Source organism: Terriglobia bacterium (assembly GCA_020073185.1).
Classification (GTDB): Bacteria; Acidobacteriota; Terriglobia; order Terriglobales; family Acidobacteriaceae; genus JAIQGF01.
Genome location: JAIQFT010000031.1, coordinates 1 through 55,000, shown reverse-complemented (window position 1 = coordinate 55,000; position 55,000 = coordinate 1). Strand labels below are relative to the sequence as shown.

Annotated in this window: 44 protein-coding genes and 2 pseudogenes; 25 read left to right on the top strand and 21 right to left on the bottom strand. The window is 61.3% G+C overall.

What is annotated here, in order from left to right:
- Positions 1-242 precede the first annotated feature (242 nt).
- Both LAN64_12640 and LAN64_12635 read left to right on the top strand, forming a co-directional pair.
- A complete protein-coding gene (locus LAN64_12640) occupies positions 243-392 on the top strand; it encodes a redoxin domain-containing protein (GenBank protein MBZ5568686.1) in 150 nt (49 codons plus the stop codon).
- 15 nt (positions 393-407) lie between these two features.
- Positions 408-749 (top strand): annotated as a pseudogene (locus LAN64_12635) (redoxin domain-containing protein).
- A gap of 193 nt (positions 750-942) precedes the next feature.
- Here the strand turns inward: LAN64_12635 and katG are convergent.
- Positions 943-3,138, bottom strand: coding sequence for a catalase/peroxidase HPI (gene katG, locus LAN64_12630; GenBank protein MBZ5568685.1), 2,196 nt, complete (start codon positions 3,136-3,138; stop codon positions 943-945).
- A gap of 132 nt (positions 3,139-3,270) precedes the next feature.
- A complete protein-coding gene (locus LAN64_12625; protein ID MBZ5568684.1) occupies positions 3,271-3,705 on the bottom strand; it encodes a transcriptional repressor in 435 nt (144 codons plus the stop codon).
- Positions 3,706-3,885: 180 nt separating this feature from the next.
- On the opposite strand from LAN64_12625, the gene LAN64_12620 reads away from it, so the two are divergent.
- Both LAN64_12620 and LAN64_12615 read left to right on the top strand, forming a co-directional pair.
- Positions 3,886-4,626, top strand: a complete 741-nt coding sequence (locus LAN64_12620; protein ID MBZ5568683.1) for a YIP1 family protein — start codon at positions 3,886-3,888, stop codon at positions 4,624-4,626.
- A 303-nt stretch (positions 4,627-4,929) separates the two neighbouring features.
- Positions 4,930-5,115 (top strand): hypothetical protein, encoded by a 186-nt coding sequence (locus LAN64_12615; protein MBZ5568682.1) that lies wholly within the window; start codon positions 4,930-4,932, stop codon positions 5,113-5,115.
- 30 nt (positions 5,116-5,145) lie between these two features.
- Here the strand turns inward: LAN64_12615 and selA are convergent, their stop codons facing one another.
- A complete protein-coding gene (gene selA / locus LAN64_12610) occupies positions 5,146-6,567 on the bottom strand; it encodes an L-seryl-tRNA(Sec) selenium transferase (GenBank protein MBZ5568681.1) in 1,422 nt (473 codons plus the stop codon).
- A 106-nt stretch (positions 6,568-6,673) separates the two neighbouring features.
- Between selA and thiL the strand changes: the two genes are divergently transcribed.
- The 7 genes from thiL (at position 6,674) to LAN64_12575 (ending at position 12,831) form a co-directional block, all read left to right on the top strand.
- A complete protein-coding gene (gene thiL, locus LAN64_12605) occupies positions 6,674-7,609 on the top strand; it encodes a thiamine-phosphate kinase (GenBank protein ID MBZ5568680.1) in 936 nt (311 codons plus the stop codon).
- A gap of 169 nt (positions 7,610-7,778) precedes the next feature.
- Positions 7,779-8,342: a hypothetical protein gene (locus tag LAN64_12600; GenBank protein MBZ5568679.1), complete on the top strand. Its 564-nt coding sequence runs from the start codon at positions 7,779-7,781 to the stop codon at positions 8,340-8,342.
- A 109-nt stretch (positions 8,343-8,451) separates the two neighbouring features.
- On the top strand, positions 8,452-10,005 hold the full coding sequence (locus LAN64_12595; GenBank protein ID MBZ5568678.1) for an acyl-CoA carboxylase subunit beta: 1,554 nt from the start codon (positions 8,452-8,454) through the stop codon (positions 10,003-10,005).
- 200 nt (positions 10,006-10,205) lie between these two features.
- Positions 10,206-11,258 (top strand): L-threonine 3-dehydrogenase, encoded by a 1,053-nt coding sequence (tdh, locus tag LAN64_12590; GenBank protein MBZ5568677.1) that lies wholly within the window; start codon positions 10,206-10,208, stop codon positions 11,256-11,258.
- A gap of 30 nt (positions 11,259-11,288) precedes the next feature.
- Positions 11,289-11,486, top strand: a complete 198-nt coding sequence (locus tag LAN64_12585) for a type II toxin-antitoxin system HicB family antitoxin (protein MBZ5568676.1) — start codon at positions 11,289-11,291, stop codon at positions 11,484-11,486.
- A gap of 3 nt (positions 11,487-11,489) precedes the next feature.
- On the top strand, positions 11,490-11,705 hold the full coding sequence (locus LAN64_12580) for a type II toxin-antitoxin system HicA family toxin (GenBank protein MBZ5568675.1): 216 nt from the start codon (positions 11,490-11,492) through the stop codon (positions 11,703-11,705).
- 28 nt (positions 11,706-11,733) lie between these two features.
- Entirely contained in the window at positions 11,734-12,831 is a 1,098-nt protein-coding gene (locus tag LAN64_12575) for an aminotransferase class I/II-fold pyridoxal phosphate-dependent enzyme (GenBank protein MBZ5568674.1), read from the top strand.
- 84 nt (positions 12,832-12,915) lie between these two features.
- Here the strand turns inward: LAN64_12575 and LAN64_12570 are convergent, their stop codons facing one another.
- Complete coding sequence (locus tag LAN64_12570) at positions 12,916-13,749, bottom strand: haloacid dehalogenase-like hydrolase (protein ID MBZ5568673.1); 834 nt, start codon at positions 13,747-13,749, stop codon at positions 12,916-12,918.
- A gap of 138 nt (positions 13,750-13,887) precedes the next feature.
- Here LAN64_12570 and LAN64_12565 point away from each other — a divergent pair, with 138 nt between their 5' ends.
- Positions 13,888-16,011, top strand: coding sequence for a M28 family metallopeptidase (locus LAN64_12565; protein ID MBZ5568672.1), 2,124 nt, complete (start codon positions 13,888-13,890; stop codon positions 16,009-16,011).
- A 134-nt stretch (positions 16,012-16,145) separates the two neighbouring features.
- On the opposite strand, the gene pepE is transcribed toward LAN64_12565, so the two are convergent.
- Positions 16,146-16,847 carry a dipeptidase PepE gene (gene pepE, locus LAN64_12560; GenBank protein ID MBZ5568671.1) on the bottom strand — a complete coding sequence of 234 codons (702 nt, stop codon included), beginning with the start codon at positions 16,845-16,847 and terminating at the stop codon, positions 16,146-16,148.
- Between the two features lie 61 nt (positions 16,848-16,908).
- On the opposite strand from pepE, the gene LAN64_12555 reads away from it, so the two are divergent.
- Positions 16,909-17,490 carry a cysteine dioxygenase family protein gene (locus LAN64_12555; protein MBZ5568670.1) on the top strand — a complete coding sequence of 194 codons (582 nt, stop codon included), beginning with the start codon at positions 16,909-16,911 and terminating at the stop codon, positions 17,488-17,490.
- A gap of 109 nt (positions 17,491-17,599) precedes the next feature.
- A complete protein-coding gene (polA, locus tag LAN64_12550; protein MBZ5568669.1) occupies positions 17,600-20,557 on the top strand; it encodes a DNA polymerase I in 2,958 nt (985 codons plus the stop codon).
- A gap of 61 nt (positions 20,558-20,618) precedes the next feature.
- Here the strand turns inward: polA and LAN64_12545 are convergent, their stop codons facing one another.
- The 4 genes from LAN64_12545 to LAN64_12530 all read right to left on the bottom strand — a co-directional run bounded on the left by LAN64_12545 (position 20,619) and on the right by LAN64_12530 (position 25,615).
- The gene (locus LAN64_12545) at positions 20,619-21,812 is read right to left on the bottom strand and encodes a tetratricopeptide repeat protein (GenBank protein ID MBZ5568668.1); all 1,194 of its coding nucleotides are present in this window, start codon (positions 21,810-21,812) and stop codon (positions 20,619-20,621) included.
- 114 nt (positions 21,813-21,926) lie between these two features.
- Entirely contained in the window at positions 21,927-22,658 is a 732-nt protein-coding gene (locus tag LAN64_12540; protein MBZ5568667.1) for an NAD-dependent deacylase, read from the bottom strand.
- Between the two features lie 102 nt (positions 22,659-22,760).
- Complete coding sequence (glmM, locus tag LAN64_12535; protein MBZ5568666.1) at positions 22,761-24,131, bottom strand: phosphoglucosamine mutase; 1,371 nt, start codon at positions 24,129-24,131, stop codon at positions 22,761-22,763.
- A gap of 113 nt (positions 24,132-24,244) precedes the next feature.
- Positions 24,245-25,615: a peptidase C45 gene (locus tag LAN64_12530; protein ID MBZ5568665.1), complete on the bottom strand. Its 1,371-nt coding sequence runs from the start codon at positions 25,613-25,615 to the stop codon at positions 24,245-24,247.
- A 183-nt stretch (positions 25,616-25,798) separates the two neighbouring features.
- Between LAN64_12530 and LAN64_12525 the strand changes: the two genes are divergently transcribed.
- The gene (locus tag LAN64_12525) at positions 25,799-26,539 is read left to right on the top strand and encodes a haloacid dehalogenase type II (protein ID MBZ5568664.1); all 741 of its coding nucleotides are present in this window, start codon (positions 25,799-25,801) and stop codon (positions 26,537-26,539) included.
- A gap of 34 nt (positions 26,540-26,573) precedes the next feature.
- Entirely contained in the window at positions 26,574-26,969 is a 396-nt protein-coding gene (locus tag LAN64_12520; protein MBZ5568663.1) for a carboxymuconolactone decarboxylase family protein, read from the top strand.
- A gap of 132 nt (positions 26,970-27,101) precedes the next feature.
- Here the strand turns inward: LAN64_12520 and LAN64_12515 are convergent, their stop codons facing one another.
- Positions 27,102-29,189 (bottom strand): GAF domain-containing protein, encoded by a 2,088-nt coding sequence (locus LAN64_12515; GenBank protein ID MBZ5568662.1) that lies wholly within the window; start codon positions 29,187-29,189, stop codon positions 27,102-27,104.
- A 260-nt stretch (positions 29,190-29,449) separates the two neighbouring features.
- Between LAN64_12515 and tadA the strand changes: the two genes are divergently transcribed.
- Positions 29,450-31,558, top strand: a complete 2,109-nt coding sequence (tadA, locus tag LAN64_12510) for a Flp pilus assembly complex ATPase component TadA (protein ID MBZ5568661.1) — start codon at positions 29,450-29,452, stop codon at positions 31,556-31,558.
- A 96-nt stretch (positions 31,559-31,654) separates the two neighbouring features.
- Positions 31,655-34,587 (top strand): annotated as a pseudogene (locus LAN64_12505) (ATP-dependent helicase).
- On the opposite strand, the gene LAN64_12500 reads toward LAN64_12505, so the two are convergent.
- The 3 genes from LAN64_12500 to LAN64_12490 form a co-directional block, all read right to left on the bottom strand.
- Positions 34,584-35,633 carry a DNA cytosine methyltransferase gene (locus LAN64_12500; protein ID MBZ5568660.1) on the bottom strand — a complete coding sequence of 350 codons (1,050 nt, stop codon included), beginning with the start codon at positions 35,631-35,633 and terminating at the stop codon, positions 34,584-34,586. The pseudogene LAN64_12505 and the gene LAN64_12500 sit on opposite strands and share 4 nt — an antisense overlap.
- Positions 35,634-35,658: 25 nt before the next feature.
- Positions 35,659-36,075: a DNA mismatch endonuclease Vsr gene (gene vsr / locus LAN64_12495; GenBank protein ID MBZ5568659.1), complete on the bottom strand. Its 417-nt coding sequence runs from the start codon at positions 36,073-36,075 to the stop codon at positions 35,659-35,661.
- 373 nt (positions 36,076-36,448) lie between these two features.
- Positions 36,449-36,691 carry a hypothetical protein gene (locus LAN64_12490; protein ID MBZ5568658.1) on the bottom strand — a complete coding sequence of 81 codons (243 nt, stop codon included), beginning with the start codon at positions 36,689-36,691 and terminating at the stop codon, positions 36,449-36,451.
- Positions 36,692-36,874: 183 nt separating this feature from the next.
- Here LAN64_12490 and LAN64_12485 point away from each other — a divergent pair, with 183 nt between their 5' ends.
- The gene (locus LAN64_12485) at positions 36,875-37,324 is read left to right on the top strand and encodes a hypothetical protein (GenBank protein ID MBZ5568657.1); all 450 of its coding nucleotides are present in this window, start codon (positions 36,875-36,877) and stop codon (positions 37,322-37,324) included.
- A gap of 278 nt (positions 37,325-37,602) precedes the next feature.
- Here LAN64_12485 and LAN64_12480 read toward each other — a convergent pair whose 3' ends face one another.
- Positions 37,603-37,794: a hypothetical protein gene (locus LAN64_12480; protein ID MBZ5568656.1), complete on the bottom strand. Its 192-nt coding sequence runs from the start codon at positions 37,792-37,794 to the stop codon at positions 37,603-37,605.
- A 625-nt stretch (positions 37,795-38,419) separates the two neighbouring features.
- Positions 38,420-39,262, bottom strand: a complete 843-nt coding sequence (locus LAN64_12475) for a DUF6159 family protein (protein MBZ5568655.1) — start codon at positions 39,260-39,262, stop codon at positions 38,420-38,422.
- Positions 39,263-39,823: 561 nt separating this feature from the next.
- Between LAN64_12475 and LAN64_12470 the strand changes: the two genes are divergently transcribed.
- Positions 39,824-40,114 (top strand): hypothetical protein, encoded by a 291-nt coding sequence (locus LAN64_12470; protein MBZ5568654.1) that lies wholly within the window; start codon positions 39,824-39,826, stop codon positions 40,112-40,114.
- Positions 40,115-40,267: 153 nt separating this feature from the next.
- On the top strand, positions 40,268-40,936 hold the full coding sequence (rsmG, locus tag LAN64_12465) for a 16S rRNA (guanine(527)-N(7))-methyltransferase RsmG (GenBank protein ID MBZ5568653.1): 669 nt from the start codon (positions 40,268-40,270) through the stop codon (positions 40,934-40,936).
- Between the two features lie 217 nt (positions 40,937-41,153).
- Here the strand turns inward: rsmG and LAN64_12460 are convergent, their stop codons facing one another.
- The 4 genes from LAN64_12460 to LAN64_12445 all read right to left on the bottom strand — a co-directional run bounded on the left by LAN64_12460 (position 41,154) and on the right by LAN64_12445 (position 47,893).
- Positions 41,154-42,299 (bottom strand): heparan-alpha-glucosaminide N-acetyltransferase domain-containing protein, encoded by a 1,146-nt coding sequence (locus tag LAN64_12460; protein MBZ5568652.1) that lies wholly within the window; start codon positions 42,297-42,299, stop codon positions 41,154-41,156.
- A 120-nt stretch (positions 42,300-42,419) separates the two neighbouring features.
- The gene (locus tag LAN64_12455; GenBank protein ID MBZ5568651.1) at positions 42,420-45,155 is read right to left on the bottom strand and encodes a response regulator; all 2,736 of its coding nucleotides are present in this window, start codon (positions 45,153-45,155) and stop codon (positions 42,420-42,422) included.
- Positions 45,156-45,177: 22 nt separating this feature from the next.
- On the bottom strand, positions 45,178-45,768 hold the full coding sequence (locus LAN64_12450; protein MBZ5568650.1) for a YfiR family protein: 591 nt from the start codon (positions 45,766-45,768) through the stop codon (positions 45,178-45,180).
- 46 nt (positions 45,769-45,814) lie between these two features.
- Positions 45,815-47,893, bottom strand: coding sequence for a TonB-dependent receptor (locus LAN64_12445; protein ID MBZ5568649.1), 2,079 nt, complete (start codon positions 47,891-47,893; stop codon positions 45,815-45,817).
- A gap of 433 nt (positions 47,894-48,326) precedes the next feature.
- Here LAN64_12445 and LAN64_12440 point away from each other — a divergent pair, with 433 nt between their 5' ends.
- A complete protein-coding gene (locus tag LAN64_12440) occupies positions 48,327-49,145 on the top strand; it encodes a ParA family protein (protein ID MBZ5568648.1) in 819 nt (272 codons plus the stop codon).
- Positions 49,146-49,406: 261 nt separating this feature from the next.
- Positions 49,407-50,306: a ParB/RepB/Spo0J family partition protein gene (locus LAN64_12435; GenBank protein MBZ5568647.1), complete on the top strand. Its 900-nt coding sequence runs from the start codon at positions 49,407-49,409 to the stop codon at positions 50,304-50,306.
- Positions 50,307-50,308: 2 nt separating this feature from the next.
- Here the strand turns inward: LAN64_12435 and LAN64_12430 are convergent, their stop codons facing one another.
- A complete protein-coding gene (locus LAN64_12430) occupies positions 50,309-50,569 on the bottom strand; it encodes a hypothetical protein (protein MBZ5568646.1) in 261 nt (86 codons plus the stop codon).
- A 475-nt stretch (positions 50,570-51,044) separates the two neighbouring features.
- Here LAN64_12430 and LAN64_12425 point away from each other — a divergent pair, with 475 nt between their 5' ends.
- Both LAN64_12425 and LAN64_12420 read left to right on the top strand, forming a co-directional pair.
- Positions 51,045-52,691 (top strand): hypothetical protein, encoded by a 1,647-nt coding sequence (locus tag LAN64_12425; GenBank protein ID MBZ5568645.1) that lies wholly within the window; start codon positions 51,045-51,047, stop codon positions 52,689-52,691.
- Positions 52,692-52,704: 13 nt separating this feature from the next.
- Entirely contained in the window at positions 52,705-54,390 is a 1,686-nt protein-coding gene (locus tag LAN64_12420; GenBank protein MBZ5568644.1) for a hypothetical protein, read from the top strand.
- 8 nt (positions 54,391-54,398) lie between these two features.
- Here the strand turns inward: LAN64_12420 and LAN64_12415 are convergent.
- Positions 54,399-55,000, bottom strand: a 602-nt coding sequence (locus LAN64_12415) for a hypothetical protein (protein ID MBZ5568643.1), incomplete at its 5' end; no start/stop codon positions are given.

Genomic DNA, 55,000 nt, shown 5'->3' with positions numbered 1-55,000 from the left:
ACCTCGTCGAAGGTGTTCCTTGCCGGTGATCATAAGGCGAGATGGGCCGGGTCGCGGTGATGGCCGTCACGATGAGACGTTCACCTCCCGAATGCGCCAAATTCCGCCACATATTCTCCGAAAGAGCGGTTTCGAGACGAACACGTGAAACCGGTCCAGACTGTCCCTTGCCCGCCCCGCAGGCGGGCATTAGAATTCCCTGTTTGCGATGCACTTCAGATTCGCTTTAGGGAGGAGAGCTCATGGCAGCCCTTGAGGTCGGCAAACGCGCCCCGGACTTCGATGTCCCCGCGTGTACCGGCGAAGAGAAACACCGGCTGAAGCTGGCGGATTACCGCGGGAAGCGGCACGTGGTGCTGGCCTTTCACCCGCTGAACTTTACCCCGGCTTGAGCAGCGCAAACTTCGGCGTACCAGGCTGATCGCGACCGGTTCGCCGAACTTGATGCCCAGGTCGTGGGCATGAGCATCGATTCGGTATTCAGCCACGTTGCGTGGCAGAAATTTGAAGTGGGGAAACTCACCTATCCCTTGGGCAGCGACTTCTATCCGCATGGCGAAGTCGCGCGGCGCTTTGGCGTGCTGCGGGAGGGCGATCCCATCCCGGGCATCAGCGAGCGCGCGGTCTTCGTGATTGATAAGAACGGAATCATCCGATTTTCCAACGTGTACGAGTTGGGCGAGGTCCCGGAAAACGAGGACGTCTTCGAGGTGCTGCGGGAGATGGCCAAAGCCTCAGCAATTTCTTAGAGTCTCGGCGGTCTGGGACCACGCCGACCCTGTTCAGGCAATCTGTCATGCAGAACGCTTCCTGGCAGAATCAAAGGGCGCGCGCGATCCGGCCCGCGCGCGCCAAGAAAAGTGACAAATCTCGGCCTTGCCGATCCGAACAACAGGAACGGGGGCTAGCACCAGGGTTGACAGCTCTGTCCTTCCGCCGAGCTCAGGCAAGGTCGTAGCGATCAAGGTTCATCACCTTGTTCCACGCCGCCACGAAATCGTTCACGAACGCCTCCTTCGAGTCGTCGCATGCATAGACTTCCGCGATTGCTCGGAGCTGGGAGTTCGAACCGAATATAAGATCGACACGGGTGCCGGTCCACTTGAGTTCGCCCGTCGCGCGATCGCGCCCCTCATACACGCCTTCGGATGCCGAGGAAGGCTGCCACTTCGTATTCATGTCGAGCAGGCTGACGAAGAAATCATTCGTCAGCGTCTCGGGCCGGTTGGTGAAGACTCCGTGCCGGGACTGCCCGAAGGTAGCGTTCAGGGCGCGCATGCCGCCGACGAGAACCGTCATCTCGGGAGCAGTCAGCGTCAGCAACTGCGCCCGATCCACCAGCAGTTCCTCCGCCGGTCTTTGGTGTCCCTTCCGGAGGTAGTTGCGGAACCCGTCTGCGGTCGGCTCCAGGACGGCGAATGAATCCACATCGGTCTGCTGCTGCGAAGCATCCGTGCGCCCGGGCGAGAAGGGAATCTTCACTGCGCGCCCGGCCCTTTTAGCAGCTTCTTCGACGGCTGCGCAGCCACCCAGAACGATCAGGTCAGCCAGCGAGACCTTCTTTCCGCCGGACTGCGAGCTGTTGAAATCCTTTTGGATTGCCTCCAGCGCCGGCAGGGCCTTTGCCAGCCCGCCCGGCTGGTTCACTTCCCAATCCTTTTGCGGCGCAAGGCGAATGCGCGCCCCATTCGCCCCACCGCGCTTGTCGGAGCCGCGGAACGTTGCCGCCGACGCCCAGGCAGTCGTGACCAGTTGGGAGATCGACAGTCCGGATTTGAGGATCTTGGCCTTCAGGGCAGCAATGTCCTGCTCCCCGATTAATTTATGATCCACCGCCGGAACAGGGTCTTGCCACAGCTGGGGCTCCGCAGGAACGAGCGGGCCAAGGTACCGCGAGAGAGGACCCATGTCGCGGTGCGTCAGCTTGAACCACGCCCGGGCAAACGCGTCTGCGAACTGATCCGGATGCTGGTAGAAGCGCCGTGAGATCTTTTCGTAAGCAGGGTCGAAGCGCAAGGCGAGGTCCGTGGTCAGCATGGAGGGCGCGTGACGCTTTGACGGATCGTGCGCATCCGGCACCGTACCGGCGCCTGCGTCATTCTTCGGTTTCCACTGATGAGCACCGGCAGGGCTCTCGGTCAGTTCCCATTCGTAGCCGAACAGGTTCGCGAAGAAGTTGTTGCTCCACTTCGTAGGCGTCGTGGTCCAAATGACTTCCAGGCCGCTGCCGATCGCGTCACCGCCTTTGCCCGTGCCAAATTTGCTCTTCCAGCCGAGGCCCTGCTCCTCGATGCTGGCGGCTTCCGGCTCTGCGCCCACCAGTGCCGCATCGCCCGCGCCGTGGGTTTTGCCGAAGGTGTGACCGCCGGCAATCAGCGCGACCGTTTCTTCGTCGTTCATTGCCATGCGGCGGAACGTTTCGCGGATATCCGTGGCCGCCGCGAGAGGATCCGGCTTGCGGTTCGGCCCTTCCGGATTCACGTAGATCAGACCCATTTGCACGGCAGCCAGAGGATTCTCAAGATCACGGTCGCCGCTGTAGCGCTCGTCCGCCAGCCACTTGCCCTCCGCCCCCCAGTAGATGTCCTCTTCGGGCTCCCAGACATCCTCGCGCCCGCCGCCGAAACCGAAGGTCTTGAAGCCCATCGAGTCGAGGGCGACGTTGCCTGCGAGAATCATAAGGTCGGCCCAGGAGATCTTCCGGCCGTATTTCTGCTTGATCGGCCACAGCAGCCGGCGAGCCTTGTCGAGGTTCACGTTGTCCGGCCAGCTATTGAGCGGCGCGAAGCGCTGCTGGCCGGCTCCGGCTCCGCCGCGGCCGTCGCCAATGCGGTACGTGCCTGCGCTGTGCCACGCCATCCGAATGAACAGCGGCCCGTAGTGGCCAAAGTCGGCCGGCCACCAATCCTGCGAGTCCGTCATCACGGCATGAAGATCCTTGATCACGGCATTCAGGTCGAGACTTTTGAATGCCTTCGCATAGTCGAACGCCTCGCCCATCGGATCGGACAAGGGGGAGTGCTGGTGCAGGATCTTGAGGTTGAGCTGATTCGGCCACCAATCCGCATTCGTTGCGGCTCCAGCCGCCGTGTGTCTGCGAGCGCCGCCCGTTACCGGGCACTTGGTTTCAGTTGACAAGTTTTTGCTCCTGTTTCCTATGAATTAGTCGAGAAACTGTGACGAACCGCGAACCCATCCTGGCTTTCCCAATCGCGCTATCGCCGCCGGCCGCGCTTGCAGACTCGCGCCATTCATCCGGTATCCACGCGCCTACGACACTGGACGGCGAACGCGCCGTGGAGCGCACTGCGTGCAGAGTCCCCGGAAAATGAGTTCGCATTCGCGAAGAATCCGCTTACCGAGGGCGCCGGAAGCAGGTCTGGGCACATCGTACCACTCCAGGTCCTCCACCTTGCCGCAGCGGTCGCAGACGAAATGGTGATGCCGCACGCCTTTCGCATCGAATCGCGCGGCGCGGCCCTCGACTGCCACTTCACGCACCAGACCCGCCCGCACTAGGTCCCGCAGATTGTTATAAGTCGTGGCCCTGGAAGAGCGCGGATCCACGCGATTCACAGCGGCGAAGATTTCCGCAGCCGTGGGATGCCGGTTGCATTCATTCAAGAACGCCATCACGGCGTAGCGCTGCGGCGTGCAGCGCAACCCGCTGCCCTCCAAGGAGCGTTTAATCGCCTCGGCGTCCATGCAATATTTAGATAATATCTAATATGACATTTTGTCAAGACTTATGCCTTGGCTTGCTGCGGCGAGCGGAAAACCGGCGGACACCCCGGCGCGCGCGGTAACCCCGGGACCCGCAACGGCGACCGCTTCTGATAAAATCGCGCATCAATTCTGCACGAACGTCCTTGGGGGGAACGTTTCATGAGCACTGCCGCCGCCGCTGCGTCGCAACCACCGCTGTCTGAGCCCGCGCGCATCATCAACACCTTCATTGCGCCGAGTACCACCTTCGCAGACATCCGCCGCAACCAGAGCTGGTGGGTGCCGTGGCTTCTGATGTCCATCGTGTCGCTCGCCTTCGTGTTTGTCATGGGCCAGAAGATCGGTTTCGAACAGATCATGCGCAACGAAATGGCAAAGAGCCCATCGCGGCTCGAGCAGTTCGAGAAGCTTTCGCCGGAGCAACGCGCCCGGCAAATGGAGATAGGCGCGAAGGTCACGTCCTACTTCTCTTACGCAACTCCCGCGTTTCAACTGCTCGGGGGATTGGTCGTCGCCGGGGTATTGCTGGCGGTATTCAACTTCGGCGCCGGCGCGGAGATCACCTTCAAGCAGTCTCTTGCCATCGTCATGTACGGCTTTCTGCCGTTCTTGATTCACGCGCTGTTGGGGATTGTTTCGCTCACCGTCGGCGTGGATACCGAAGGCTTCAACGTACGCAATCCGGTCGCCACCAACCCCGCGTACTTCATGAACCCGCTGGAGCATAAGTTCTTCTATGGCCTGCTGACTTCGGTTGACGTGTTTTCCATCTGGGTTATTGTGCTGCTGGGCATTGGCTATTCGTCGGTAAGCAAGCTGAAGCGTTCCACCGCGATCCTCATCGTGGCCGGGTGCTTTGTAGTGTTTAAGCTGGCCTCCTCAGCCATAAGCGCGCTGTGATGAAGGCCGCGGCACGCTTCAACGTCGCGGGCCTCAGATTACTTTGGTGTCGCCCGGCCGTGACCGTCATCACAGACGACTCACCGCATCGGGCGCAGCATCGAATCAGCCTGCAATTTGGCGGCTGGAGCGCACGATGACACCCTGTACCCGATGGTCGGTTAGCGCCAGCGATCTTACCGGTATGACTCCGGCCAAGGCGCGTGATCTGATCGTGCAGTGTTTCCATGAGGCGCAGAAAGAAACCTCGCTGCCGCCAGCCAGTTCATCCACCAACCGCACGAGCAATCCGATCTGCGGAACATGGTGATCGGTGCGGTCCGGTTGGCGTTCAGGGAAGCCGGTGGCGACTACGACCAGCCGACCAAGGCTACCCTCATGAAGGTCGTCGAGATCCTGGCGTGGAAGTCGGAGCAGCGGCAAACTCCAAAAGAGATCATTGCCCATCACAAAGGCGAGATCGAGAGAGTCCTTCGCGCGCTGGACTAATCTATTGGATATCGATATCGCCGTCGGCCCTCACTGGCCGATCGCCTGCAACGCCTTCCCGATCTCTTCATCCTGCTCAGGAAACACCGTTCGCAAGTCGAGCAGCACGCGCCCTTCCTCGACGCGCGCGATGATCGGCGGATCATTTTTTCTGAGGCGCGAAGCAAATTCGTCGGCGCTCAGGTCTGCCCACGTCAAGGTCAGCAGGCGCGTCGGCAGCGCTGCCCCGGGCGCCGCGCCGCCGCCAATCACCGATTCACCTCCGATGACCTCGCCGCTCACCGGCAGGCGCAGCTTGCGCGCCAGCGCCTGCGCGCGTTGCCCGATCTCCTCGGCGGAGAGGCGCATCATGCGCAGCGCAGGCACGGCATCGTGGTCCTGGCAGACATAGGCGAGCAGCGTTGTCTCCAGCGCGGCGTAGATGAGCTTGTCAACCCGCAGGGCGCGAAACAGCGGATTGGCGCGGATGCGCGCGATGATCTCGCGCCGCCCGCTGAGCAGACCCGCCTGCGGCCCGCCCAGCAGCTTGTCGCCGCTGTAAGTGACCACGTCCACGCCGGCGCGCAGGCTGTCGCCGACGCCGGGCTCTCCGCTGATGCCGAGCGTCCTCATCTCAAACAGCGCGCCGCTGCCCAGGTCTTCCAGAACCGGCAAGCCGCGCTGGTGCGCCAGCTCGACCAGTTCCCCCAGCGACGGCTGCTCGGTGAATCCGACAATCTGGAAATTCGAGCGGTGCACGCGCAGGATCAGCCGCGTGCGCTCGTTGATGGCGCGCTCGTAGTCCGCCAACCGCGTGCGATTGGTGGTGCCGACCTCGCGCAAGGTCGCGCCGGACTTGCTCATCACGTCGGGGATGCGGAACGAGCCGCCGATTTCCACCAGTTCGCCGCGCGACACCACTACCTCGCCGCCGTCGGCCAGTGTATTGAGCGCCAGCAGCACCGCAGCCGCGTTGTTGTTTACCACTACGGTGGAAATGTCGTCCGCATACTCGCTCAGCAGGCGCGCGAACAGCCGGTCCACATGGACGTCGCGCTGGCCGCGTTCGCCGGAATCAAGGTTGTATTCGAGATTGGAATAGGTTGTCGCAACCTGGCGCGCGTGATCGAGCGCAGCCACCGACAGCGGCGCACGACCCAGATTGGTGTGCAAGACGACGCCGGTCGCGTTGATCACCCGGCGCAACGACATTTGTAAGGAGCGGCGCAACTCGCGCTCTACCGCTTCCGGCAGGCCGCCGATGGCCAACTCTAGTCGCTGGTCGTCGACTCGCCCCGCGGAAATTTCCGACCGCAGTCGTTCCAGCGCCGCGCGTGTCGCGTCCAGGGTGGCGGCGCGGCCTTCGCGCTCGGCCATGTGCGCGATCTCGGCCTGGTGCAGCAACTCGTCCACCGACGGCAGCTTGCGGAACAGTTGCGCGTTTCGGGGCCCGGGTTTGGAGGTCCTGGCCATTCTTGGCCGCGATTATTTCACCACGGAGGCACGGAGACACGGAGAAAACTTCTTGGTCTCTGTGTCTCCGTGTCTCTGTGGTTGATTTCTCGTATAGTTATCGCGCTTGCCCTTACCGGAAAGAAAGCTCATCGAGCGCATCAAGCGAGCTGCATGCTCACCCTCGCCTGTGCTCACCCGCGGCATTGGCGATGACTGCGCCGTGCTGCGCCCGCCACGCGGGCAGGAATTGCTGGTCACCACCGACTTCAGTCTGGAGGACGTGCACTTCCGGCGCGACTGGCATCCGCCCGAATCCGCCGGGCACCGCTGCCTGGCGCGCGGCCTGAGCGACATCGCCGCCATGGGAGGGGAACCGCTGGCGGCATTTCTGTCGCTGGCGTTGCCCGCCGATTTCCCGCAGCGCTGGGCCGACGGTTTCCTGCGCGGCCTGCTGAAGCTCGCCGGACAATTCAAGGTTCCGCTTGCCGGCGGCGACATTGCGCAATCGCCCACCGGCGTCCTCGCCGATATCTTGGTGGTTGGCTCCGTACCACGGGGGAAGGCGCTGCTGCGTTCCGGCGCCAGGCCCGGCGAGGCTATCTATGTCACTGGCGCGCTCGGCGCCTCGGCAGCGGCCATCCGGCAAATGCTCGCCGGCAGGAAACTCCGCCCCCCGCAACACCGCGCCCACTTCTTCCCCGACCCGCGCATCGCTGCGGGCGTCCAGCTTCGCCGGCAACGCCTGGCTTCGGCTGCCATTGATCTCAGCGACGGCCTTTCCACCGACCTGTCGCACATTTGCGAGGAGAGTGGCGTGGGCGCTGTCGTGAACGCGCGAAGCATTCCAGTCGCAACGGGAGCGACGATGGAAATGGCCCTTCACGGCGGTGAAGACTACGAGTTGCTGTTCACCGCGCCGCCGCGCACGCGTGTGCCGGCGGAAATCGCCGGCGTCCGCGTTACCCGCATCGGCGAAATCATACGCGGGGCGCGTGTGTTCTTGGCGGATCGAGAAAGACGCCGCCCCATGCCGCCGCGCGGCTGGGAACACTTCCGATAGCCGCGCGACGCTAACTACCAACTGCCAGCTACTAACTCCTGTTGTGGAGCCGCGCGGACAACGAGGGGATTTAGTGAAGCAGCAGCCAGTGACCCGTTAGGGATGCGTTGCTGAGCGACATACCTTGATTGCCACTTGCATGTGCGCGCGACGGCGATACAGTACAGGCATGAGGAGAACTCTGTTTGTGGTTGCCGTCGCCGTGAGCGCCCTCGCCGCCGCCGCGCAGCAGGCGCCCGCCCCCGCAGCGCAACCCACGCCCGCGCTGGATGCGCAGCAAATCTGCGCCCGCGAATTCGGCGACCAGTTCAAGCTCGATCCGAAAATCGCGCCCCTGACTGCCGATCTTGATGGCGACGGCCAGGAGGACCTGGTGCTGGTGGCCACCGCGAAGAATCCGCTCAGCGGCGAACTCGACCATCACTATCTCGCGATCGATCCCTACGACTCCTTCTTCGGCTTCGGCGATCCCAAGGTCACGGTGCAGTTCTCCGCCACCAACGCCCTCACAACCCGCTACGTGCTCGTGGTGCACAATTGGCGCGCGCCCAAGGCCAAGTTCGTGATCGTCAACCTGCCCTTCGACAGCCTCTCGGTTGGGAAGACCGCAATCAAGAAAAAGAAGGTCACCGTAAATACCATCCAAGCGACCGAAGCCGGCGGCCTCGGCTCCGACGTCTACTGGGATGGCAAGAAGTACAAGTGGAAGCCCAACTACGCCGCCAACGAGTAAATCTGATCTGCGGAATCGTTTTGGGTAGGGCACGGCTTCAGCCGTGCCGCTGACGCCCGCATACAAATGGGCTTTAGCCCCTGAGGCCCGCCGTCTATAATGCGCGGCCATGAGCTCCCTGGAACAGAAGCTGGACGAACTCAAAAAACGCGACCATCTCGCCGAGCAGGGCGGAGGCGAAGAACGCCGCGCCAAGATGCACAAGGAAGGCAAGATGAGCGCGCGCGAGCGCATCGCCTTCCTGCTCGACGAGGGCACCTTCGAAGAAACCGACAAGCTCGTCACCCACCAGTGCCACGACTTTGGCATGCAGGAGCAGAAGTACTACGGTGACGGATTCGTCACTGGCTATGGCCGCATCGAGGGCCGCCTGGTGTTCGTCTTCGCGCAGGACTTTACCGTCTTCGGTGGCTCCCTGTCGCTGGCCAACGCCAACAAGATTGTCAAGGCCATGGACCAGGCCATGCGCGTGGGCGCGCCGCTAGTCGGGCTAAACGATTCCGGCGGCGCGCGCATCCAGGAAGGAGTGATGTCGCTGGCTGGCTACGCCGACATCTTCCTGCGCAACACCCTGGCCAGCGGCGTCATTCCGCAGATCTCCGCCATCATGGGCCCGTGCGCCGGCGGCGCCGTGTACTCGCCCGCCATCACCGATTTCACCCTCATGGTGGAAAAGACTTCCTACATGTTCATCACCGGCCCCGACGTCATCAAGACCGTCACCCACGAAGAGGTCTCCAAGGAAGAGCTCGGCGGCGCCATGACGCACAACGCCATGTCCGGCGTGGCCCACTTCATGGCCCATGACGACGCCGAGTGCCTGAGCATGATCCGCGAACTGCTCAGCTTCGTGCCGTCGAATAATTTAGAAGATCCGCCGCGACGCGACTGCACCGACCCGATGGATCGCGCCGACGCCGCCCTCGACAAACTCGTGCCCGCCGAGTCCAACCAGCCCTACGACATCAAGGACGCCATCACCGCCGTCATCGACGACGGCTATTTCTTCGAGGTGCAGGAGCACTACGCCAGGAACATCGTCATCGGCTTCGCGCGCCTCAACGGCCGGCCGGTGGGCGTGGTGGCCAACCAGCCCGCGTTCTTGGCCGGCGTGCTCGATATCGCCAGCTCCATCAAGGGCGCGCGCTTCGTGCGCTTCTGCGACTGCTTCAACATTCCGCTGATCACCTTTGAAGACGTGCCCGGGTTTCTGCCCGGCGTCAACCAGGAGCATGGCGGGATCATCGTGCACGGCGCCAAGCTGCTCTACGCCTTCGCCGAAGCCACCGTACCCAAGATCACGGTGATCACGCGCAAGGCCTACGGCGGCGCCTACTGCGTCATGGCCAGCAAGCACATTCGCGCCGACGTAAACTATGCTTGGCCGACCGCCGAGATCGCCGTCATGGGCCCCGAAGGCGCGGTGGACATCGTTTACCGCCGCGAGCTGGACAAGGCGAAGGATCGCGAGGCGGCGCGACAGGCGAAGATTGCCGAATTCCGCGAGAAATATTCCAACCCGTACGTCGCCGCCGAGCGCGGCTACATTGACGCCGTCATCCAGCCGCGCGAGACTCGCAAGAAGCTGATCCAGGCGCTGGAGATGCTCCAAACCAAGCGCGACAAGAACCCGCCCAAGAAGCACGGAAACATTCCGCTATAAGTGGAAGCGGCGAGCTTCACCCCGCCGAAACAGGGCTCACAATAACTCGGCCTTAGCCGCTGCAGAAACGCGGAACGCTTGCTAGGCATGAGCCTGCGTACACGCGTGCTGCGGCAGCGAACATCGCCTTGGCTCGCGTGCTAAACTTACAAGTTTGCCCGAAGTTTCCGCGCGCGGCCATGCTGCGCGCCGAGGATTTCATGCCGGACACGATGCTGGCGGTCATGAAGCCGGAGCCCAAGCCGGGCGCCGAGATCCGCGAAGTCAAGATTCCCGCCTTCGGCCGCACCGACGTGCTCGTGAAGGTCAGCGTCGCCAGCGTCTGCGGCACCGACCTGCACATTTATAACTGGGACCCCTGGGCGCAGCACCGCATTCATCCCCCGCTCATTCCCGGCCACGAATTCTGCGGCAACGTGTCCGCCGTCGGTGACGAGGTCACCAGCGTCAAGGAAGGCGATTTCGTTTCGGCGGAAATGCACGTCGCCTGCGGCAAGTGCCTGCAATGCCGCACCGGCGAAGCGCACATCTGCCAGCACGTTTCCATCATCGGCGTGGACCAGAACGGCGCCTTTGCCGAGTACGTCGTCATCCCCGAATCGAATATCTGGAAACTCGACCCGGCCATCCCGCAGGAGTACGCTTCCATCCTCGACCCTCTGGGCAACGCCGTGCACACCGTACTGGCGGGCGAGATCGCGGCTAAGACCGTGGCCATCACCGGCACCGGCCCGATCGGATTGTTCGCCATCGCGGTCGCGCGGGCGTGCGGCGCCACGCAGGTCTTCGCCATCGAGGTCAACCAGTATCGGCGCAAGATCGCGCAGCAGATGAAGGCCGACTACGTGCTTGATCCCGCCACCCAGGACGTGAGCCAGATCATCATGGACCTGACCGGCGGCACCGGCGTGGACGTGGTCTGCGAGATGGCCGGGCACACCAACGCGATCCGCACAGCCTTCGACATCGTGCGCCGTGGCGGACGCATCTCTCTCCTCGGCCTGACCAACAAACCCATCGCCGTGAATTTTTCCGAAGACATTATTTTTAAGGGCATCACCGTCCAGGGCATCAACGGCCGCCGCATGTTCCAGACCTGGTACCAGATGACCGCGTTGCTCAAGGCCGGGAAACTCGACCTGCACCCGGTGATCACCGACAAGCTCGCGATGAAGGACTTCAACCAGGGCATGGAGCGCCTGAAAACCGGCGAGGCCAGCAAGATCCTGCTGTACCCGAATGGAAGCCGCTGAACGGTCCCAGACGTCGATTAGAATGAAGCCATGAAGTACACCGTGACATTGCGAAAATCCGAGGAAGGATATTCGGTCTCGTGCCCGGGTCTGCCGGGTTGCCACTCCCAAGGCGCAACGGAAAAAGAAGCATTGGAGAACATCCGGGATGCCATTCGCGAGTACCTGGCTGCCGCGAAACTAGTGAACCGGGGCGGCAAAGTGCGCGTGGTTGAAGTCGCAGTCTGATCTATGACGCCCAAAGTTCCGGGCATTCCGCACCGCAAGGCTGTTCGCGCTTTGGAGAGAACCGGATTCCGAATTCTCCGAGAAGGGAAACACATCGTGATGTCGGATGGTGAACGAATTGTGACCATCCCACGGCACAATCCCGTGAATGCTTTCACCATGGCCGACATTGTTCGGAGTGCGGGCTTGACGATTGAACAGTTCCAAAAACTGCTTTGAGCCGCGTTGATCCGCGGCGAGGTTTCGCATGGCCACCACCACCCGCACCAACCCGCTTTCCTATCTCTCCGACCAACTGAATGACCTGAAGAACAAGGGCACCTACTTCCGCCTGCGGGTGCTGGAAGACGAGCAGGCGCCGGAGTGCACCTTCGACGGCAAGCGCGTCATCAACCTGGCGTCGAACAACTACCTCGGCCTGACCACGCACCCCAAGCTGCGGCATGCGGCGCTGGAGGCCACGCGCAAATACGGCGTGGGCTCGGGTGCGGTGCGCACCATCGCCGGCACCATGAGAATCCACATGGAGCTGGAAGAGAAAATCGCGCGCTTCAAGAACGTGGAAGCCAGCGTGGTCTTTCAATCGGGCTTCGCGGCGAATTCCGGCACGGTGTCGGCGGTGCTGGGCAAGGACGACTTCATCATTTCCGACGAGCTTAACCACGCTTCCATCATCGACGGCGCTCGGCTCTCGAAGGCCAAGATTCTGGTCTTCCGCCACAAGGACGTGGCGCACGCAGAAGAGCAAGTGAAGTCGGTCGCCAACCAACCCGGGCGCAAGCTGTTGATCACCGACGGCGTATTCTCCATGGACGGCGATATCGCGCCGCTGCCCGCGCTCTGCGGTCTTGCCGAAAAGTACGGCGCCATCATGATGGTGGACGACGCACACGCCTCCGGCGTCCTGGGCAAGAACGGTCGCGGCACGATAGACCACTTCGGCATGCACGGACGCGTCGACATCCAGGTGGGAACGCTGTCGAAGGCCATTGGAGCGCTCGGCGGCTACGTCTGCGGCACGCACGACCTGATCGAATTCCTCTACCACCGCGGCCGGCCGTTTCTCTTTTCGACCTCGCATCCGCCCTCGGTTGCGGCCACCTGCATTGCCGCTTTCGAGGTGCTGATCACGCCCATCATCACCGGCGAAGGACGGCTGGCGATGGAGTTCTCGCGCGAGCTGTTCAAGGAAGGCGTGATGGCCACCGGCATCGCCTTTCCCACCGTGCCCGAGGGCAAAGCGCGCATCCGCACCATCATGACCGCCACCCACACGCACGAGGAACTGGACAAGGCGCTGGACGTGCTGGGCCGCGTCGGCAAGCGGCTGGGAATTGTTTCGTGACCGGAAACACCGGAAACAGTTAGCCGCAGATTAACGCTGATTCGCGCTGATCGTATTTCGATCTGCGTTCATCTGCGGGCAAAATTATTCCGCGCCCGCGCTCTGCGCCAGTTCCCGCGGCACGGCTGGACGCAGCGTCAGCCAGTCGGTGCGCACCCGCGCCCACTCCTGCACCAGCAATCCGTGCGACTCAAAGAAGTCCCGGATCTGCGCAGGATTCCAGCCGACGATCTTCTCCAGGATCGGCAGCAGCATGGCGAGCGCGTTAGCGCTGATCACCGTGCGCTTGGCAATTTGGGTGACGTCTTTCGCTTCCGAAACCGCGATCGTCAACCCGTCGCGCCCGTTGACGTGCAGCATGGCGTGCACGTCGGAATTGCCGTCGCCGGCGAAGATGACGTGGTCCGGCCCGATCTGCAGCCGCGCCTGCAGTTCATCGAGGCAGGCCACCTTGCCGTAGCCGGCGGTGCTGCGCACGATCCTCTCGATCTCGCCCGCGCTGTTGTACTGAAACTCGGTGCCGAAGATGTGATCCTCGGGCACGATCCCTGCCAGCGCCGAGCGCACGATCTCCACCGGCGCCGCCGACAGCACGAAGAAATCGAAATGATAGCCGTCAATTCCGGTGGCCAGCATCTGGTACAGCAGCTCGATGTTTTCCTTCAGCCGAATGAGCTCGCCGACTTTGTGCAGGTGTTCGCGGCGGCAACGTCGGTACTGCGGATCGTGCAGCAGCAGGTACGCCAGCTCCGCCCCTTGCTGCACCAGGTTCAGCTTCGTCATGCCCTTGGCCAGCCGCTTGAACTCCTCGGACGGGATCCCGAGCAGCTCACTCAGCACCAGGCCGGAATCGTTGAAGCTCAGCGTCTGATCGAAATCACTCGCGAATAAGTACCGTTTTATGAGTTTGTCAGCCATACAGGGACATTAGATTCATCGGCGCTGTACAAGTCATCAATAGTGCGTAAAACTACGATCAATCGGTGAATCGTTCGTATCGCTTCTTTGCCGGTTGGCAACTTTCCTTTTACACTCGATCGTCGCTGATGCAACGCTATGCGTTTTCATAACCGCTTCGTCCTTGTCGCCCTCCTCTGCGCGACGCTGTTCGCGCAAGCGCCGCCGCAGATGCCGGCGGAGCGCTCCGAGCGCGAGATCGAGCAGCAGTTCCTCTCCGTTCCCGACCCGCGCCAAGCCGAGCAGCACATGAAAATTCTTACGGCGGAGCCGCACATCGCCGGATCGCCCGAGGACCGCAAGACCGCCGACTACGTGGCGCGCAAATTCCGCGAGTGGGGCTTCGACACCGAAATCGTCGAGTACAAAGTTTGGATGAACTATCCCGCCGAGGTCAGCGTGGACGCCTTCACGCCCGCCGGCGCCGTCATGCACGGCCCGACCAGGGAGCACGTTGAGGGCGATCCCTTCCAGGACGATCCGCGCATCGTCATCCCGTTCAACGCCTTCTCGCCTTCGGGCGACGTCGAGGGCGAGGTGGTGTACGCCAACTACGGCCGCCCCGAGGACTTCCAGAAGCTGAAAGAGATGGGGGTGAACGTGCGCGGCAAAGTCGTGCTGGCTCGCTACGGCGAGAATTTTCGCGGCGTGAAGGCGTACATGGCGCAGGAAACCGGCGCCGCCGCCATGCTGATTTATTCCGACCCGATGGACGATGGCTACTTCCGCGGCGACGTATATCCCAAGGGTCCGTGGCGGCCCGACACCGGCGTGCAGCGCGGCACCATCGAGTACGGATTCGAGCATCCCGGCGATCCCACCACGCCCGGATGGCCGTCCACCGCGGATGCGCGGCGCGTCAGCCCGCAGGATTCGCCCGACATTCCCAAAATCCCGACCACGCCTCTGTCGTATCACGATGCAGCTCCCATCCTCCAGCATCTCGGGGGCGTAGAAACCCCGCGCGAGTTGCAGGGCGCGCTGCCCTTCACCTATCACCTCGGCCCGGGGCCGCCGCGCGTCAGGCTGCACCTGAAGCAGGACTTCGGATATCGCGCGATTTGGGACGTGATCGCACGCGTCCGCGGCACACGCTGGCCCGACGAATGGGTCGTCGCCGGCGCGCATCGCGACGCCTGGGTGTACGGCGCGGTGGACCCGATCAGCGGCACCACCGCCATGCTGGAAGCCGCGCGCGGCGTGGGTCATCTTCTGCAATCCGGCTGGCGGCCCCAGCGCACGATCATCTTCGCCAGTTGGGATGCCGAGGAGCAGGGCCTGATCGGTTCCACCGAATGGCTGGAGCAAAACGAGAAGGAACTGGAAAGCGCGGCGGCGTACTTCAACCTGGACACCGGCGCGTCCGGCCCGAATTTCCGCGCCTCCGCCGTCCCCAGCCTGCGCGGATTTCTGCGCGACATCACCAAGTCCGTGCCCAGCCCCCAGGGCGGCACGCTCTATGACGCCTGGCGCACCGCGGCGCGTCGCGAAAACTCACCCAAGGCGAACCCGCCGGCTGAGCCGCAGGTCGGCAATCTTGGCAGCGGGTCGGACTTCACTTCCTTCCTCGACCATTCCGGCGTGCCCGCCACCGACATCCGCTCCAGCGGCAACTACGGCGTCTATCACTCCGTCTTCGACAATTTCGCCTGGTACAAGAAATTCGCCGATACCGATTTTCTCTACACGCAGGAGATCGCGCGCGTGTACGGCCTGCAGGTGCTACGCATGGCGGAAGCCGGTGTGCTCCCCTACGACTACGAGGAGTACGGGAAGGAGATTGGCAATTATCTCGACGCAGCGCAGAAGACTGCCGGCGAGCACTTGGGCGACAAGGCGCCGAAGTTCGATTCCGCGCTCGCTGCCGCCCGCCGACTGGCGCAAGCCGGCGCCGCCATCAGAGCGCTCTCGGTTGCCCCATCCTTGTCGCTCCCGGGGTTGGAGCGACAGGGTGGGGACTATGAGCGCCTGAACAAGCTCCTCCTCGCCACCGAGCGTGCGCTTTTGTTGCCCGGCGGTCTGCCGCGCCGCCCCTGGTTTCGCCACGCCATTTATGCTCCTGCGGATTTGAAGGGCTACTCGGCCTCCACCATTCCCGGCGTCAGCGAAGCCATCCGGCGCAACGACGCCGCCACCGCTGCGCAGCAACTGCAGGCGCTGACGGATGTTTTGAACCGCGCCGCCGTGCTGCTCGAAGGCTTCAAGCCTGCCTCCGCGAATTGACGTGCGAAGCTCTAGCCCCGAAGGGGCGACCGATAGTAGCCCAGGACTTCAGTCCTGGGAACACCGCGCAAAATCCTCAGAGTCCCGTAGGGACGGCACGAATAGGACCATGCTCCATGGCCGGTTCCAGGCGTTCAGATTTCCACCACCGCTCCCGGCACAATCTCGACCGGCGTTTCTCCGCGCCGGAAAACTTTCGCACCAGTGGTTCCCTTCAACACTGTGGTTCCGCTTTCCACCCTTAACATCGACCCTTCGCGGATACCCACCACCGACGTTTCGTTCTCTTCGTGGAATTCGCGCAGGCGGACTTCGCGCGTCTCGCCCATGTGGGTCGAATTCGGGTCGGGATCAATGTAGTGTGCGTTGATCTGGAAGGCCACCAGGCCCAAGGCCGTCAGGCTTGGTGGCTCGACGATCGGCATGTCGTTCGTGGTCTTGATGGTTGGGCACGACACAACCGAACCCGCACTCGACCCGATGTACGGCATCCCGCTCTCCACGCGCCGGCGGATGATGTCCAGCAACCCGTGTTCATACAGCGCTTTCAGCAGGCGAAACGTGTTGCCGCCGCCGATGAAGATCGCCTCGGCGTTTTCCGCCGCCTTACCCGCCTCGGGCGCTCGATGGATTGATTCCAGCGCGTAGCCAATCTGCGCCAGACGCGCGCCGGCGATGCGCTCGTATTCGTCTTGGTCCTTGAGCGCGTACGGCACAAACAGCACGCGCTTCACCACGCCCAGAAAACTTCGCAGCTCTTCTTCTGCGTGGTCCAGATATCCGCGCCCATACTGCGACGAATTGCTGATCAGCAGGAGACGTTTCTTGTCGCTCACGTTATCCTCTCTGGCGCATTCTATGGCAAACGGGCACAATAAGCCTGTGGGGAGGACGCCCGTGAGCGCTCAGCCGGCCGTGATCGCCTGTTCCATCCAGGACTTCGTCAGCGAACTGCGCAAGTTCCCGGAAGCCGCCTTCCTTGAGGTCGCGCGGATTCGGCAGTTTCTCAACTCACATCCGGTTGCGCCCGACACGCTTGCGCCCTACCTTGTCTGGGATCGCCGGCACTACACCCGCAACCTGATCGACAAAACGCCGCTCTATGAGCTGGTCGCCATCTGCTGGGAGATCGGCCAGGGCAGCTCCATCCACAACCATCATCAGCAGAACTGCTGGATGGCGGTGCCCATCGGGCGCCTGCTGGTGCAGAACTATCGCACGCTGATGGAAGATCTCGCCGGCGGGACATGTAAAATCGAGCCAACCGATATCGAGGAAATGAACCCGACGCGGTGCTGCGCCGTCGATCCCGCCGAGCCGGTGCACAAGGTTTACAATCCGCGCGAGTTCAGCCAGCGCGCCGTCAGCCTGCACATCTACTCCAAGCCGTTTGATTCCTGCGTCGTTTATTCCGAGGAGCAGGGCACTTGCGGCGAAATCAAGCTCAGCTACACGACCGAGTATGGGAAGAAAGCCTAACCTCTGATTGACGCAGATACACGCTGATGGTTGGAGCGCGTTCGCCCTTGAACGCGAAGAACCCGAGCGCTGATAGTCGACCGCCGACCGCCCTTGCTAAACTGATTCGTTGCCCTCACGTAAAAAATCCGTTCAGACTCCCGCGCCTTCCGCGCCCGCGCCGCCGCCCCCCAAATCGCCGCCCAATCGCGACGGCAAGCCGCGCATCTTCCTGATTGACGCCATGTCCTTCATCTTCCGCGCCTATCACGCCATGGCGCGTCAGCGGCCGATGAGCACCAAGACCGGCATTCCTACCAGCGCTACCTTCGTGTTCACCAACATGCTGCTCAAGCTGGTGAAGGACTTCGCGCCTGAGTACCGTGCCGCCGTCTTCGACGTGGCCGCGCCCACCTTCCGCGACCAGCAGGCGGCGCAAATGTCCGCCGTCGGCAAGTTCGACCTGAAAACGCAAACCTTCCAGCAGCAGGAATACAAGGGCTACAAGGCGCAGCGCGCGGAAATGCCCGCCGACCTGGCGCAGCAGATTCCCTACATCCGCCGGCTGCTGGAGGCATATCGTATTCCTGTACTTGAGATGCCGGGCTTCGAGGCCGACGACGTCATCGGAACGCTCGCCCGCCAAGCCGCCGCGCAATCGCACACCGTCTACGTCGTGTCGAACGACAAGGACATGCTGCAGCTCGTGAACGACAAGATCTGCGTCCTCAATCCGCCCAAAGACAACCTGCTGTGCGACCCTGCCAAGGTCGAGGAAATCCTCGGCGTGCCGCCGGAGCGTGTGGTGGACGTCATGGCGCTGCGCGGCGACGCCATCGACAACATCCCCGGCGCGCCCGGCATCGGCGACAAGGGATCGGTGGACATTATTAAGCGCTTCGGCACGGTGGAAAGCGCCATCGAGCACGCCGCTGAATTGGAAAAGAAAACGTACCGCGAGTCGCTGCAGAATTACCGCGAGCAGATTCTTTGGTCGAAGAATCTGGCAACCATTGACAGCAACGTACCGGTCACGCTCGACTTGGGACCGATGCGGGCCGTCGTGCCCGACGCTGCCGCCTGCCGCGAGCTTTTCACCGAGCTGGAATTCACCGCGCTGCTGAAAGAATTTCTGCCGTCAGGAGTGGAACTCGGCGAGACCGATTATCGCGACGCCGCCTCCGCCGCCGACCTTGAGAGCTTGCTCAAATCGGTGACGGAGAACGCGCCTCTCGCTGTTGCCGTGCACGCGAATGTGGCGCGGACGCCCTCCCCCGCGGCCGAGTCGCCCTCTAGCGCGACTGATGAAGGCGAATTCGGCGAAAACGAAACCATGGTTGCCACTCCCCTGTCGCTCCTGGCGGAGCCGCCCCTCGGCGAAAACGAGAAGGCGAAACCGGGCGGAGACATTCCCGACGTACCTGCAACTCCCGACAAGATCGCCGTTTCCGCCCAGCCTGGCCACGCGCTGTCCATCGCGCTTGACGACACCCCCGCCGCCACGCGCATCAAGTCCGCACTCGCCGATCCCAAGCTGCCGAAATCCATTCACGACTACAAAGCCGCACTGCACGCCCTCTCGGTTGCCCCACCCTTGTCGCGCTCGGCGGAGCCTGCTCTGAGCGTAACCGATGGCGCGCGACAGGGTGGGGATCGTTCGCAACCGCAAATCCAGCTTGCCGGCGTCGAGCACGATCCCATGCTCTATTCCTTCCTCCTCGACCCCACCTACTCCAACCACGAACTTCCCACCGTTGCGCTGCGCCACTTCAACCTCAAGCTGAGCGGGTCGCTCGCCGAAGCCGCCGACATCACCGGACGCCTCGCCTCCTCCTTGCGCGACAAAGTCGAGCAGGCCGGACTGCTCAAGCTCTACGACGAAATCGATCTCCCGCTTGTACCGGTGCTGGCGCGCATGGAAGACGCCGGCGTCAAGATCGACTGCGACGTTCTGGCCGACATGTCCAAGCGCCTCGACCACGACTGCCAGGCGGTCGCGCGCCACATTCACGAACTGGCTGGGCAGGAATTCAACATCAATTCTCCCAAGCAGCTCGGCGACATTCTTTTCAACAAGCTCAACTTGCCCAAACCAGTGAAGTACGGTAAGGGCAAGGCCATCTCCACTGCGGTGGACGTCCTGCAGGACCTTGCCACCAAGCACGAAGTCCCGCGCCTGGTGCTTGAATACCGCCAGCTTTCCAAGCTGAAATCCACCTACGTTGACGCGCTCCCGCTGCTGCTCAACTCCTGCACACGCCGCCTGCACACCACCTTCGATCAGACCAACGCGGTTACCGGGCGGCTGTCGTCGAAGAACCCGAACCTGCAGAACATTCCCATCCGTACCGAACTCGGCCGCGAAATCCGTGCTGCCTTCATCGCCGAGCCCGGCTGCGTGCTGCTTGCCGCCGACTACTCGCAGATCGAACTTCGCTTGCTGGCGCACCTTTCCGACGATCCGCTGCTGGTCGAGGCGTTTCGCCGCGGCGACGACATCCACACCCTCACCGCCTCGCAGGTCTTCGGTGTCCCGCCGCTCATGGTGGACGCTGAGCAACGCCGCCGCGCCAAGGTGGTCAACTTCGGCATCGTGTACGGCCTCTCCGCCTTCGGTCTCTCGCAAACGCTTGGCATCGACACCAAGGAAGCGAAGGCCTACATCGAAGCCTACTTTGCAAGATACGCCGGTGTGCGCCGTTTCATTGACCGGACCATCGAGCAGGCGCGCCGCGATCGGCAGGTCACTACGCTGTTTGGGCGCATTCGTCCATTGCCCGATATCAATAGCAAGAACTTCCAGTCGCGCGGATTTGCCGAGCGTACCGCCGTCAACACGCCGCTGCAGGGCGCCGCCGCCGACCTCATCAAGATCGCCATGATCCGCCTTGACCGCCTGCTGCGCGAGCGCCACCTGAAATCGCGCATGCTCCTCCAGGTACACGACGAGTTGGTCTTCGAAGCGCCGGAACAGGAAACCGAAATCCTGCGTGCGCTGGTCAAGGAACAGATGGAGCAGGTCTATAGCCTGAAAGTTCCTCTCCTGGTGGAAATCGGCGTCGGCAAGAACTGGCGGGATATGGGATAGGTGGAGCGCGTTCGCCCCCGAACGCGTAATGCCGCGGCCCTCACACACTGGGTTGTCACACCTATTTCCGCGCCGCCGCCAGCTTGCTCTCGGTTTGTGCCAGCAGTGCGCGCGCGCTGTCGGCTTCGGCTCCGGACGGCGAAGATTTCAGGAACGACCGCAATTGTTCCGCCGCGCCGGCATAGTCATCGCGCTGCAGCAGGATGTTGGCCAGCAGGAATTCAACGCGCGGCATGTGGTATTGCGAATCGAGCCGCCGCGCCGTGCGCGCGCTCTTTTCCGCCGCGTCATAGTTGTGCAGGTTGTAACTGGCGATGGCGTCGTAAAAGTACGCGAGGGGATATTCGTAGGGGTTCAGCGCCAGCGCCCTCTGGCTCAACTCCGCCATGCGCGGCCAGTCGCGCTGCTCGCCTGCCAGCGACGCCAGGTTCAGGTAGGGCGGCACTAGCTTGGGGTCGGCCTCGATGGCCTGCTGCAGCAACCTGGCGGCCTCGTCCTTGCGCCCCTGCTCGGAGTAGAGCTCGCCCAACTGCGACAATGCCTCCGCGAATTTTGGGTACAGCGTCACCGCTTTCTGCAGCTCCTGCGCCGCTTCGGCGGCATGATGTTTCACCATCGCGTTGTGCGCGCGCTCGAACGCCTTGCGCGCTCCCGGCGGCGCCTGCAATGTGGTCACGCTGATCCTCGCGCCCTCCACCTTGCCGATGCGGTGCAGCACGATTGATCCGACATCGGGATTATTGAAAGTCCAGCGGCCCGCCAGGTTGATCGGTTCCGAACGGAATCCGCTCAAGGACGCGCGTAATTCGCATCCCGTCAGGTCCTTCGCGCTCACCGTCGCCGACTGCAACGACGGCGCCAGCATCGGCATGCCGCCGGCAGCGCCGGGGGTTCCGCTTCCCGGCGCGCGCATGGTGTCGAACGCCCCCACGCTCGCGTCCTGCAGCGCGGTCGCCTCCGCCCCCAGCTGAAACCCGAAGTTGCCTCGCGAATCGGTGTACCCCTCCCGGCGCACCTGCCCATTGCAGACGCGCTCAATCGCCACATGGTCCGGCGGCGGCGTGCCGTCTTCCAGCGTGACGCGTCCGCTCATAAACACTGGTCTGCGTTCCTGTTGTGCGTCCGGGCTGCCGCTTCGCGGCGTTGTCGTTGACGGGGCCGTGTTTTTTCCCGACCCTGCTTGCGCCTGCGCAATCGTCGCCGCGCACAACAGGGTGGACACTAATAGGTAGGAGAGGGTGCGTCGCGCAGACATGGAACACCTCGACGGCGCGGTAACGAACCTGCCTTGTTTGATTTGGATTGGAACTCCGAATCGCTGGGCCTCACCACGCGTTGCCATTAGGGTAGGTCGGCCGTGCAGTCCAAGTCAAACGGTTACTGCGCCGAGCTGGGACCAGGGGAACAGGCGCGGAAGCAACTCACCTGCTTTGCCGGAAAAATTCTCGTCGAACAGCGCGCGGTTCGCCGGCTCTTCCGGGCCGACATAGTAGGTGCGCACGCGCTGCTTGCCGCTGGCCCGCGCCTGCGCCACGAACGCCGCCGCCGGGTACACCACGCCCGACGTACCCACCGCCACGAACACCGTGCAGCCCTCCACCGCCTTCGCAATGCGCTCCAACTCGTACGGCATTTCGCCGAACCAGCAGATGTGCGGGCGGATTTGTCCGCCACAGTCGCACCGGGGAACCTGGTCCTCGTAGCAATTTTCGTCGTCGAACGGCGGACGATCGCAACGGTCGCAGCGGCTCTGAAAAAGCCGCCCGTGCATGTGTACCACGCGCCGCGAGCCCGCCTGCTCGTGCAGCTTGTCCACATTCTGCGTGCACAGAAAGAGCCGTTCGCCGATCGCCATCTCCAGTTTCGCCAACGCCAGGTGCGCTGGGTTCGGCAGTTTGCCGGCGTGCGCCTTACGCCGCATGGAGTAGAACTGCCAGACTATCAGCGGATCGCGCGCCCACGCCACCGGCGAAGCGACATCCTCCACGCGATATCCGCGCCACAGCCCGCCCGCGCCGCGAAATGTCGGCAGCCCGCTCTCCGCGCTCACTCCCGCGCCGCTGAGCACGAACACACGATCATTTGCGGCGATATCAATCATGTGGCGGTCTTGGGAGGATGTGGTGAGTTGGTAATATCGTAATTGCAACCCCACGCGACCGTATGCGCGCTGGCCCGCCGACTTGGTTTTCAAATTACCAAATTACGAAATCCCTAACGCCTTCTGAATCGCACCCGCGATCTCATCGGTGATCCGCCGCATCTTGTCTTCCGACTCGGCTTCCACCATCACGCGCGCCAGCGCCTCCGTCCCGGAATATCGCACCACGACCCTTCCGCTGCCGTGTAGCTCCTGCTCGGCGGCGCGGATCTTCGCTGCGATCTCGGGCAACTGCTCGAACGGCTTTTTCTCCTTCACCCGCACGTTCTGGATCGTCTGCGGAAACACTTTCAGGTCGGCCACCAGTTCGTGCAGCGCGCATCCGCTGCGCGCCATCACTTCCATGACGCGCAACGCCGTCAGCAGTCCATCGCCGGTGGTGGAATCGCCGTCACGGAAGATGATGTGCCCCGATTGCTCGCCGCCCAGCGTCGCGCCCGTCCGCTGCATCTCCTCCAGCACGTACTTGTCGCCCACCGCTGCGCGCAGCATGCGGATGCCGCTACGCTGCAGCGCCACCTCCAGGCCCATGTTCGACATCGTGGTCGCCACCACCGTGTCGCCTTGCAATCGCCCGCGCGCTTTCAAATCGCGCGCCGACAGCAACAGGATGGCGTCGCCATTCACCACGCGCCCTTCGCGGTCGGAAAACAGCGCCCGGTCCGCGTCTCCGTCGAACGTGATCCCCAGGTCGAAGATGCCGCGCCGCTGCGCGATCTTCTCCGCGATGTTCTTGGGATGCAGCGCTCCACAGTTCTCGTTGATGTTGCGGCCGTTGGGCTGGTCGCAAGTGAACTCGGCCTGGATGCCGCAGGCGCGGAATACCTCATGCGCCACCGGCGTTGCCGCTCCGTGCGCGCAGTCCACCAGCACGCGCAGACTGCGCAGCGGCGTGCCCGCCACATTGCCCGCCAGCCATCCCAGGTATTGCTTCAGCAACGCCGCGTCCGTGCCCACCGCGGCCGCTTCCGTGGCCTGCGTGACCGCCGCGGGCACTTCATTGGCATGCAGCAGCGCGAAGATGTCGCTCTCGATCCTTTCTTCTGTCTCGTCGGAAAGCTTGTAGCCGTTGTGGCCGAAAATCTTGATGCCGTTGTCGGTCCACGGATTGTGCGACGCGGAAATCACCACGCCCGCCGCGAATCCGCCGCGCGCCAGGAACGCCACCGCCGGCGTCGTGACCACACCCGCGCTCTGCACCGTCGCCCCCGCCCATTGCAGGCCGCGGGTCAGCGACTCGGCAATCCATGCGCTCGATTCCCGTGTGTCTTGTCCGATCACGACTCCCTTGTCCCCGTGCTGTGCTTTCAAATGCCGCCCCAATGCCGCTCCCACGGCGAACACGGTGGCGCGGTCCAGCGGCGGATCGCCCGCCACCCCGCGGATTCCGTCGGTCCCGAACAGCATTCTCATCGGCCAGTGAGTCCTTTCGTCAGATCACGGTGAAGCAGGATTCTATCGTACCTGTCCCACGAAAAAGCCCGCTCGTTATCGAGCAGGCCCACTCACCACTCAGAGATAGCCCTTTACTTCTTTTCTCCCGCCCTGATCTCAGTCCACGGCCCCGAAATCAAGTCCGTCAGCACTGGCTTTTGCCACGCGTACTCCGGATGCGCCGCCAAGAACTCCGCCGCCTTGAAGTTCGCGCCGCAGGCATGGCCGGCGCGCGCCACGAATGTCATGTTCCTCGCCATGGTTGCGTCGGCGGCCTTCGCCTGCATCGTGCCACCGGGATGATACGGCCCCCAGTCCCACTCCTTCACCCCGCGCGGCGACGTCTCCACGTGCCCGCACAGCGTGCGCTCGTTCGCCTCTTCTTTCTTTTGGAACGAATCGTAGTGGTCGCTCTCGAACTTCTCCGCCAGCGCGACGTCGATTCTTCCCTTGTGCTGCGCCATGAGCTGGTCCCAGCGGACGTGCCGCGCGTTCATCGAGCTTGAGCTGTCGTTCACATCGAAATCGGTTTCGCCCTTGATCAGCGCCGGATCGCTCGGGAAATTCGACCCCACGAAATATCCGTCCTTGGTCCGCCACACCCGCGTGTGCTTCAGGCCCTGTTCGAAGCGCGCCACTTCGCCGGTATTGAAATCGGCCAGCAGCCAGTCGTTCGCGTAGCCGCCGTTGTTGCCGTCGTTCATGATCTTTACGTACTCGTCGATGGATTTCGCGTACTGCGTCGCCTTGCGCGCACGCGCGAACTCCGGTTTGCCGTTCGGATCGAACCCATGAAAGCGCGAGATCGTCGTTTCCGTCACCGCCAGGCCTGCCGAGTTGATGGTGAAATCGTCGTCGCTGACGATCACTCCCGGAAATCCATCCATGATCATCCGGTAGCCCTTCTCGGGCACGATGTCGAACAGGATCCGCCAGCGTGCCCCGGGAATCACGCTCGTCCAGTTGTTGTGCGCGATCACCGGCTTGTGATCTTTCGTCCAGCTTCCGGTGGCGACGAACGCGCTGCAATTCCCCGGAGCATGCAGCGATGGCGCTCCGGCGCGCTTCTCTTTCGCGTCCAGCCACGGAACGTAATAATCCGGCACCTCCTCAAACGCGTTCAGCGCCACTACGTCGTACAAATCCATCGCCACGCCGCGCGCCTTAAGCCCGTCGGCGATTCCCTGCAATTCCTGTTGATACTCCGCTTCAATGTGCGGCCACAGCACCTCGCGCGCCGTCGTGCGGAAGAATTCCCAATTGCGCTTGGTGTTGTGCGTGTCCTCCAACTTCACCGCCTGGAACGCATCCTCGATCTCCGGCGCCAGCAGGTATCCGTGCTGATACCCGATCTCCGCCGGCGATCCCTCCAGGTGCGCATACGTCCACCCGCCGCGCTGAAAACGCCACGCCTTCTGCAGCCGCCGATCGCCGGCCTTCGATGTCATTTGTTGCGCCTGCATCGGTGAATACCGGCCCGACAGCGCCAGCAGGCCCAGCGCAACCGCGCTAATTACCGCCAACGTGAGGAGTAGCAGCAAACCGAAATTTTGTTCAGAGCGCATCGCATAAGTTTATGTGCAGAACCCCACCGCGTCCATTGCTCGCTCCACCGAAAAACGTCCGCGATGATAAGCTCTGTGCCGATGTCAGCTTCCCTCAACCTCGCCGGCGTGAAGGCGCTCACCTTCGATGTCTTCGGCACCACCGTGGACTGGCGCGGCTCCATCATTCGCGAAAGCGAGCAGTGGGCTCGCGTCAAAGGAGTGCAGCTTGACGGGCCCCGCTTCGCCGACCGCTGGCGCGCCGCCTACCGTCCCTCGATGGACAAGGTTCGCCAAGGCGCGCTCCCGTGGATGAAACTCGACGACCTCCACCGGCGCGTTCTCGATGATCTACTCGTCGAGTTCAATCTCACCGGCCTGGCGGATGTTGAAAGGGGCCACTGGAACCGCGTCTGGCATCGCCTGACTCCCTGGCCCGATGCCGTCGCCGGCCTCACCCGCCTGAGGAAAAAGTTCCTAATCGCCACGCTCTCCAACGGCAATGTGTCGCTCCTGCTCGACATGGCGAAACACGCGGGTCTGCCCTGGGACGCCGTGCTCTCCGCCGAACTCTTCCGTCACTACAAGCCGGATCGAGAAACTTATCTTGGCGCCGCTGACCTGCTCGGCTGCCAACCCGCGGAAGTCATGATGGTGGCCGCGCACCCCGAGGACCTCCACGCCGCGCGCGCCTGCGGCCTGATGACGGCTTTCGTCGCCCGTCCGCTCGAATTCGGTCCCGCGCAGACGCCTCCTGCGCCCGCCACCGAATCGTTCGACGTAACCGCTGCCGATTTTCTTGACCTTGCCGACCAGCTCTCGGCGGCTATCGTGAAAACTTGAATCTCGCAACCTGATACGGAAACTCGAAACTCTTATGCCTGAACTGCGCGAGCCCGCTTACCTCCATTCCGAAGAAGACGCCGCCGCGCGCAGCCCCATCGCGCGCCAGTTCATCGAGACCCGCCGCGGGCTGAATGAGAACGTGGATGCCGCCGACAACTTTCTCGTCAAGCGCTTCTACAACCTCGACCACAACACCTATCTGGAAGGCGCCATCCCGGCGAAGTACAAAGAACTGATGGGGCTGGTGGCCTCGGCCGGGCTGCGTTGTGACGACTGCATCAACTACCACATCATCCAGTCGTACCGCCTTGGCGCTTCGCGTCCCGAGCAGGAGGAAGCGCTCAACGTAGCGCTCACCGTCGGCGGCAGCATCGTCATCCCGCACCTCCGCCGCGCCTACGCATTATTGACCGAGCTGTACGGTTAGCTACTGATTCGTCGTGGCGAAATTTGTCGCCCGCTCAGCGAGCGAATCGCTAAACGGACAACAAGCCCCGCATGGGGCGAAGGAAAATAGCTCGGCACTTCAGTGCCGGGGAAGTACTGTACCGGCTAATCGCTAATACGGGAACGGCTCCTCGTGCCACCGCTCCCATATCTTGGCCTCCACGAACAGCCGGAACAGGTTGGCATCGATGTTGCCGTCCTGGGTTTCCATCCCCAGAATTTGCAGCGCCCTTTCCGTCGACACTGCCCGCTTGTACGGCCGGTCGCTGGCCGCCAGAGCGTCAAAAATGTCCGAGATGGTCATCATCCGTGTTTGCAGCGGAATTTCCGGCGCCCCGAGCTTGTTGGGATAACCCTTGCCGGTCAGTTTTTCGTGGTGGCTGCGCGCGATCTCCGGAATGTTCCGGATTTCCTTCGTCCACGGAATCTTGCTCAGAAACTCGAAGGTGTGCACTACGTGTGACTCGATCAGTATCCGCTCATCTTCATCCAGCGATCCCTTGCGGATCGACAGCAGCTTCACTTCGTCCGGTGTCACCAACTGCTCGTCGGCGCCGTCGCAATCGAGGAAGTGCCGCGCCGCGATCTCCGCCAGCTTCTCGAAACTTCCTTCCGGCAGCACCGTCGGCTCGTTCGACTGCAGCACCGTCGCGAGGTAGCTGTCCACTTCGTTCAACTGCTGCTCGAGGAATGCATCGAATTCCGACTGCTTCGACAGGTACCCGTCGCGCCCCTGCTCCAACACGTAGTTCAGCTTCGATTGCAGCGACTCCACCTGCATGCTCCGCTTGAGAAACTGGAATTTCCATTGAATCAGTTTCGGTTGTTCGGGATACAACTTCTTCGCTTTCACCAGGACCTTCTCGCTCACGCTGACCTTGCCTACGTCGTGAAGCAGCGACGCATACCGGATCTCCTTCATCTGTTCGCGCGTGAACTGGAGGTGCTTGTACGGTCCCTCGCTGGCGCGGTCCACCGTCTCCGCCAGCGCGACCGTCAGGTTCATCACCCGGCCCGAGTGGCCGGCCGTAGTGGGATCGCGCAACTCGATCGCCGTCACCGCCGCCTTCGCGAAGCCCTCGAACAGCTCCTGCTGCTTCTGGTACAGCCGGCTGTTGTCCAGCGCCACCGCCGCCTGGCTCGCCAGCGACGTCACCATTTCCTGCTGCCGCACCGTGTACGCCACCACCTGCGACACCACCGCCGACAGCGAATTCAGCTTTGCCTCGGAATTCCGCTTGGCGTTGATCAACTGCACTGCGCCCACGATTTCGCCTGTCTTCGGGTTGCGCATCGGCACCGCGATCATGGACTTGGTCCGGTATCCCGAATCCTCGTCGAACTTGCGGTTGAACGAGTACGGCACCAGTTCCGGCAGGTGGTACGCATCTTCCAGATTGACGATCTCGCCCGTCTTCACCACATATCCGGCGATGGACTTATCGCTGATCTCCATGACCGCTTCGCGGAAAGGCACCGCCACCGTATCGTTCTGCGCCAGCTTGAAGCGCAGCACTTTCTTCGTATCCACTTTGCGGCTGGCCACCAGCTTGGCGCCGCCGTACTCCTTTGCCTCCTCCAGCGCCCTCAGCTTCGTGGTGGTCGAGTTGGGATCGCTGGCCGGCAGCGCCGGGTCTGCGATCGGCACTTCTTCCACCAGGTACAACGACCCCGCGTCGCTCTTGGTGATCTCCCGCGACTTGGTCAGGATCATCTCCAGCAGCATTTCCGTGTCGTGCTCGGCCGACAGCGCCGCCCCGATCGCGTTCAGCTCCTTGATCTCGTTGGTCGCGCGATCCAGCCGCTCGTTCGCCTCCCGCCGCGTCGCTGACAGGTGGATGTGGTCCAGCGCCTGGTCCATCATCCGTTCCACCAGCAACGGCTGCGTATTGGCCGGCAGGTACCCGTACACGGAGCCGTCCAGCCGCGCGTCGCGGTAGCGGGAATCGGATAGGGCGATGATGCGGAAATTCGGCGCGCGCAGCAGCGGCTGGAATTGCGCCAGCAGCCGTTCCGAGGAGACCACCACTATCGTTTCCGCCTCGCGTCCCGCCAGGTCGGAGTACTTCACCCGCGCGTAGCGCTGACAGCCGGCGATCGCCTTCTGCGCCAGCGTGTCGCCGTCAAAGCAGATGACCGCGGGCATGCTCCGCAGGGCATTGGAAACCTTCGCCTTCGGCGTCGCCTTGGTTGTGCTCATATAAGGCCAGCCTGGGCGCGCAAACCTCCGCGCACGCGCTGCTCCCCAGCGTCGCCACTATAGCTCAAAGACCTGGGAAAATGAACCGTTACCGCGCCCGGCCACTGAACTAGCCCGTGCGCCGGACCCGCTCTGTCAGCAAGCCTCTCCGAGTACTTGATGTATAATCCCTCTCCTTCCCCCGGCATTGTTTAGCGGAGGCTGCCGAGCTGCCAGCATTGCGGCGCGCTGCTTGCCACCTCCGTGCTAGGAGAACAGCCATGTCGTTTGTCCCGGCAAACGCGGGAATTCCCGCCAGCGGCGACGACGCCGCTGTTGCCGCTTCGCGTGATCCCGCCCAGGGCGCCAAGCCCGCTGCCGAGCCGCAGCACTTCCTGCAGCGCATCAAGCTCTTCAGCGCCCTCTCCGTCGACGATTGCCAGCAGGTCGTCAAGCGCATGCGGCGCCGCGATTTCCCGCCCCACCAGATCATCGTCCGCGAAGGCGCACCGGGCACTTCCATGTTCTTCGTCACCGCCGGCCTGGTCGAGGTCCGCAAGAAGGACCCGCACACCGGCATCGACTTCCTCCTCACCGAAATGGGTCCGAGCCAGAACTTCGGCGAAATGGCGCTGCTCACCGGAAAGCCCCGCACCGCCACCGTGACCTCGGTCCAGCCCACCACTTGCGCCGTGCTCGAGCAGGCCGATTTCCACGACCTGCTGTTGCAGTACCCCAAGATCGGCCTGGCCCTTACCACCGTGCTCGCCGAGCGGGTGGAAGCCGTCAGCCAACAGGTCGGCATCGAGTTCATCAACCTGGCCAAAATGCAGTTCGACGCCCGCGTGCTCGCGCTGCTCCCTCAGCCCATGATGGTGCAGCACAAGGTCATACCGGTCGCCTTCATCAATAACCGTCTCTCCCTGGCGATGGTCAATCCCAACAACATCATTGCCCTAGACGACATCCGCCGCATCATCAAGGGCGTCATGATCGAGCCCGTGGTTACCACCGAAGAGGACTTCCGCAAGTTCATGAGCACCACCTACAACCAGCTCATGAAGAAGGGAGAGGAGGCTGCCAAACCGGGCGCAGTCGCCGCGGTGACCACGGCAGCGCCCTCTTCCACGGAATCGATGATGGACATGCTTCAGTCCGACATCATCCGCGACATCCAGGTCTCCGAAGATAAAGCCGCCAGCGAATCCAAGCAGGACCTGATGTCGGCTAGCGAGGACGCGCCCATCATCCGCCTCGCCAACTCCATTCTCGGTCTCGCCATCAAGAAGGGCGCCAGCGACATCCACGTCGAGCCCATGGAGAAAGACGTCGTCATCCGCTACCGCATTGACGGGGTCCTTCAGACCATCCAGAATCTGCCCAAGAAAGTGCAGCTCGGCCTCATCTCGCGCCTGAAGATCATCTCCAAGCTCGATATCAGCGAGAAGCGCCTGCCCCAGGACGGCCGCATCTCCGTCAACATGGAAGGCAAGCCCATCGACTTCCGCGTTTCCACCCTTCCCGGCAAGTGGGGCGAAAAGGTCTGCCTCCGCATCCTCGACAAGTCCAACACCATGCTGGGACTGGACAAACTCATTTCGCACGAGCCCACGCTCAAGCTGGTGCGCGAACTGATCAATCTGGCGTATGGGATCATGTACGTTACCGGACCGACCGGCTCGGGCAAGACAACCACGCTGTATTCCGCGCTCGCCGAGATCAACGATCCGGGCATGAACATTTCCACCGCCGAAGATCCCATCGAGTACGATCTTGCCGGCGTCAACCAGATTCAGGCCAACAGCGATATCGGCCTCGACTTTGCCCGCATTCTGCGCGCCTTCCTCCGCCAGGATCCTGACGTCATCCTGGTCGGCGAAACCCGCGACAAGGAAACCGCGCACATCGCCGTCGAAGCCGCGCTCACCGGACACCTCGTCTTCACCACGCTGCACACCAACTCCGCCGCGGGAGCCTTCACCCGCCTCAACGAAATGGGCATCGAACCCTTCCTGGTGTCTTCCTCCACCATCGGCGTGATGGCGCAGCGCCTGGCGCGGCGCCTGTGCAAGCAATGCAGGGAACAGTACGTCGCCGAAGACGTGACCTGCGATTACATGGGCTTGCCGCGCGGCTCCAAGGTCTTCAAAGGCCGTGGTTGCGATGCTTGCGGCGGCAAGGGCATCAAGGGCCGCATCGGCATCTACGAGGTAATGAAGATGAACGCCGAATTGCGCGCCATGATCGCCAAAGGCGCGCGCTCCGAGGAAATCCACGCCACCGCGATTCGCCACGGCATGCTCGACCTGAAGAAATACGCGGGCCTGCTGCTGCTCAACGGCGATACTTCGGTCGAGGAAGTGTTGCAGGTGGTGAGCGTGCAGGAATAAGGGCTTACTAGATCTACTTACCAATTATGCAATCCGCGCGGTCATTGGATATAGAATTGAGCAACTCATTTTTTGTTATCTGCCGTTGAGTCCCTCATGCCCATTGATGACCTTCTCCGTGGCCGCCTGACCCCCGAACAATATGCCACCGCAGTGGATCCCGCCGCCGAGGTCCTTGCGCTCGCATGCGCTGGATCCGGCAAGACACGTACGACCGCGTTTCGTGTTGCTCGGCTCGTGGCAGAAGGTGTCCCGCCTGCCAGCATCGTTGCATTCACGTTCACCGACAAGGCAGCCGAGTCCATGAAGCTCCAGGTCGCGCGAGCATTGGAGGCGGCCGGTTTCGATCCTACAGTCCTCGGCGCGATGTACATCGGCACCATCCATTCGTATTGCCAAAACATTCTCGGGCAGATGGACGCGCGATACCGGCAGTTCGATGTTCTCGACGAGAACCGACTGAAGCTGTATTTGATTTCGCGGTTCTACCAGTTGGAACTGAACGCGCTTCAGCAATCGCAAGGCGCCAGGTACTTCGCCACCATCAAAGAGGTGGCCGAGGCGTGGAAGATCGTCAACGACGAGGTTATCCGGATTGAGGATGTCGCCGCGGCAGACCCGTTGGTTGGTCGCGTGCTGGGCAACATCCGCGATCGCCTGAACGCGGATCAGTTTATCGATTTTTCTTTGATGATCCGGCTGGTCGTAGATGCGCTGGAGCGCGATGACCCGGCGGCTAACCGAGCTGTAACTGAACTGCGGCATCTCTTCGTCGATGAGTATCAGGACGTCAACCCGTCACAGGAACGCCTGGTGCAACAACTCCGGCGGCGCGCTCAGACTCTGTTTGTTGTTGGCGATGATGACCAAGCCGTTTACGCGTGGCGCGGAGCGGACGTCGGCAACATCCTCACCTTCGCCCAACGTCATCCAGGTTGCGCGTCCCACCGCTGCCAAAGAATTTCCGCAGCACGCGGGCTATCGTCGTGGCGGCTGACCAGTTTGTCGCGGCAGAACTGGGCGCTGCAAGGATTGTAAAGAATCCGGACGCAGACGACATACCGGGACCGCGCGACCTGCGCAAGCTCTGGTTCGACAACCGTTCCGATGAAGCCGAGTGGGTAGTGCGCCGCATACTGGCTCTTCTCGGGACCGAATACGTGGAGAAGGACGGCACCGTTCGCGGACTCACGCGAGCTGATTTCGCGATCTTGATGCGCTCGACGCGCGGGGAAGAACAGGACGGATCGCGCCGGCACGGACCATTTACGTCATTGCTCACGGCAAATGACATCGCTTATAGCCTGGACTCTGGAGCGGGCATCTTCGATCGCCCGCAGGTTGTCGTGGTCCGGGACGCTTTTGAGCTGCTACGCAATGGCTCCCCCGACAGGAACACCGCCCTCGCGTATTTCAATGCAAGTGCCGTAGCTGCGTTTCCAAACGCGAACTTTGATCGGTTTGCAGCCGTGCTGTCCGATTGGGGCCGCCGAATACATGCCCCACGTGGCGGTGCACGCCAGCGTCTTTTCCCTCAGCAACTCCTTTACGATCTCCTGAACGCGTTTGGGATCGACCGGACAAACTTTGATTCGGGAACAATGCAGGACTTGGGCGTTTTCAGCCGCATTCTTCAGGACGTCGAAACCGTCTACCTGAGCATTGACTCTCTCGGTCGATTCCGCGACATCCTCAATTTCCTACAAAACGTAGCGGAAACTGGCTACGACTCCGGCACGGAAGAAGTACTGCGCCGGCCCGATGCCGTGACGGTTTCCACCGTTCATCGCGTTAAAGGTTTGGAATTCCCCGTAGTGTTCGTTGTCGATGTCGAAGCGTCACGCTTCCCCGGGGACCGGCGGACGTACCGCGGCTGGCTTCCGGCCGGCGTCATGCAAGATGCACTCAATCGCGGTGCATACCAATCAACCCCTGTCGAAGAGGTGCGCCTGTTTTACACCGCGCTGACCCGTGCCGAACGTTATCTGTATGTGACAGGTTGCGAATCGCTTCCTGGCGGCGCCCGCCAGCGTCGCCAGTCGCGGTTCGCGCTTAGACTGCAACATCCGGAACTCTCAACCGATGCCACGACCCTGCCTGCTGGGCTCACGCCGCGGCCTCGGGTTCGCCGCATCGACGAGACGGTCATGCCCACGAGCTACTCTGAAATCAAGTCGTACCTGCGTTGCCCCCGCGATTATCAGTACAGGAATGTGTTCGGCTTCAGCCCGCCTATTCCCGAGATGTTCGGCTTCGGCAAGACGGTGCATACAGCCGTGGGCAAGCTCCATACCGAGTTCCCCAACGCCGCACCCACGGGTGACGAGGCCGAGGAACTTGCGCGCGACACCTTCCACCTCAAACATGTGGGCCAGAGCCGCGATCCTGTCAACAAACCCGGACCCTACGAGCGCGCGCGCGCCAAGGCCGCTGAGATCGTGCGCAACTACGCCGCTGATTACGGTCAGGACTTTTCGAGGAAGCGGCAGGTTGAGGCCACATTCGAGATTCCGGTCACCAATGCGGTGATCTCCGGCGCCATTGACCTCCTTCTACAGGTCGATGACGCTAACAACATAATCGAAGCCACGGTAGTCGATTTCAAAGCGATGGAAGGCGGAGATACTCCCGAGCAAAACACGGAACTGGAGTGGACGGATCTGTCGCTGCAAGTGCAGCTTTATGCGAAAGCATCCCGCGAGGTTCTGGGCGAGAACGCTGGTACGGGAGCTGTGCACCTGTTGAAGGACAATCAGCGGGTTAACGTTCCGGTGGACGACCAAGCGCAGGCTGCCGGCACCCAGAACGTCGAGTGGGCAGTCGAGCGCATTCTAGCTGGTGACTTCCCGATGCGACCTCATCGGGCGAAATGTGCCGACTGTGACTTCCGTTCCATTTGCCCAGCCGCCCCGCAGGAGTTTGCAACCCCGGTGCTGCCTCCGGCAATTTACACGCCGAACGGTCAGAAGATGGTGTTGGCGTTCCGGCAGTTCGAGCCAGCAGCAGGAGCTGCGCGGCAGAACCCCTAATAGCCGCGCAGTGTTCTTGCGATCGGCACTGCGTTTCTTCTAACGAATTCCGGGGGGAAGGCGTTCCCGATGAGCACCGCTGCCCCGTGTTTCCCTTCCGAAAGGACGAACCGGTATCGCCTTGGGAAAGACTGGAGGAGCGCGGCCTCTCTTAATGTTATCGCGCGGTTCTGCTCCGGATGCAAGAAGCGCCCCTTTGACGGGTTCACACATCCGCCCGTGATGGTGGGCGCTACTTCATCCCACCTCATGCGGCCATAGATATCTTTGAAACCGTCGCATTTCTTGTGACACGGCAGCTGATAACGCGCTCCAAGTTCCGTGCGACTTCCGCCATCGTGCGGGATCTTCTGGATCAACCGGCGGATACCAGGACTTCGACGCTCAGGCAAGTCATGCAACGGATCTCCGGAATCGCCGGGACAAGGAAGGTTGCCAATCGCTTCTCGCACAGTACGAACAAATTTCGCATGCCGTGCAAACGGCACACGTCCGATCCGGCTGGCCAGCAGAATTAGCCGGCTTCTGCGCTGTGGGACGGCAAAATCCGCAGCGTCAAGCACACGGTAATCGCAACGGTAGCCGAGCATCCGAAGATCGGTCATGAAATCTATCCACCGCTTGTCGTCCGCTAGGCCGGGAACGTTCTCTAGCATCACCGTTTTCGGTCGCATTGCACGCGCAAAGCGTACCATCTCAAAGAGCAAGTCCTTCTGCGCGGGGTCGACCACTCGGCGTCCCCCGTTGAGCCGCTTAAGCGATGAAAACCCCTGACATGGAGGACATCCGGCCAACAGGTCCAACCTGCCGCGCCTAAGGCGCAGGCGTCGCATCAGGGGTGCAGCCTTGACGCTCCGCACGTCCTTTTCGTACAGGTGCGTAGTGGGGTGATTTGATCGGTAGGTTTCAGCCGCAAGCGCGTCGTTCTCGATCGCAGCCAAGACGCGGAACCCAGCCCGCCGCAGTCCCTCTGAAACACCGCCGCAGCCTGCGAACACATCGATAGCGGTAAGTCTCCTGCTAGTTCCGCTGGCTATCCGCTTCATTAGTAGTACTTCCTCGACCCGAGAATTACCGGCGCATGCGGAGTAAAGGTCCTACCGCCTTCTTCAGACGCGCAGAATCCCGGGTCGCACACTCCCAAACAACCACTACCTTCCAGCCGAGTTTCCGAAGAGCACGGACGTTCGCTTGATCGCGCGCGGAATTGCGCATGATCTTCGTTTTCCAGAACTGTGCATTACTCGCGGGGAGTTGCGAGCGTTTGCAGTGCTGATGGTGATGCCAAAAGCACCCGTTGACGAACACTACCGTGCGGAACCGGCGCAGGACGATGTCCGGTTTGCCGGGCAAAGATGCCACGTGGAGACAGTACCTAAACCCATAGGTGTGCAGGAACGAGCGGACAATCATTTCAGGATGCGTATCGGTGCCGCGTACACGCGACATCATCCAGCTTCTTTTCCGTTTATCGACCCGATCGGCCATGAGTCAAGCGCTGTGGGTGTCAGTGTATCGCGAATTGCCGGTGCCCCACCCAACACTGTTTTCGTTGGGTGGGGACTTCCTCTGCGTCCTCTGCGACAAAATACCTATCAGGCGAGGAGCATGCGCATCGGCTCCAGCGTCCGTTTGAATGGATGAAGAACCTAAGATCTCCAGCGTCACCGCTCCCAGCAACGCCTGGTCACCCGGCTCTCCCAAGATGACCGGCGTGTGTCTCTCGCCTCCGGGCAACCGGAGATGAACCTCCGAGACGGCGCGCTCAATCGTGGTGCCATTAGCCAGCGCGAACTTGCGCTTGGGCGCAAAGCATGGCAAACCGCCGGCCGTGCGGGAACCATGTGCCGACCTGGCAAAATCACTTGGTTGGGTCCGCCGATTTAGCGGGCTCGGAAGGCTTCGACGCCTTCAGCTTGGCCAGGGACTCTTCCACGCGCTTCTTAAAATCACCCGCATCGTTGTGGTGCAATGAACTGAAACTCGACTGGGTTTGCATCTCGCAGCCGGTACCCTGGGACCTTAGAAGCACGGAGTTGGTTCGCTGGGTAACCGCTCCGGTAATGTTGTAGGTAGCGGTCATTTCCGTGCTGTCAGACGCCATTTTGTGCGCGACCGGCCGCGTAGGCATAGTTCAGCGGGAAGGAGCGCGAGACCTGCCCCGTCTCGTTCCCGAAACGAACCTAGAATTTAGGGAACATTCTTGCCGCGTGAGATGACACAGAGCAAGAACCGGTAGATAATCCGATCTGCTCCCAAATACTTCGAATTCCTAAGAGGCACGATAATGAAGCGATCCCTCTCAATTGTCCTATTCGTGTGTTTTTGCTTTGCGACTCTGTGGGCAGTGGACGGCCAAAAGACGATGTACGTCGGAGGCACTGTCAGCTCAATCAAGGAGCAAGCAGAAGGAGTTTCATCCATCAGCGACGAGAAGGTTTTCCTGTTTGACTACGGCCAGGGCAAACTCCAGATTCCTTACAATCGAATCGAGAGCCTCGAGTATGGGCAGAAGGTTGGCAGGCGTGGCGGGATTGTCAGCCGATGGGTTATCGCGAAAAAGCGCAAGCATTTCCTGACGATCGGTTACAAAGACGAAAACGGCCAGCAGCAGGCGGCGGTGCTGGAGCTCGGTAAGGACATTGTTCGCGTAACGCTCGCTGCCATGGAAGCGCGCAGCGGCCACAAGATTGAGTACCAGGACGACGAAGCGCGGAAGAGTGGCAGCGGAAATTAGCAGCGCGTAGACTCGGCTGTGGACACAATCCCCGGAGAAACGGCCGGAGGCCGTGCGATTGATGACCCATCCGGGCGTAGGCGCGCCCACCGCACTGGCCTTCGTGTTGTCTTGAGGGCATCCATGACCGCGGTCCAGAGCTGGCTGCACGGAACGGGATAGGGGTCTTTGTGGAGTTTGGCGAAGCTCGGCACGGTAAGAGTTAGCGACATCAGAGCAACCACTATGGATTTCATCATGACAATGCTGCTCTTTATGAGGATCTGCTTCATAGAATGTCAGAATCGAACGGGAATTTCCATTGGCTCCGCGCCCGACGATGCCGGGGTCATGCGCATCGGTTCCAGCGTGCGTTTGAAGGGATGAAGTACCAGCCCTAAAATCTCCAGCGTGACCGCTCCCAACAGCGCCTGATCCCCCGGTTCTCCCAAGATCACCGGCGTGTGTCCCTCGCCCCGGTAGCATGACACCGTTTTCGCCGGGTGCTCCATGCAACGCGGTTTTCGCGTGTGCGTTCTTGCCCTCCTGCGTCCTCTCCGACAAGCCCCCGGGGCATTCTCATTCTGGAACCCGCGCCACTCTGCCCCCGCAAATTTTTCCGCCCATATCACAGACACTACCACCCGCAACCCGGTAACCTGTGCCTGCGCTCAGTGCGTAAGAAAGGGTGGTGTGTCTCGTTGCCCCAGTTAGTTCTTTGACAACATGATCCGTCTGGAACAACCTCCGCCAGAGTCCTGAGAGCATCCCGGGACGGCCCGAGATACTCTCCCGCAACTCCTTTGTTTTGTTGGGACGCACGGGACATGACGGAGGGTGCTGGTCCGTGGCCACGGCCTTCCACGGTTACCGTGCCACTTCCACGGTATACCGTGCTGATGTTGTTGATTCCATTAACAACGAGGGAAGAGGGCGGGTGGTTAACGTAATGCAGGCGTTATTTACCTGCCGGTTAACCAGCTCGCTCGCCAGAAACTCGAATTCGCACCGCAATTTGGCTTCGTGCTCAGCCAAATGCTTGATGACACCAGCTAGGAACACGGCTCAAGATTCTCGCCGTCGCCGCAGCCAATCCTAGAGTTCTCAATCTTCAATTCACGCGCCTGCGGCGGGCCTCTTCCCCTTCGGCGTGAAGGCGCCCTCGATCAGCGCGGGGGTAAATCCCGCGGGCACCTGTCCCTGCGTGGCGTAGCGATACAGAGCCACGGTGAAGATGGTCTTCACCGTCGCGGCCACCACCCACAGCAGCAGGAAGTACAGTACGCCGAGCGCGATTCCCGCCAGCGGATGCACCATCATGCCGCCCACCAGCAGCGCGAATCCGGGCACCATGGCCAGCAGCCAGATCAGCCCGAAGCTGAAGCCGCTCACCACCTCTTCGCCCCAGGTTTCGCGCAGCACGCTGCCCGAGCGTTTCACCGAGTCCACCATGCTCAAGTTGTCTTCGAACACCAGCACCGGCACGATGAAGTAGGTCATCAAGGTCCACGCCATGCCCAGCAGCCAGACAATAATCCTGCCAAGCTTGCCGAGCCGTTCTTCCAGGATGCGCAGCATCAGCCCGACCGTCGCCGCTACCAGCGCCCACATGAAGATCCGCCCGAGGGAGCCCCAGGCGGCGCTCAGCCCGTCCTTCACCGTGGCGTGCCCGCCCGACAGCCCGACGCTGGCGCAGTACACCAGCGCGCTGTTGAAGAACACGATGACAAAATAGTTGGCGAAGTAGAACAGGAACAGGATCCCGTATTCGGCGTTGGTGGTCGGCTGCCCGCGGTGGGCAAACATGCCGGCGGAGATAACTGGGATCAGGAAACTCACGCTCACCACGATGGCCGCCACCGTGCTCAGCACCGGAAAGACCATCATCTGCTTGTCGCCGGCGAGGACCTTGAAGCTCTGCTTTGTCAGCTCCCACGTCCGGCTGAATCTATCGAACATGGCTACCTCTCATTTCTTAGCATTCCTTTGTTCGCCGCGGTTCGTCCCTGCCGCACAGGCTGGCTTGCGGCGCAGCATAGCATGGGAGATAGCTCTTTGATGTCTGTCGCGCTGGTTACCTAGGGTGTATGCCATCCGGGAAGGCGGGGAGGCGACCGCGTGGTGGTTCAATGCGTAAGAGGGGCACGACGTCTCGCGAATTCTTGAAATCCGGGGAAGATGCTCCCGCATATTTTCCGCCCAGATCACAGACACTCCAGCGCCAACCCGCTAACCTGATCGTGCGTTGGTGCGCACAATGGGAGGGCAGTGGCGCCTCGCGCTGGCGCGGAGGATACCGCCATGTGGATCAAGATTCTCGCCGTCGCCGCCGTGGTGCTGTTCGCGGTTTGACTGGTCGCTGTGCTCCAGGGCTGGAGCAAAAGCGATACTTCCGGACGGTTCGTCGGACTGGCCTTCCTGGTCGCCTTCGGCGTCGCCGCCGCCTGGGGTGTGCGCACGCTCATAGGCGTGGCCCACTAGCGAAGCTGAGTCAGAGCCGACACAACCAGCGCGCAACGCATGCTCCAGCTCGGGGCGATGTGCAACTTCGCCATCGCGCTCGCCCACCTGCTGTTCTATTTTACCGGCGAGAAGGTGCTGCGGTTTTTCGGCGCGCCACGCTCGGTGATCGCCATCGGAGTCATTTACGTGCTGCGCGGCGCCGAGGTCGTGCTAGACGTTATCGTCATCGTACGCACCGTCGGCCGCTACGTGCAGTTCCTCGGCTTTTCGCTGATCTCGCTCTGCGTCGGACTGCTGTACCTGAAGGGGACGGCAGGTGTCTGGCGCCAACTCGCCCAGCGCGCCTGAACACCGCGAGATTTGATTCGTGCGCTGCTCGCGTTCCGAAGCGCGGGCGGCGCGCCTCCCTATCGCAGGTTTTGTCGCCGCGCAGTTCTACGCTGGACGACAAGTGCGGTAGAGCGGCCCGCAGCGCGCATGAACTTTGTTATTCTGCGCCGGATGGAACCCGACCGCATCGCCGCCCTGCTCGCGCCTTACCTGGGCGGCGCCCGGCTGACCGACGCGCAACTTTCCCAGCTCGCAACCTTTCTTGACTTGCTAATCCGCTGGAACGCCCGCATCAACCTGACCGCCGTCCGCCAACCGGAGCAGATCGTCTGCCGCCACTTCGGCGAATCGCTGTTCGCCGCCCGGCATCTCCACCCACAACTCACACCTGGCAAGTCGCAAGTCGTTGACATCGGTTCCGGCGCCGGCTTTCCCGGCCTTCCGATCAAGATCTACGACCCCGGGCTTCGCGTCACGCTCCTGGAATCGAAACATCGTAAAGCGACATTTTTGCGTGAAGTCGTACGCACCCTGCAACTCCCCGATATCGAAGTGCTGGCGACGCGTGCCGAGCTCTATGCCCGCCAAATTGCCAATGGCAAATCGCCAATGGCAGATTGCGCTGTCACCCTGCGCGCCGTGGAGCGCTTCCAACAAATCCTGCCCACCGCCGTCGGCCTGCTGCAAAACTTACCCGCCTCCCACCGCCGTCTTGCCCTGCTCATCGGCGCGACGCAAGTCCAGACCGCCCGCGTACTCGCCCCCACGCTCACCTGGTCCGATCCGCTCCCGATCCCCGCATCCTCAAAGCGCGTGCTCCTCCTTGGAGAAGCGCAATGATTCAAATGTCTTGAGCTCGCGCCGCTGGACCCTGCCCGGAACTGAAGCGAGGCGAACTCCGCACTTCTGCCATCGGCCATCGGCACTGCCTGGTGCGAGGCAGGCCGGAAATCGCGAAAATCTCACCACTCATCCCGAACCACTCACGCTACGAATCATTCAAGTAATATGTGGTCCAACCCTGCCGCCCCGGCCGCCGATGGCCCACCGCCGGGAGCTAGATTTTCACAAATATCTTGTTACGATACATTACCCACGCCAGAACCAGGAACGCCAATACATACGCGGATGCGTAGAGCGCCGACGCGTTCAGCGGCTGCGCCAGCGGTGCAAACAGGTTGCGGTACACCCACGCCTTGCAGGTCAAGCCCGGCCGGACATGAAGCTTCACGCTGCACACCGCCAGCGCGCTCGACGCCGCGTACACCGTGATCGCGTTGCTGCCGTACCATACAAACGGCGCGCCCCAGCGCCGCCATCCCCTGATCTCCACCATCCAGTAGCACAGCGCCAGCGCCGCCAGCGCGAACCCGCCGGTGAACAACACGTACGAGCTTGTCCACAGATTCTTGTTGATTGGAAACCATCGCCCCCACAACTCGCCGGCGCCCATGCACAGCCCCCCCGCGATCACCATGCCCTGCACTTTCGACATCCCATGTTCCCGGCGACGCAACCACTCCCCGGTGAACACTCCCATCAAGGTGGTCACGATCGCCGGCAGGGTGCTCAGCAGTCCCTCGGGATCGAACCGGTGCTCGATCCACAAATGGTTGTATAGGAGCCTGCGGTCAAGCGCGCCCGCCAAGTTTCCATCCATCGTCAGATCGAATCCCGGCACTCGCGTCATCAGCAGCCAGTACCCCACCAGCAGCCCGGCCGCAATCGCCACTCGCGCGCGCCGCCCACAGTAAAGAACAATGACCGACGCCGCCAGATACACCGCCGCAATCCGCGGCAGCACCCCGTAGAACCTTACCGTATGCAGGTGCAACGACGCGCCCCCCAAGGCGAGGGCAAAGCCGATCAGATAAATAATGGCGCTGCGCCGGACCGCATGACTGAGCAGCTCCGCCCGCGACGCCCCGCCCGACTGCCGGGTGTCAAACGACAGCACCATCGAAACGCCGACAATGAATAAGAAGAAGGGAAAGATCAGGTCCGTCGGAGTCCACCCGTGCCACTTGGCGTGCTCCAACGGCCAGTACACCGCGTCCCAGTTCCCAGCGTTGTTCACCAGGATCATGCCCGCGATCGTCATCCCGCGAAAGATGTCGAGTGAAATCAGCCGCCTCGGCATGGCGCCGGGCGCAACTGTGTCCGCTTGGGTTGGGCTCGCCGTGGCTGAAACCGTGGTCGCCATCCGTGCCGCTATTCTATCCCTGATATCAGCTTCGCCAATTGACATTCCACCTGCAGAGTGCCCTGCGTGGCGGGCGCGAGAGCCGGCCTCGGCTTCGCGAGGCGATCCACCTCTCACCGGTCAGGATTCCTGACAATGCGCCTTGGCCGATTCAAGGGGTGAATAGTGTCCCAGCAGTTCGGTCAGGTCATGCAAACAAATCGGCTTCGTGATGTAGTCATCCATGCCGGCCTCAAGACAGCGTTCTCTGTCACCCACCATGGCGTGAGCGGTCATGGCAACGACGGGCAGGTGATTTCCAGACGATTTCTCTTTCTCCCGAATCGCCGCTGTTGCCGCGAAGCCGTCCATCTCGGGCATCTGGACGTCCATAAGCACCAGGTCAAACGAGTCCTTTTCCAGGGCCGCCAGCGCTTCCTTGCCGTTTCCAACCATTGTCACTCTATGCCCGCGCTTCTCCAGTAGCCGGACTGCGAGTGTCTGGTTTATCGCGTTATCCTCCGCCAACAAGACACGCAAGGGAATGCTATTCTCGCGAAGAGAATGGCGCGTAACCAGCGCAGGCGAAGCATCTTTTTGTGGTCGCGTCCCCAACGTGGTCAAAACAGCGTCCAATAGGTCTGCCTGTTGAAAGGGCTTGGTCAGATAGGCAGCGATGCCTAGTTCACGGCAGCGTTTGGCGTCTCCAGGCTGGCCGACGGAACTCAACATCATGATGATGGACGCTCTCCATTCCGGGTTCTTCTTAATCGACTCCGTCAGTGCGAATCCGTCCATTTCTGGCATTTGCGCGTCGACAAGAATGAGCGGAAAATTTCTTCCTGAACCTTGCGTCTCTTGCAAGGCGGATATCGCCTTGGTTCCGCTTTCCACGGCCAGAGGCTTTGTATTCCAATCGGTGAGCATTTTTAGCAAGATATGCCGGCTTGCCGCGTTGTCATCCACGACCAGCACCGGCATGTCACGCAAGATCCCCGGATCCTTCCGGAGTATGGTTTTCGCAGGCGCTTTCTGCAGTCCGAAGCGCGCCGTGAAATGGAAATCACTGCCCTTGTGCAGTTCGCTTTCTACCCAGATTCGTCCGTGCATCAGTCCGACGAGGCGGGACGCAATGGTGAGACCTAGTCCCGTGCCGCCATAAGTGCGACTCATGGATCCGTCGGCTTGCGTAAAGGCCTGAAAGATTGCCGATTGCCTTTCGGGAGATATTCCGATGCCCGTATCCGAAATCGTGAAATGGAGTTGGACATCGTCATTAGCCCGCCGATCTGCCTGGACGCGAAGAACCACGTCGCCCCTCTCGGTGAACTTAATCGCGTTGCCGACCAAATTTACAATGATCTGCCGTAACCGCCCCGGATCCCCCCGCAGGTAGTCTGCAACGTCGGGTGCGACGTCGTAGGCAAGTTCCAAGCGCTTCTGATGTGCGCGGAGACTTAGCGTTTTCATGGTGTCGCCAATGGTGTCTCCAAGTTTAAAGTCAATCGTCTCGATCTCCAGCTTGCCCGCTTCAATCTTGGAGTAATCCAGGATGTCATCGATGAGGGAAAGCAAGGAGTCGGCAGAGGACTTGGCCATGTTTAGGTACTCGCGTTGTTCGGAGTCCAGTTCGGTATCGAGAACCAGCTCCGTCATTCCCATGATTCCATTCATGGGCGTCCGGATTTCGTGACTCATGTTGGCGAGGAATTCGCTCTTCGCCCGGCTGGAGGCTTCCGCTGCCTCCTTCGCGTGCTGCATTGCCTCTTCCGCCCGTTTGCGAACGGATATGTCTTGATAGATGCTCAGCGAGCCGACCCTCTGGCCTTTCACGACCAGGGGGACGGCGTGAACTTCAACGTCTATCAGGCTCCCGTCTTTTCTCCTGCGCCGGGTGGCCAGATTGACCAGGGTTCCGCCAAGTGTCCCCTGAGGAATAGTGCGGGCTTGCAAGAACGAGTCACCGTCGGCGAGCAGCTCATGCGCTGGTTTCCCGATCAGTTCCTGTCGCGTCCAATGGAACAGGCGCTCAAATGCTGGATTGCACAATTGGACCTTTTCCGCGGGGTCCAGCACCATAATGGCGAGCGGGCTGGTTTCGATGAGAGCATTGAGATAGGAAGTCCGCTCTTCGACTCGAATTTCAAGTTCATCGTGCGCTTTCTGTAAGGCGACATCCCGGCTCTGGATGCGGTCGAGCATGCTGTTGAACTGGTCAAACAAACCCCCGATTTCGTCCTGGCTTCTCTTAATCGCGCGGATGGAATAGTTTTTCTCTGCGGAGACCGCCGATGCTGTCTTTGCTAACTCCTGAATCGGCTCCGAAATCACCCGTTGCAACCGGTGCGACAGCATAAAAGCGACCGCCAGCGAACCCAGTAATACGAGGGCATCAATCAACATGAACCGCCGTAATCGCTCCTCCATGTCTGTCAGGTCTGCTTCGATGTAGATCGAGCCGATGGATTCGCCACTCAAGCCTATGTTCTGGGACACGACGATGCGCTGTGCGGCCACCGCGCTTGGTTCGCCTTGGGCGGTAGCAGGACAGGACCCGGGTTCACTCGCGGCCCGGCTATACTTCGCGAAGACTTTGCCATTTGCGTCGTAAATGCAGGCATGGATGACGTGCGGTCTGGCCTGCAGGGCACTTAGGGTCTCTTGTGCCGACCTCGCATCGCGAAAGGTAAGCGCGGCGGTGCTGTTCGATCCGATCATTTTCGCGGAAGTAATCAGGTCTCTTGTCTTCACACGGAGGAAAGTGGTCCGATCATAGATGGTGAATGCGGCCGATGCCACGAACAAGGCTACGCCGCAGGAGACTAGAACCATGCCTTGCAGCTTGTGACGGATGGAAAAGTCTCGGTACGAACGCATGTCAAGTCTCCTTGAGATGAGGTTAATTGGGGACAATTCGTGCCAGCGCGAGCAGTTTGGAACTGATACTCAAGCGGGCCTTTCGAACCGCATCCACGTTGACTGCGAAGCGCAGCTTGTTGTCTTCCAAAAAGAATTGGATCGCGCCGCCGCGCTCCGCAAAACCATCGCTTTCCCCGACTACCAGCGCACTCGTGCCCCTGAGGCTGTTTAATATCTCGGATAGATACTTGTCCTCTCGCTCACTTACGAAAACAAGCTGACATGACCTCAAGTCCGGCAGTTCATTGATCCGCCTCGCCAGCACCTCGCGGCTGTTGATTGTCTTTCCCTGTAGGATCTCGTCGAGGGCGTTGCCAAAGGGGTCGTCCCGGAACACGCAGATAAGGATGGGAGCTTTGTCGCTCTTAAAAGCGTCCGAGGGCCACTCGACGAATTTTGGAAAGTTATAGAGAAAGGCGGCCTTGAGTCGATACTCGACCGTCGGACTTGCTTGGGCCCGCATGAAAGGTGCGCCAGGCAAGGTCAGGAAGGCCACCAAGCCCAGCGCGTAGAGGTTCACGCCGTAGAGGGCCGCCGGCAGTGATCTGGACCGAATTGCCTTCTGCAGCAAGCTGCTTCGCGATCGCATCGACTGGGTCAACGTCTTTCCATGGTGGTCAAAATTGCCAAGTAAACTTCGCATGGAAACTGCGCTTGATCTGGCTGGAGAACTCGGTTTGATCAACGCTGTTAGCTTCCAGGTGGCGATCTTTCAAGAGGTTCTGGCCAACGAAGCTAACAGCCAGGTTCTCGGATGCCCGCCAGGTGATCCCGGTATCGAGGCGGGTGTAGGAGGGAACCTGTTGTGCCGGAAGGCGGCCGACGAAATAGACGGAAGCATCCCATTCGACCCCCCGAGGCAGAGCCAGATGTGAGCGTAGTTGGGCCTGGTTGTGCGGGCTGCTCCCCTCTCCGGCTGCGGCCGAGCTCGTGTCGTGACTCGCAGGATTGGTGTGCAGGTGAATCCGTTCGAACGCATACCCGGGGCTCAGTGTCCAGCTATCCGTAAGCTTCCAATTCATCGCCATCTCGATCCCATGCGCTTCACCGCGCATCTGGTTCGCGAAGACCAGAGGCACGTTCAGATGCGGTGGTTGAGGATTCAATTCCACGAACGGAGCCCCTGCTTCGAAGGTGGTGAGATTCCCATACCGGTGATAGAAGATGGAGAAGTCCAACGACATGGTGGTGCGCAGTTGAGCCCGATGGCCCGCTTCAAAAGCGTCCAGGTTCTCGGTCACCGTATCAGGACTACCCAGGACGGTCGTTAGGACGGGAAGGCCGCCCGGTCCGGGAAACGCCGCGAGACTAAAACGTACCGCTCTGTCGGCAGGCGAGGGCGTGCGTCGAGCTCTGCAATATCCAGCCCACAACATAGCTTTCCTGGTGACATTCCAAGCAAGCCGCGCACTCGGCTGGAATTCAAACCCGCTAAAGTCATTGTGCTCGAGCTTGGCGCCGATCGTGAAGTACAAACTGTCTGGTTTCAGCGTGATCTCATCTTGCACGAAGGATTTGAAAAGTTGGCGGCCTTGCGAAGCCGGGTTGAAGGAGGCAGTCACACTCCCGGTCGTGTCATACGAAAAGTAGCGATAGCCCACGCCCCAAACAAAATCCTGGCGATTTCCCCAGCCGACATGGTGCTGAAAATCGATGTCAAAGGTATCGACGCCCTCTTCCTCAATGAAGCGATCGCGCTTGGCACGGTCAAAATGGAGCTGCACGCTTGTATGTGACTTCGGAGAAAGGGTGTGGTTCCAACGCCCTAGTACGTTTCCGCCGGCCAAGCTGGTCGACGAGGCTAGCGTCTCACCAAAAGGGGGCGTGAGCCCAACGGTTTTGATGGATGCTCCTTCGCTACCTTCATACAGGTCTCCCTGCACGGTTAAGGAATCTTTCTCGGAGAGAGTCGAATCAACCCGGAATCCTCCGTGCAACAGGTCGAATCCGTCATGCCCGTCCTGGCCCGAGAGAGAAAGTAGTGAGTTGTAATCAAATCCCTTCACGTAAAGTCGATAGCTTGTTGCCCGACCTACTTTCCCCCCGTATTGGGCACCTCCAAAAACAGGCTCGTGCGTTCCACCGCCGTAAGTCACCAGGCCTCCTTGGGTCCTTTCGGCAGTTTTTGTAATGACGTTGATGACGCCATTGACTGCATTCGCGCCCCAGACCGTCGCCCCGGGCCCGCGGATGACCTCGATGCGGTCGATATCTTCCAACGGCACATCCTGGACGTCCCAGTACACTCCGGCAAACAGCGGCGAATAAACCGTGCGCCCGTCGATCAAGACCAGTAGCTTGTTGGCAAATTGAGAGTTGAGACCGCGTGAGCTGATCGCCCAGGTGCTTCCGTTGATTTGCGCCACGTCAAGTCCGGGAACAATGCGCAGCACATCTGGGATGTTGGTGGCCCCGGAACGCCGAATATCATCCTGAGTAATGACGAAAAGTGAGGATGCGATTCGCCACAGCTTTTGCTCTTTCTTCGAGACGGAAGTCACCTCAATGTTCATCAGGTCTTCGATGCTCTTATTCCCCAGGTCCCTTATCGTGTCTTGCGGCCAGGCAGGAATCGTCATCAGAACAGCGACCGCCAAGCCAACATGGCGTCGCCTTAAAACCTTGCGGAGTTTGGACTTGAGCGATGCGGGCGCGGTACGGCGTGCGCCATGGGCCAATCCCGGTCGAAGCCTCATTCTTCTTTCTCCAAGACGGAACAACTCGACGCCCGGTGGATCCTCCACCAGCAACCGTCGCCAAAGTTCGGATGAGCAACAGGGACGCCGACATCGCCAATCCCTGCTGTTTCATCTACCCCATCTGAATTCGCGTCGGTGCGGAAATGTGCCCTCTGCAGAGAATCGTTGTCTCGTATTGGAGCTAGGCCCGTTTTGACACGCCTGGGTGCCTCGCGGCGTCTCAATATGAGATTTCCACAATTGTTCCGCGTGGAACAGTTGTGGAAATCTTTTCTCCGCCACCGCGCCACGCAGCGGTCCTTCTTTTGAACACGTTTCAAATGGTTTTCCACAATTGTTCCACGTGGAACAGTTGTGGATCGCCATTTCGCAATTGCTTTACGCTCAAGCCAAGGGGTACCCTTTATCTCGCGAGCTCTCCGCCATACCCATGGGACGTATCATCGCCGTTGCCAACCAGAAAGGTGGCGTGGGTAAGACAACCACCGCCATCAACTTGGCCGCATCCTTCGCCGCAGCCGAGGTGGAGACGCTCATCGTGGACTGCGACCCGCAGTCCAACACCACCAGCGGCCTAGGCTTTGCTCGCGATCCAGATCGCACCAATACGTATCACTTGCTGACCGGCGCCGCCGCGCTCGACGCCGCCATCCAGCCCACCGAACTGGAGCAGCTCTGGCTGGTACCATCCAATAGGAACCTGACCGGCGCCAACCTGGAGCTGGTGGAGATGGACCGCCGGGAGTACCGGCTGCGCGAAGCGCTCGACGGCGTCCGCGGCCGGTATCGCTTCGTGGTGCTGGACTGCCCGCCGGCGCTGGACCTGCTGACGCTCAACGCCCTGGTAGCCGCCGACACCGTCCTGATTCCCATGCAGGCGGAGTACTTCGCTCTGGAGGGCGTGAGCGAGTTGCTGGACACCATCGCGCGTATCCGTGAGAGCCTGAACCCGGCGCTGGAGGTTGAAGGCGTAGTGCTCACCATGTACGACGAGCGCACCAATCTGGCGCAGCAGGTGGCGGCGGAGCTGAGGAAGTTTTTTGGTGAGAAGCTGTGCGCAACCACCGTGCCGCGGAACGTCCGTCTGGCGGAGGCGCCTAGCCACGGCAAGCCGGCGCTGTTGTACGACGTGCGCTCGCGCGGCGCAGAGGCATACATCCGTCTGGCCAAGGAGGTCATGGCGCGCGGAGCTAGTTGCGAGCCAGTCGTCAGTGCCGAGCGGGTGGAGGCGGATCCGGCAAAGGCTTAACCGCTAAGGAAGCAAGGGACTGACGCTAGAGAGTCAAAAATGATCCAAGAGAAAAAGAGAGCGCTGGGCAGGGGATTGGAGTCGCTGATCCCGGCGGCGAGGCCGACGGCGCCGACACTGGCCCCGGCATCAGCTTTGCCGCCGCCGGGGATGGCAGCCGGCACGCAGACCGACGGCGGCGGCGAGCATGTGCAGGAGATCAGGCTGGAGGAGATCGAGGGAAGCCCGTACCAGCCGCGAAGACGGCAGGACGAGACGGCGCTGCAGGAACTGGCGCAGTCCATCCGGGCGCAGGGCGTGCTGCAACCTATCGTATTACGATATAATTCTCCTGTCGACGGTCGACGGTCGACGGCCGACGGCCCAGTGGCGGGGACCGCGCTCGAGGGCGAGCGCGCTTCGGCAATTCCTAATACGGGTGAAGGCACACAGGCGTGGGCGCCCTTCGACGAGCTCAGGGCAGGATATGTGCGACACGAAGCAATCGCGGGCGCGGGCTTCGGCGCCCCATTGCCGGTCAAGTACCAGCTCATTGCGGGGGAGCGGAGGTGGCTGGCCTCGAAGCTGGCGGGGCGGACGACGGTGCCGGCGATCGTGCGCCAGGTGTCCAACGAGCAGGCCATGGAGTTGGCGCTGATCGAGAACCTGCAGCGCGAGGACCTCGACTGCCTGGAGATGGCGTACGCATTCGAACGGCTGAGCCGCGAGTTTGCCCTGACGCAGGAGGAAATGTCGAAACGGACCGGCAAGGATCGCGGGACGATCGCCAACCTGTTGCGGCTGCTGAAGTTGCCGCCGGAGATACGGACGGCCCTGGCGCGACGCGAGCTGAGCTTTGGGCACGCGAAAGAGTTGATGTCGATCGACGATCCGACAGTGATGACGGCGGCGGCGCAGAAGGTGATTCGCGAGAACATGTCGGTGCGCCAGACCGAGATGCTGGTAAACCATCTGGCGTACCTGGGCCCGGTGAGTGAAGGGGACTGGAAGGAGCGTCAGAAACAGCCGGAAGACCCGAACGTGCGCGCGGCGCGGATGGAGTTGGAGAGCAGGCTGGGGTGCCGCGTGAAGATCCAGGATAAGAACGGGAAGGGAAAGGTAGTGATCGAGTACAAGTCGCTGGAGGACTTTGACCGGATCGTGGAGGCGTTGGGTAAGTAGTGTCAGTTTCGAGTTTCAGCTTCAGTTGGCGCGGCGGGGGCCGCGCCTTTGCTGTTTCTGGTCCACTTTGGGGTTCTGAGGTGCGTTCCCGCAGGAGGCGGCACGGCAGAATGTAGTTTTGTTCCACACGTTGACGAGCGTGATTCGTGACGAGGGTGGTGCGGGGCCACCTGCGTCACTTCCTCGGCCACCACCCCGTACTGCCGCGTCTGCGTCTCGTCGAGTTCAGCCTTGTAATAAAGAGCCACCGGCCGCAGCTTCATCAGCAGGTCGCTCTCCCCGCCCAGGTCGACGATCTCGTGCTTGAACGGCCGAGCGACACGCGCTTGAACAGGAGCGGAAACACGAGGAACGGGCTGGCCGGAAATGGCAAAGGAAGCGTACGACCGTCCCAGCGTTCTGGAACGGGAATAGCGTCAAAACGGGAGAAGCGATTCAAAAGCGACGCCCACAGTCCGGGTGCGAGGGCTGCGGTCAGCGATGCCCACGATGCCACCGACACGAAGCAGGCGGGGCAGCAAGGCGACGGTTGTCGGCTGCGCTGCCCCGAGACCCCTCCAGGAGCATGAGCGATTCGAGTCAAATGGCTTGACTTGTGGTGCGACTCGGATACCGTATTGGTTATCCGCAGAAATCAGACCGCAAGAACGCCAAGGGAGTCTCCGCCGAATGTTCCTGAGCGCTGGTGACAGAAGAGACAGGGTGTCCTCCGCTGGGGCGAACCGCCGGTTAGTCCTTGTGTCCATTCTGATCTTCACCGGCCACGCCTCGGGCCAGGTTGTGGCTGGCAAGAACGCAGTGGGGCAGTCTCGCGCGGTGGTGCATTACGCCGAGGTCGCGCGCCGGCAGGCCGCATTACCGCATAGCGAGCCCGCTGCACCGATATCGATTGAGGAAGGCGAGCCTCCGGCTCCATTCCCAGTCCCGCCGGAAGTCGCCGCGGCTGCCGCGGCGAAAGCCAAGTTCGCGCCGCGGCTCGCGCTGCAAGCCTCCGCCGCACAGGCGCCTTCTCCCGCGCCGAGCGTCAGCTTTGCCGGCCTGCGGGGTATGAGCTTCGACGGTTATTGGTGGATACCCGCCGATACCCAGGCAGCCGTGGGGCCCAATCACCTCATGGTCACGCTCAATAATGGTGTGCTGATTCAAACGCGGACAGGAAGCACCGCCAAACCAGGCATAGGATTGAGCGCTTTCTGGGGCAGGTCTCCGGACAACGGGAACTACGCTATCGATCCTCGCGTGCTTTACGACCCGTTCCTCGATCGCTGGATTTTCGTATCTATCGCGGCGTTGTACAAGACGAATTCAGTTTTGTACATCGCGATGTCGCAAACAAACGATCCCACCGGGACTTGGACGACGTACAGCTTCCCCGCCGATCAGACCGCGTTCGGGAACTCCACCACGCCGACGCTTTGGGGCGACTTCCCTTCGGTGGGCTTCAATAAGACTTGGGTAGTGGTGACGCTGAACATGTATACCATCTCAACCAACACTTACAGCAAGGGCACGATCTTCGCCTTTGACATCAACGGGTTGATGACCGGGGCCAGCACCTTGCACGCGGCTGTGTTCGATGACACGAACGGCGGGTTCACGCTGTCTCCCGCTGTCACCTTGGATAACAATCTCACCACCATGTACCTGGTCCAACGCTGGAATGGGAACTCCAGCGGCAGCGGATATCTGCGCATCAACACCATTACCGGTGCGGTGGGAAGCGAGAGCTACACGAAGGGGCCGTTTGCCTCCACGCCTAATCCGTGGGCCATGGCTCCCCCCACCGACAACTTTGCGCCGCAGCTCAATAGCGATGCCAATCATTTAATCGACAGCGACGACGACCGCATGCACGACGTGGTCTATCGCAACGGATCGCTGTGGGCGGTACAAACGGTATTCCTGCCGGCGACCGGCGTCACGCGGTCCGCGATTCAGTGGTGGCAGCTTTCAACCACGGGAACGGTGCAGCAGGTCGGGCGCATCGACGACTCGACGGCGGTGAATTTCTACGCTTATCCATCCATAGCGGTGAACCGGCAGAACGACGTATTGCTGGGCTTCTCGCATTTTTCGGCGTCCATTTTTGCCGAGGCAGCGTATGCGTTCGCGCCTTTTAATACCGGCATCAATGCCGTTCAGCCGCCCTTTACGTACAAAACCGGGGAAGCCTTCTACTATGTTCTCCTGGGCACGCGCAACCGTTGGGGCGACTACAGTGCGACCCGAGTGGACCCAGTGAATGATCTGGACTTCTGGACACTGCAGGAATACGCCTCGTCGATCAATTTGTGCGCAACATGCACCGGCGGTTGGGGCACGTGGTGGGCGAACCTCGCGGTGCCGACAGCCAAGAAGCGCTTGTTCCAGGTGACCAGCGACTGAGGAGGCTCACTGCGTGTTTCTGAGCGTTTCAGGTGTGAAATCCGGCGCGCAAACGTTGGTCTTGGCGATGTCTTGCGGGGCGGTGTTGCTCCTGAACGGCGACCTGCGCGGACAGGAGAAAGCAACGGTCAGCGTGCCTCGGCTGGTGAGCAGGTCGGTAATGAATTTTAGCGAGCTGGCGGCGCAAGAGGCGCGCCGACCGGTGCTACCGCGGCCGTGGCGCGCGACCCGCCAGATTGAGGAAGCTCCACCGCAACAGGTGCCGCCGAGTGCGGTGCGACCCTTGGCGCAAGCGCCAACTCTGGGCACTTCGCCGGGGGCTAGCGCGCCGCGACCCCTGGTGGTGTCGCCAAGCCCGACGATGAACTTCCAGGGAATGTCGGACGACGGAACCACCATCCCGCCCGATACCGATGGCGCAGTCGGCCCCAACCATATTGTCGTAGCGCTCAACGAAGGCGTGCTGATCCAGCGACGCGACGGCACCAACATCAGCCGGGTACTGCCGGAAACATTTTGGGGTGTGCCCTCAGGCGCCGATGTGTTCGATCCGAGAGTTTTTTACGATCCGTACGGCAATCGCTGGCTGACCTCGGCGGCTTGCTGCTCCGATACCCCAGACTCCAAGGTGTATGTGGCGGTCAGCGCCACCAGCGACCCGACCGGAATGTGGTACCGGTTCTTCTACGCCGCCGACAGCAATCACACGAACTCGGTTTGGGCCGACTTTCCGTCTCTCGGTTTCAACAGTACTTGGGTTTCGGTTACCTTTAATCAGATTCCGATAGGCAGCAACACCAGCAGCGGGGCGACGGTGTTCTACTTTTCCAAGGCAGACCTGTACAGCAACGCGCCAACAATTTACGCCAAAACCGCCACGGCGACGGGCGGCACGCTGGTGCCGGCGGTGACGTACGACGACAGCCTAACCACGCTGTACTACGTGAATAACTGGAATGGAAATTCTGGAGGCCGTGGGTACATAGCGGTATCGGCTTTGACGGGCACTCCCGGGTCCGAATCGATTGTCTTCGCCACAACGCCGTTGGTGTCCGTTCCTTTTCCGTGGGACTTCCACTCCGTGGATGCTCCGCAGCAGGGAACGACATTGAAAGTCGACAACGGTGATACCCGGATGCTGAGCGTGGTGTATAGAAACGGATCGATATGGGCTGCTCAAAACGTGTTTCTGCCTGTGGTCAACCCGAGCGCGCCGACCCATACCGCGGCGCAGTGGTGGCAGTTCCTACCAAACGGAACGGTGCAGCAATTCGGCCGGGTGGAGGACACCACCGCGGCCTTCTTCTACGCGTATCCGAGCCTGGCGGTGAACAAGCAGAACGACGTCTTGCTGGGGTTCACCTGCTTCGCCGCCACCATCTACCCCAGCGCCTGCTATTCGTTCCACGCTGCCGGTGACGCCGCCGGCTCGATGCGGGACCCGGTGAATTACCACAACGGCGACTCGTTTTATTACATCATCGACCCGAACAATCTGAACCGCTGGGGCGATTACAGCTCCACGGTCGTGGATCCGTTGAATGACACCGATTTCTGGACTTTGCAGGAGTATGCGGCCGCGCCGACGTTCCCCAAGCACCCACCGCAGTCGCCGAACGGCGATGCGTGGGGCACGTGGTGGGCGAACCTAATGGTCACGTCGACTAAGAAACGCCTGGTCCAGGTGACTAGCGACTGAGGCAGCGATCAGTTCAGTTGCGTCCTGATGACCACGGTCACGCGGTGGGCCGCTCCGCCGGCAGTCACCATCGAGAAATCCAGGACATCGTTGACATTCAGAACATTTTGGCCGGCGACAAAACTGGTGGAAGTGACGCCGGTGGTCGAACAAGTCAGGTCCGGCGCAAGGATATTGGCGGCAGAACCGGTGTTGCGCTGAATGTTGATGACAGGTGCGCCGGTGTCAGAGTAACAAGTGACCGACTGAAACGTCATGGCGCCGACTACGTTCACGTAAATGGTTTTCTGATCGTCCGTGTCCGCCAGCACGCCGCAGGTGTCACAGCCGGCCAGAAAGGTGATGCCGCGCGTGCGCGCCGCGCCTCCCGCGCCAGCCCCGGTGGACTGCACCGATCCGTCGGGGAACCTGAACCCGCCGGTGGTGCTCTCCACTACGCCGGCCACGCTCAGCTTGTTCGCGGGAGCAGCTACGCCGACACCGACGTTGCCCGTTGGCGCTATGAAGAACGACTTGGTGGCGACGGCGCTATTGCTTTCGTAGCGCAGAAAACCAAAGTTGTCAGGAAAAAACGCCGATTGCTGCAACTCCCAGAAGCTGTTGGGCAGCG

What these genes read in the sequence shown, in the direction of transcription:
- LAN64_12565 (MBZ5568672.1), top strand. Translation starts at nt 13,888, where the DNA reads ATGCGTTTTCATAACCGCTTCGTCCTTGTCGCCCTCCTCTGCGCGACG.
- LAN64_12580 (MBZ5568675.1), top strand. Translation starts at nt 11,490, where the DNA reads ATGACGCCCAAAGTTCCGGGCATTCCGCACCGCAAGGCTGTTCGCGCT.
- LAN64_12575 (MBZ5568674.1), top strand. Translation starts at nt 11,734, where the DNA reads ATGGCCACCACCACCCGCACCAACCCGCTTTCCTATCTCTCCGACCAA.
- LAN64_12485 (MBZ5568657.1), top strand. Translation starts at nt 36,875, where the DNA reads ATGAAGCGATCCCTCTCAATTGTCCTATTCGTGTGTTTTTGCTTTGCG.
- rsmG (MBZ5568653.1), top strand. Translation starts at nt 40,268, where the DNA reads ATGGAACCCGACCGCATCGCCGCCCTGCTCGCGCCTTACCTGGGCGGC.
- LAN64_12585 (MBZ5568676.1), top strand. Translation starts at nt 11,289, where the DNA reads ATGAAGTACACCGTGACATTGCGAAAATCCGAGGAAGGATATTCGGTC.
- LAN64_12570 (MBZ5568673.1), bottom strand. Translation starts at nt 13,749, where the DNA reads ATGGCTGACAAACTCATAAAACGGTACTTATTCGCGAGTGATTTCGAT.
- LAN64_12530 (MBZ5568665.1), bottom strand. Translation starts at nt 25,615, where the DNA reads ATGCAGGCGCAACAAATGACATCGAAGGCCGGCGATCGGCGGCTGCAG.
- LAN64_12600 (MBZ5568679.1), top strand. Translation starts at nt 7,779, where the DNA reads ATGAGGAGAACTCTGTTTGTGGTTGCCGTCGCCGTGAGCGCCCTCGCC.
- LAN64_12430 (MBZ5568646.1), bottom strand. Translation starts at nt 50,569, where the DNA reads ATGAAGCTGCGGCCGGTGGCTCTTTATTACAAGGCTGAACTCGACGAG.
- LAN64_12545 (MBZ5568668.1), bottom strand. Translation starts at nt 21,812, where the DNA reads ATGTCTGCGCGACGCACCCTCTCCTACCTATTAGTGTCCACCCTGTTG.
- LAN64_12460 (MBZ5568652.1), bottom strand. Translation starts at nt 42,299, where the DNA reads ATGGCGACCACGGTTTCAGCCACGGCGAGCCCAACCCAAGCGGACACA.
- LAN64_12625 (MBZ5568684.1), bottom strand. Translation starts at nt 3,705, where the DNA reads ATGGACGCCGAGGCGATTAAACGCTCCTTGGAGGGCAGCGGGTTGCGC.
- LAN64_12640 (MBZ5568686.1), top strand. Translation starts at nt 243, where the DNA reads ATGGCAGCCCTTGAGGTCGGCAAACGCGCCCCGGACTTCGATGTCCCC.
- LAN64_12525 (MBZ5568664.1), top strand. Translation starts at nt 25,799, where the DNA reads ATGTCAGCTTCCCTCAACCTCGCCGGCGTGAAGGCGCTCACCTTCGAT.
- tadA (MBZ5568661.1), top strand. Translation starts at nt 29,450, where the DNA reads ATGTCGTTTGTCCCGGCAAACGCGGGAATTCCCGCCAGCGGCGACGAC.
- LAN64_12455 (MBZ5568651.1), bottom strand. Translation starts at nt 45,155, where the DNA reads ATGCGTTCGTACCGAGACTTTTCCATCCGTCACAAGCTGCAAGGCATG.
- LAN64_12490 (MBZ5568658.1), bottom strand. Translation starts at nt 36,691, where the DNA reads ATGGCGTCTGACAGCACGGAAATGACCGCTACCTACAACATTACCGGA.
- LAN64_12620 (MBZ5568683.1), top strand. Translation starts at nt 3,886, where the DNA reads ATGAGCACTGCCGCCGCCGCTGCGTCGCAACCACCGCTGTCTGAGCCC.
- LAN64_12445 (MBZ5568649.1), bottom strand. Translation starts at nt 47,893, where the DNA reads ATGAGGCTTCGACCGGGATTGGCCCATGGCGCACGCCGTACCGCGCCC.
- LAN64_12540 (MBZ5568667.1), bottom strand. Translation starts at nt 22,658, where the DNA reads ATGATTGATATCGCCGCAAATGATCGTGTGTTCGTGCTCAGCGGCGCG.
- LAN64_12515 (MBZ5568662.1), bottom strand. Translation starts at nt 29,189, where the DNA reads ATGAGCACAACCAAGGCGACGCCGAAGGCGAAGGTTTCCAATGCCCTG.
- LAN64_12470 (MBZ5568654.1), top strand. Translation starts at nt 39,824, where the DNA reads ATGCTCCAGCTCGGGGCGATGTGCAACTTCGCCATCGCGCTCGCCCAC.
- LAN64_12520 (MBZ5568663.1), top strand. Translation starts at nt 26,574, where the DNA reads ATGCCTGAACTGCGCGAGCCCGCTTACCTCCATTCCGAAGAAGACGCC.
- selA (MBZ5568681.1), bottom strand. Translation starts at nt 6,567, where the DNA reads ATGGCCAGGACCTCCAAACCCGGGCCCCGAAACGCGCAACTGTTCCGC.
- tdh (MBZ5568677.1), top strand. Translation starts at nt 10,206, where the DNA reads ATGCCGGACACGATGCTGGCGGTCATGAAGCCGGAGCCCAAGCCGGGC.
- LAN64_12440 (MBZ5568648.1), top strand. Translation starts at nt 48,327, where the DNA reads ATGGGACGTATCATCGCCGTTGCCAACCAGAAAGGTGGCGTGGGTAAG.
- LAN64_12615 (MBZ5568682.1), top strand. Translation starts at nt 4,930, where the DNA reads ATGGTGATCGGTGCGGTCCGGTTGGCGTTCAGGGAAGCCGGTGGCGAC.
- LAN64_12475 (MBZ5568655.1), bottom strand. Translation starts at nt 39,262, where the DNA reads ATGTTCGATAGATTCAGCCGGACGTGGGAGCTGACAAAGCAGAGCTTC.
- vsr (MBZ5568659.1), bottom strand. Translation starts at nt 36,075, where the DNA reads ATGGCCGATCGGGTCGATAAACGGAAAAGAAGCTGGATGATGTCGCGT.
- glmM (MBZ5568666.1), bottom strand. Translation starts at nt 24,131, where the DNA reads ATGAGAATGCTGTTCGGGACCGACGGAATCCGCGGGGTGGCGGGCGAT.
- LAN64_12595 (MBZ5568678.1), top strand. Translation starts at nt 8,452, where the DNA reads ATGAGCTCCCTGGAACAGAAGCTGGACGAACTCAAAAAACGCGACCAT.
- LAN64_12500 (MBZ5568660.1), bottom strand. Translation starts at nt 35,633, where the DNA reads ATGAAGCGGATAGCCAGCGGAACTAGCAGGAGACTTACCGCTATCGAT.